The following is a 55509-nucleotide window of genomic DNA, read 5'->3' as shown; positions in this document are numbered from 1 at the left end:
GATCGTCGCCTACCTCAAGCTCAGCGCGAAGATGAAGTCCTCGCCGCTCGTGCTGCCGGCGCGTCACTGGCTCAACCTGCTCGCCGTGCTCGTCTCGATCGGGCTGTGCGTCTGGTTCGTGGTCTCCCCGTCGATCGTGCCGCTGGGCATCATGACGGTCATCGCGCTGCTCTTCGGCTGGCACCTCGTCGCCTCGATCGGCGGCGGTGACATGCCGGTCGTCGTCTCGATGCTCAACAGCTACTCGGGCTGGGCGGCGGCCGCGGCGGGCTTCATGCTCTCCAACGACCTGCTCATCGTCACCGGTGCGCTCGTCGGCTCCTCGGGTGCCTTCCTGTCCTACATCATGTGCAAGGCGATGAACCGCTCCTTCATCTCCGTCATCGCCGGCGGCTTCGGCTCCGACGGTCAGGTGACGGGCGAGGACAAGGACTACGGCGAGCACCGTGAGATCCAGGCCGAGCAGGTCGCCGAGCTGCTCTCCGAGGCCTCCTCGGTGGTCATCGCCCCGGGCTACGGCATGGCCGTGGCGCAGGCGCAGTACCCCGTCGCCGATCTCACGGCCCAGCTGCGGGCGAAGGGAGTGGACGTCCGCTTCGGCATCCACCCCGTCGCCGGTCGCCTGCCCGGTCACATGAACGTGCTGCTGGCCGAGGCCAAGGTGCCCTACGACGTCGTGCTCGAGATGGACGAGATCAACGACGACTTCCCCGAGACCGACGTCGTCCTCGTCATCGGCGCCAACGACACGGTCAACCCGGCCGCGGCGGAGGACCCGAGCAGCCCGATCGCGGGCATGCCCGTCCTCGAGGTGTGGAACGCCAAGGACGTCATCGTCTTCAAGCGCTCCATGGCCACCGGCTACGCCGGCGTGCAGAACCCGCTGTTCTTCCGGGACAACACGCAGATGCTCTTCGGCGACGCCAAGGACAAGGTCGGCGAGATCCTCAAGGCCCTCTGAGGCAGCCTGACCGCAGCGAAGGGCGGCGCTCACCGGATCGGGTGGGCGCCGCCCTTCGTCGTCTGCGAGATGTGTCATGGACAATAGTGTGTGACACACACTATGGTGTGACGCATGGACGAAGAACTGCTCGCGGGGCACGTGCAGGAGCTGAGGCGGGGGACCGTCGTGCTCGCCGCCCTCGCCACGCTCGAGGAGCCGCGCTACGGCTACGCGCTGCTCGAGACGCTCGACGCCGCTGGCTTCGCGGTGGACGGCAACACGCTCTACCCGCTCCTGCGGCGCCTGGAGAAGCAGGGGCTGCTGACGAGCGAGTGGAACACCGACGAGGCCAGGCCGCGGAAGTTCTACCGCACAAGCCCGGCCGGCGCCGCCCTGCGCGCCCACCTGTTGACCGAATGGCGATCCCTCGACACCGCGATCGCCGCACTGGACGGAGACCAGTCATGAGTGGCACCAGCCTCACCGATCGTTATGTGTGGACCGTGACCCGCCAGCTCCCGCAGGAGACCGGGCCCGACATCGCCCGTGAGCTGCGCGGCACGATCGAGGAGACGGTCGAAGGGAGGATCGCCGCCGGTGAGGAGCCGGCCGCCGCCGAGCGCGCGACCATCGTCGGCCTCGGCGACCCCGACGTCCTCGCCCGTGAGTACGGCGGACGGCCCAACCACCTCATCGGTCCGGCGTTCTTCCCCGCGTGGGTGCGGTTGGTCCGGCTGCTGCTGGCCATCCTCGTGCCGCTCGCCGTCGTCGGCACCGTCATCGCGCATGCCATGGGCACCGATGCCGGCTTCGGCACGATCGTGGGGAGGGGGCTCTGCTCGCCTTCCAGGTGGCGGTGCACGTCGTCTTCTGGACCACGCTCGTCTTCGCGGTCGCCGAACGCTACGGCAGCCCGGGTGATCAGCGGGGCCTTGTCGGCGAGTGGAACCCGGACGAGCTCGCCGACCCGGCCGACCGTGCCCGACGGGCCAGCCTGGCGGAGATGCTCTTCGAGGTCGTCTCGACCCTCGTCGTCATCGGCCTGTGCCTGTGGCAGTGGGGAGGAGTCGGGCCGCACGCGGTCCAGGTCCTCGACCCGGCGCTGGCCCTGGGCTGGCAGGCGATCATCATCGGCTTCCTCGCCGTCGACGTCCTCGTCACCGTGGCGGCGTGGGCGCGCGGCGGCTGGTCCGCCCCGCTGGCGGTCGTCAGCCTGGTGAGCGCCGTCGTCTCGGGTGTCGTGCTCGTCTGGCTGCTGCTCACCGACCGGCTGCTGACCGACCTGCCGGCGCAGTTCCACGAGACCTTCGGGTGGAGCCGGGACTGGAGCCTGTCGATGGCCGCCGTGGCCGTCGGCATCGCCGTCATCTGCGGCTGGGAGGCCGTCACCGCACTGCGCCGCCTGCGCGACTCCGACCCCGCCTGACCCTGCATTGCCCTACGGCAATGCGCGCTCCTGCCTGCATTGCCCTACGGCAATGCGCGCTCCTGACTGCATTGCCTTACGGCAATGCGAAGGGGGAGGGGCGTCAGTAGGCGTCGGGGTCGTAGGGCGGCAGCTCGCCGGTGTCGGCGTCGCGGTCGCGGCGCAGCAGGTCGCGGCTGCGGTAGATCGACGCGCCGTGCGAGACGACCGGCGGGTCCTCGTAGCCGTCGGTCGGCGGGCCGCCGACGTAGACGCCGTCGACGACGCCGAGGCGCGTGGTGAAGTCCTCGGACGTCTCCCAGGCCGGCTCGTCGTCCGCGGACCCCCCTTCGTCATCGTCGTCGAGGGGGCCCATGCCGAAGACCACCGAGCAGATCGCCCGGTAGTTGTCGTCGGGGTCGGGGACGAACTCGATGCTCGACAGAGCCTGGTCCTGGCCGGCGCTCTCGAGGACGAAGGTGCCGTAGCCGAGCAGTCGTCCGAGCAGCGAGCGCTCGTAGCCCATGTCGGTGACCTTCTTCAGCGGCATCATCGAGACCTTGTGGTTGATCCACCCCTCGAAGAGCACGATCCGCTTGTCGGTGGCGACGACGCGGGTGTGGCGCCACTCGATCCACTTCCACGCGGCCCAGCCGACGACGGCGAACCAGGCCCACCAGACGTAGCCGAGGATGCCGGCATTGGCGTCGCTCACCGACAGGTCCAGCCAGACGACGAGCGCGAGCACGCCGACGACGATCGCGAAGGGCTTGAGGAGCACGATCCGGTGGTGCCGGATCTCCGCCACCGGGGTCTCGCCCGGGAGGAGGTACTTGCGCAGCCCCCGGTGGGCCACGCGGGCGACCTCCGCTGCCATCGCTACCTCGCGATGAGCGAGTCGAAGAAGCGGCCGATGTTGGTCACGCCGTTGGCGATGACGTCCCAGGCGGAGCCGACGATGTTGGCGGCCTCGGTCGGCGACGTGAGGATGGCGTAGAGCAGGAAGATCGTGAGCAGCCAGAGGACGATCTTCTTGATCGGCGGCGTGTTCATGACTCGTTCTCTTCCGTCGTCAGGCAGGCAGATGGACGCCCGGGCGGGCGCGAATCCTGCCCAGTGTTGCAGATGTGACGGGTGTGACGGGTCAGACCACGCCGTAGAGCCGGTCGCCGGCGTCACCGAGACCGGGGACGATGTAGCCCTGCTCGTTGAGCCGCTCGTCGATCGCCCCGGTCACCAGGGTCACCGGCACGTCGAGGTCGGCCAGCTCGCGCTCGACCGCCTCGATGCCCTCGGGGGCGGCGAGCAGCGTGACGGCCGTGATGTCGTCGGCGCCGCGGTCGACGAGGTACTGGATCGACATCGCCAGGGTGCCGCCGGTGGCGAGCATCGGGTCGATGACGTAGCACTGGCGGCCCGACAGGTCGTCGGGCAGGCGGTTGGCGTAGGTGACCGCCTCGAGTGTCTCCTCGTTGCGCAGCATGCCGAGGAAACCAACCTCGGCGGTCGGCAGCAGCCGGACCATGCCCTCGAGCATGCCCAGACCGGCGCGCAGGATCGGCACGACGAGCGGCTTGGGCGTCGACAGCTTGATGCCCGTCGTCGCGCTCACCGGGGTCTCGATGTCGAAGGGCTCGGTGCGCACCTCACGCGTCGCCTCGTAGGCGAGCAGGGTGACGAGCTCGTCGGCGAGCCGACGGAAGGTCGGGCTGTCGGTGCCCTTGTGCCGCAGGTAGGTCAGCTTGTGGGCGATGAGCGGATGGTCCGCGACGATGACGCGCATGGTGCCGAAACTACCGTGCGGGAGACTGTCCCCGTGAGTCCCGACCCCACCCGTCCGCAGCGCCCCGTCGAGGAGGCGTGGATGGACCGGGCCCTCGAGCTGGCCCGTGAGGCCGCCGCGGACGGCGACATCCCCGTGGGTGCGCTCGTCGTCGACGCGGCCGGCGTGATCATCGGCGAAGGGCGCAACACCCGTGAGCGCGATGGCGACCCGACCGGCCACGCGGAGGTCGTGGCGATGCGCGCCGCGGCGGAGGCGAAGGGGGAGTGGCGCCTCACGGGGTGCACGCTCGTCGTCACCCTCGAGCCGTGCCCGATGTGCGCCGGTGCCGTCGTCGCCAGCCGCGTCCCGCGCGTGGTCCTCGGGGCGTGGGACCCCAAGATGGGCGCCTGCGGGTCGGTGTGGGACGTCGTGCGCGATCGCCGGTCGGCCCACCGGGCCGAGGTCGTCGGCGGGGTGCGCGAAGGGGAGGCCGCGCGCCTGCTCCTGGGCTTTTTCGAAGGCCGCCGCGACGGCTCGCCACGATAGGTGACGGCACTCTCCCTTCGCCCGATTGGGGACCGGCCGCCTCGACCTTGTATTGTGCTCCGCGGTGGCGTGTCCGAGCGGCCTAAGGAGAACGCCTCGAAAGCGTTTGTCGGTTGACGCCGACCGTGGGTTCAAATCCCACCGCCACCGCCAGCTGATCGAAGGCCCCACCCGGCTCCCGGGTGGGGCCTTCGTCGAGTCCGCCCGACCTGACCTGACGCGCCCGGGGCGATCTGGTTGTCTGGGGCCCATGCGTCGTCCCGTCCGTGCCCTCGTGTCCGCCGCCGCTCTCACCGCGCTCGCGGTCCCACTCGGTGCCTGCGACCGCTGGAGCTCCAAGTGCGACACCGACAACACCTGCACGATCAAGATCCAGGGCGATGAGTTCTACGACTTCCCGCGGCCCTACGACACGGACGACGGACTGAGGTCCCGCGACCGCATCCGCCTCGTCTCGGCGACGCAGGGCGGCGAGGCCCTCATCCAGGCCGGTGGGGTCGAGAACACGTGCACGCAGGGCAGCAGCTTCCAGGTCGTCGACACGACGATCACCTGCGACGTCGTCGGTGACGACAAGGTCGAGCTGACGACGACCCGCCCCTGACCGGTCAGCAGGCGGCGACGCGGCTCTCGTCGACGAGCTGGCGGAACTGCGGTCCGACGACGACGTCGACGGTGCGTCGCTGGCGGGTGTCCTTGATCCGCTGGAAGTCGCCGGTGTGCCGCAGCACGAGCTGGGCGTCGGCCATGCTGTTGCTGCCGTAGCGCAGCTCGCCGCGGCCGGTGATCGTGCGCTTCTTCGGGTCGTTGGCGATCGTCTTGACGGTGAAGCCGCGGGCCTTGAGCTGGGTGGCGACCCGGGCGGCCAGACCGTCGCGGTCGGTCGCGTTGTAGACGTTGACCTCGACCTGCTGGGGCGAGGTCGTGCATGCCGGGCGGTTGTCCGTCGTGGTGCCCGAGGCGCTGCCGGACTCGGCGGCACGGATGTAGGACATCGCGTACCAGAAGGAGAAGAAGAGCAGCAGGAGCACGACGACGACGGTGATGATCGCCCGCTGCCGGCGGGCTCTGGCCCCGCTGCCGGCCCCGTAGTACTCCCCGTCGCTCACGGTCGGTCCTCAGTCGTCGAGCTCGAGCACCCGGGCGTGCAGGGTGGAGCGCTGCTGCAGCGCGGCACGCAGGGCGCGGTGCAGGCCGTCCTCGAGGTAGTGGCGTTCGCGCCAGAGGACGACGTGGGGGAAGAGGTCGCCGTAGAAGGTGGAGTCATCGGCGAGCAGGTCGTGCAGGTTGAGCGCGCTCTTGGTCGTCGTCAGCTGCTCGAGGCGCACCGCGCGGTGCGGGACGTCGGCCCAGTCGCGAGGAGCCGAGCGCCCGTGGGCGGGGTAGGGGCGGGTGTCACCGACGGACTGGAAGATCACCCGGACACGATAAGAGGGGCCGCCGACGGTGACCGCACTAGGCTCCGGCTTGTGACCGACTCTTCACTCCTGGACTCCATCCGCGCCGGCTACGCCTTCGAGACGCCGGCGGTCGAGCTCGGCGCCACCGTCGTCGACGGCCAGCCCCATGCCGATGCCCCCGTGCGGGTGCCGCTGGCGAGCCTGACCAAGCACGGCCTGGTCGCCGGTGCCACCGGCACCGGCAAGACCAAGAGCCTGCAGGTCATGGCCGAGCAGCTCTCCGCTGCAGGCGTGCCGGTCTTCCTCGCGGACATCAAGGGTGACCTCTCGGGCATCGCCACCCCGGGCGAAGGGGGCGAAAAGCTCACCTCGCGCAGTGCCTCCGTCGGTCAGGACTGGCAGGCCACGGGCTACCCGACCGAGTTCCTCACCCTCGGTGGTCAGGGCACGGGGGTCCCGATCCGCACGACGATCACGAGCTTCGGTCCGACCCTGCTGAGCAAGGTCCTGGGCCTCAACGCGACCCAGGAGTCGAGCCTGGGCCTGATCTTCCACTTCGCCGACAAGCAGGGTCTGGCGTTGCTCGATCTCAAGGACCTGCGCGCGGTGATCCAGCACCTGGTCTCCGACGAGGGCAAGGCCGAGCTCAAGGCCCTCGGTGGCCTCTCGAGCGCGACGGCCGGCGTGATCCTACGTCAGCTCATCGCCTTCGAGGACCAGGGCGCCGACGTCTTCTTCGGCGAGCCGGAGTTCGACACGGCTGACCTGCTGCGGGTCGCCGACGACGGCCGGGGAGTCGTGAGCTGCCTGGAGCTGCCCGCCGTGCAGCAGCGTCCCCAGCTCTTCTCGACCTTCCTCATGTGGCTGCTCGCCGACCTCTTCCAGGACCTGCCCGAGGTCGGTGACGTCGACAAGCCGAAGCTCGTCTTCTTCTTCGACGAGGCGCACCTGCTCTTCGACGAGGCGAGCAAGCCCTTCCAGGACGCCATCGAGCAGACGGTCCGGCTCATCCGCTCGAAGGGAGTGGGCGTCTTCTTCGTGACGCAGAGCCCCAAGGACGTGCCGGCCGACGTGCTCGCCCAGCTCGGCAACCGGGTGCAGCACCAGCTGCGGGCCTTCACCCCCGAGGACGCCAAGGCGATCAAGGCGGCGGTCACGACCTACCCGCACACCGACTACGACCTCGAGGAGCTGCTCACCCAGCTCGGCACGGGCGAGGCCGTCGTGACCGTCCTCGGTGACAAGGGCACACCGACCCCCGTTGCGCACACGATGATGCGCGCGCCCCAGTCGCTCATGGCGCCCTCGGCGCCGGAGCTGCTCGAGCAGACCACCACTGCCTCGCCCCTCGCCCCGAGGTACTCCGAGGCGCTCGACCGCGAGTCCGCCTACGAAAAACTCTCGGCCAAGCTCCAGGCCGCTCCTGCGGAGGACGAGCCGAAGGGGGAGGGCGCTGCCCCTCCGCAGGCCAAGGCGCCGAAGGCTCCCAAGCAGCCCAAGGAGGAGCCGGGCGTGGTCGAGCAGGTTGTCGGCAGCTCCGCCTTCAAGTCGGCACTGCGCTCCGCGGGCACGGTCATCGGCCGCGAGATCACGCGCTCGCTCTTCGGCACCAGCCGGCGTCGCCGCTGAGGCCGGCCGGCGCCCTCGGTCACCGACCGGGGGAGTGATCCCCATCGACCGCGGCACGGGCCCTTGACAGGATTGCCTGCAACACACAACGGCGAGGGTGAGGAGCAGTGCCATGACGGGCGTCACCCACGGGGCGGATGCCGCGCGGTTGGACGAGATCAGCGGGCAGCTGCGCGTCCAGGGCGAGCAGGTGGGCCAGATCGGGGAGACTCTCGGCGTGGTCTCGGGGACTCTGCGGGAGGCGTGGAGCGGCCCCGACATGGAGCACCTGCTGGCCCACCGACCAGCTGCGCCCGGCGATCGCCCGCACCGGGGCCTCCCTCGTGACCCGGGCCGGCGCGCTGCGCGAGCAGGCGGACCAGCAGGTGGGCGCATCGGGCGGTGCATCCGCTCCCGGGGGAGCCGCCGCCGGGGCGCGGGCAGGTGGCGCCGGTGCGCCAGCGTCTGACCCTCTCCAGGCGATGCGCTCCTTCGCCGACTTCATGGGGCGGGGCGCGGATGATCACGACCGCGCCGCGGGGTCGCCTCTGCTGGCGGCGTTGGACCCTGGCCGTCGCCCCGCCTCGGGGCGCGGCGGTTCTGACTGGGACCTCCTCGATCCCGTCAAGGCCCTTGCCGGCGACAGGGTGAAGAAGGCCGACCTGCCCAAGGGGTCGTACTCCGAGTCGGAGTCTCGGGGCAAGGTCGTCAAGCTCACCCTGAGCGCGTGGGTGACGCACGCGGACGCGGGCGTCAACGACAAGGGCCAGAGCCTCGAGCGCGCGACGCTGACCGGTACGGCCGAGCTGAGCGCCGGCGGCAAGGTTCGTCTGGGCAAGGTCGGCGTGGATGCCAAGGCGTTCGTCGGCACCGAGAACTCGTACTCGGCGACCGCTCCCAAGGGAACCGACATGAGCTTCGCGCACCCTCTCGATCCGGAGAGCCTGCCCGAAGGGACATCCCTCCGGCTGAGCAGTGCCTGGTACAAGGGCTATGACCTGGGGGGAAGCTACTCGGCCATCGTCGCCGACATGGGGTCGAAGTCCGGGACCGAGCACTACGTCGAGATCGCCCGCGGCCCTGGTGACGAGGTCACCGTGCGTGTCGGCAACGACGAGTTCGACAAGGCAGCCAGCTCGCTGGGCCTGGGGGGTGACAAGGCGAGCGTGCGAGTCAACGCGGGCTCGGGCGTCAGCCACGGGGAGGCGACCGAGGTGACCTTCGACCTGTCCACGAAGGAAGGTCAGGCTGCCTACGACCAGTTCGTCTTCGGAGGCAAGGCGCCCTCCGCGAACGACGCCGGAGTGGTCGACGTGGCAAAGGTCGAGACCTTCCAAGGGTCCAAGAACGTGGGATTCACCTGGGCAGCAGGTGACAGGTCCCTTGGTGGAGATGTGGTCGACTCGTCCTACGGCGGTCTCACGACCACGCACGCCGATGGCACCCAGACCGTCGCGTGGACGTCCTCGGACGGAAACAACTCGAGGGGCGGCGAGCTCACCCTCGACAACGGGGGCAACGTCGTTCCCGGGTCAGAGGTCGTCCACCTGCGCCAAAGTGGCGTCGACCCCGGCGAGGCGGCGTCCTACATGCGGACTGCGCATGGCTCCGACGTCAGCTACGCAGAGCGGCAGAACGTCGTCATCACCTATTCGCCGGACGACCTCAGGGCACTGAGGGAGCAGGCAGCTGCCCATTACACCCAGGAGCTCAACGACCACCCGGGATCCCGAGGGGATGCTTTCGAGGAGCGGCAGGACTGGACGGTGGACGAGTTCTTGGAGCGGATCGACTCCGACGAGGACGCCTGGCTGTCCACCCAGGGTTTCGAGACCCCCGGGCTGGTCGTGGGCGCCCGCACCGACGAGGAGATGCTCCGGCTCCTGGCGGACAATCCCATCGACACCCAGCGCGAGGTCGCGCTGGCCTATCAGGGGACGGGCAAGGAGCCCGCGCCCATCGGCGAGGTCACGGTGAACCCCACGCAGTAGGTCCCGGGGTGATTCGGCGGGTGCGTCAGCCCACCGGCGGGCCGACAGCCAGCGCGATCGCGGTGAGCACCGCGACGGCCACGACGAGGCCGAGCGCCGCGAGGCCGGGGCGGCGCAGCGCGCCGGAGACCAGACCCTCGACGGGGCCGGACGCGGCCCCCTTCGTCCGCAGTCGCCAGGAGTCGCCGAGCTGGCCCTCGCGCTGGAGCCACCGCTCGGTCCACAGCGTGACGAGCGGTGGGATGGCGCTCGCGAGCGCGACGAGGCCGTGCTTGGTGCTCCACCGCTGGTCGACCCAGACGATGACGGTCACGAGCACGTAGGCGATGAAGACGATGCCGTGGAGCATGCCGCCGATGCGCACGCCGAGCTCCGTGGTCTCGGTGACGTACTTGAGGAACATGCCGATGAGCAGCAGGGTCCACGTCACCGCCTCGGCGGTCGCGACGGTCGTGTAGAGGCGGCGGGGAGAGGGCAGCGACATGCCCACCATCGTCGCCGACGGGTGTCGAAGGGGTGAAATCCGCCCGATTTCGAGGTAGCCGATCGCTCGGGTAATCTCTCCCGCGGAGGATTCGCATAGTGGCCTAGTGCGCGCGCTTGGAAAGCGCGTTGAGTGAAAGCTCTCAGGGGTTCGAATCCCCTATCCTCCGCCAGAGCGAAGCCCCGGTCCTCACGACCGGGGCTTCTGCGCTGTCACGGCGCCACCCCGACTTTGGTCCGGGGCCAGGGCCACGTAGACTCGGCGATCGGCACCCCGCGTGGTGGTACCTCACCGAACTCCCCCAGGGCAGGAATGCAGCAAGGGTAGGCGAGCTCTTCCAGGTGCGCGGGGTGTCCTTTTTTGTGCGCTCACGACCCCGGAATGCCGCGGGAGATCGCAGATGTGCGATCGCTCCCGAGTGGCATGCGTCGCATATCCCCCTAGGTTGGGTGCAAGCGGTCGCGGCTGCGATCGCCCCCCACTCAAGGAGGCGGATCATGGACACCTGGATCTGGATCATCGTCGGGATCCTGCTGGTGCTGCTCGTCATCGGGCTCATCGCAGCACTGGCCAGGGGCTCGAAGGCCAAGCGCGTCGAGCGCGAGCGTGCCGAGGCCGAGCAGCTGCGGCAGGAGGCCGCCGAGCGCGAGCGGCAGACCCGCGAGAGCCAGGCAGCGGCGCAGGCCAGCGACGCCGACGCCCGTGCGGCCAAGGCCGAGGCCGACCGCCAGGCCGCGGAGGCCGAGCGCCAGGCCGCCGAGGCGGAGAAGCGCCGCATCGCGGCCGAGCAGAAGCAGGAGGCCGCCGCCGGTCAGGCGGAGGTCGCCCAGCAGGACCAGCAGGCCTACGACGCCAAGCTGCGTGAGGCCGATGCCAAGGACCCCGACGTCCTGACCGACGAGCACGGCAACCGCATCGATGACGCCGACCGCGACCTCGATCGCGACCGCCGGGGCGCCGGCGCCGGGGCCGGGGCCGGGGGCGCGGCCGTCGGTGCCGGTGGGGCCACCGCGGCTGCCGCAGGTGCTCACGATGACCGTGCTGATGACCGGCGGTCCGACGAGGTGCGTGCCGACGAGGTGCGCGCTGACGACCGTGGCGGCCGGGACCAGGGCTTCGTCGACGACAACCGCGACGGCTACCGCGACGGCGTCATCGAGTCCGAGGACCCCTACGCGGAGGGCGATCCCGTCACGGGTGACCCGCGCTCGGTGGGGGATGTCCGAGCCCACGCTGCCCCCGAGCCGGGGGTCGACCCGACCGGTGGTCGTCACGCGGCTGTCGACGAGCCCCTGCCGCCCGGTGGCACCCAGCCCGTCGAGGAGCCCGCGGGTCGCCACGCCGGCGCCGAGCCGGTGGTCCACGACCAGGGTGCTCGTCCGGGTCAGGTGGACGAGCCCGTCGCGTACGGCCAGGGAGCCCGCCCGGGCCGTCTCGACGAGCCCGCCGGCGCGACGCCCGCGGCCGCGCCCGCACCGGCTGACGTCGATGCGGCACGCGGCTGGGAGTCGTCCGACCCGACCCGCCCGGACACCACGCCGGCCCCGGAGACGACGGGAGGGGACCTCCCTTCGTCCTCGACCGGGCAGGCACCGCCCGCCGACGTGCCGCCGGCCGACCCGGCTCGTGCCGACGTGCCCCCCGCAGACCCGGCCGCACCGCCAGCCGAGACCAGCCACGAGCGCGGCCACCTGGCGCCGGAGGAGCGCCCGCAGCCCGAGCAGGGCAAGGGCTTCTTCGACAAGGTGCGCGATAAGGTCGACGAGGTGCGCGACGACCGCCGCCGCAGCTGACCTGACGGTGGGCCCGTCATCCTCCGGGATGGCGGGCCTTCGCCGTGCCGATGACCCAAGGAGTCACATGAAGATCGCCATCATCCTCGGAAGCACCCGCCCGGGCCGCTTCGGCGCACAGGTTGCCGACTGGGTCATGGACCAGGTCGCCGGCCGCGACGACGCCGAGTACGAGCTCGTCGACCTCGCCGACTACGACCTCGACCTGCTCAACGAGCCGACCGTCCCGGGCGCGGCCAAGCGGCAGTACGACAACCCCAAGACCCGTCGCTGGAGCGAGACGATCGACGGGTTCGACGGCTTCGTCTTCGTCACCCCGGAGTACAACCACGGCGTGCCGGCGGCCCTGAAGAATGCCTTCGACGTCCTCTACCCCGAGTGGGGCCACAAGGGCATCGCGCTGGTCTCCTACGGCGCCGACTGCGGGGTCCGGGCCGTCGAGCACTGGCGCACGATCGTCGCCAACGCCCAGATGCACGTCGTCCGCGGCCAGGTCTCCTTCTCGACGATGCTCGAGGTCGAGCAGGGCGAGGACGGCGACGTCTTCGCGCCGGCCGAGCGCCGGGCCAAGGAGCTCGGCAACGTCCTGCGTCAGCTGACGCGGCTCACCGAGGCGACCGCCTCCCTTCGCGCCTGATCCCGCGCATCCACAGCGGCCTCCCCTCGGGGGAGGCCGCTGTCGTGCTCCGCACGTAGGCTCGTGCCGTGAGCACCGCCCTGTACCGTCGATACCGCCCCGAGTCCTTCGCCGACGTCATCGGGCAGGAGCACGTCACCGAGCCGCTCATGCAGGCGCTGCGCTCGGGACGGGTCAACCACGCCTACCTCTTCTCCGGGCCGCGCGGCTGTGGCAAGACGACGAGCGCGCGTATCCTGGCTCGCTGCCTCAACTGCGAGCAGGGCCCCACCCCGACCCCGTGCGGCGAGTGCGACTCGTGCACCGCCCTGGCCCGTGGCGGCCCGGGCACCGTCGACGTCATCGAGATCGACGCGGCGAGCCACGGCGGTGTCGACGACGCCCGCGACCTGCGCGAGCGGGCCTCCTTCGGTCCGGCGCAGAGCCGCTACAAGATCTACATCATCGACGAGGCGCACATGGTGACGCCGCAGGGCTTCAACGCCCTGCTCAAGATCGTCGAGGAGCCGCCCGAGCACGTGAAGTTCGTCTTCGCCACGACCGAGCCCGAAAAGGTCATCGGGACCATCCGCTCGCGGACCCACCACTACCCCTTCCGCCTCGTGCCGCCGGCTCGGCTGCAGGACTACATGCAGCAGCTGTGCGAAGCCGAGGGTGTGCAGGTCGAGCCGGGCGTGCTCTCCTTCGTCGTGCGGGCCGGCGGCGGGTCGGTGCGCGACTCGCTCTCGGTCCTCGACCAGCTCATCGCCGGCAGCGACGAGCAGGGCCTGACCTACGAGCGGGCGGCCGCGCTCCTCGGCTTCACCGACGGCGAGCTGCTCGACAACGCCGTCACCTCCTTCGGCGCCGGTGACGCGGCCGGCGTCTTCCGGGTCATCGACTCGGTCATCGAGACCGGGCTCGACCCGCGGCGCTTCGTCGAGGACCTCCTCGAGCGCTTCCGCGACCTCATCGTCGTCTCCGCGGCGCCCGACGGGGCGGCGGCGATCCTGCGCGGGCTGCCGGGTGACCAGATCGACCGGATGCGTCAGCAGGCGGCCGCCTTCGGGCCGGCCTCCCTGTCGCGGGCGGCCGACATCATCAACGCCGGCCTGACCGAGATGACCGGTGCGACCTCGCCCCGGGTCCAGCTCGAGATCATCGCCGCCCGGGTGCTGCTGCCCGCTGCCGGTGGCGAGTCGGGCTACGGCGCCCGCCTGGACCGCATCGAGCGTCGCCTCGAGGTCGGCGGCGTCCCCACGAGCGAAGGGGGGAGCGCCCCCGTCCCGCAGGCCCCCACCGGGCAGGCCCCCGCGGCGCACCACGCGCCGTCGGCGGACCAGCCCCCGGCTGCTGCGCCGGAGCCCGCGCCGGTCGAGCGAGACCGGTCGACGCCGCCGGTGGCCCCGTCGGGGACGGCCGAGCCCGACGCGAGCCCGTCAACGCCCCCGGGCGCGCCTGCCGCAGGCCCTGCCGCGCCTGAGGCGACCCCGCCCGCGGCGACCTCACCCGCGGCGAGCGTGCCCGACCAGGCCGACGACGTGGCTGCGACGACGGCACCGGCGGCGTCGCCCCCTTCGTCCGGGGGGATCGACGTCGAGGCCCTGCGCCGCAGCTGGCCCGACGTCCTCGGGCGGATCTACCAGATGCGCCGGGCGACGTGGACCTTCCTGTCCGAGCACGCCCAGGTGCTCACCTACGACGGGCAGCGGCTCGTGCTGGGCATCGCGACGGTGGGTCTGGCCAATGCCTTCCGCAACGGCTCGCACGCCGAGGTCGTGCGGCAGGCGCTCATCGACACCCTGGGCGTCGACGCCCGCGTCGAGGGTGTGCCGCACGACTCCGGCGCGGCGCCGCAGCGCAGCGGCAGTGCCCAGGCGACGATGCCGGCCCCGACGGGGCCTGCGGGTGGCGCAGGGGTCGGGCCGGTTGGTGGGGGAGACCCCGCCAAGGACGCCTCCGCACCCGCACCCGAGGCGCCCGCCGCGCCACCAGCCGACGTCGGGGTCCCCGCACCGAGCGGTGGGCCCGCCGGGGCCGAGTGGGGCAGCCCGGCGGCCTCGGCCGCCGCGGCTCCGGCCTGGGCGACCGCGCCCGAGCCGGTCGCGCCGACACCCGAGCCGCGTGAGCCCGACGACTCGTCGGTCAGTGACGACGACGAGGACATCGTCGAGGCGGGCAATGCCGGCCCGGCCGTCATCGAGCGGATCCTCGGCGGGACCGTCATCCGCGAGGAGTAGCCCACGGCGCACCGACCGCGGTGTCCCTCGTCGTCCCCCGCGGGGCGTAGGGTCGAGGGGTGTACGAAGGCGTGGTCCAGGACCTGATCGACGAGCTCGGGCGACTCCCCGGGGTCGGCCCCAAGAGTGCCCAGCGGATCGCCTTCCACCTGCTGCAGGCCGACCCGCAGGACGTCCAGCGGCTCGTCCAGACCCTCAGCGAGGTCAAGGACAAGGTGGCCTTCTGCGAGACCTGCGGCAATGTCGCCGAGGGCACCCAGTGCCGCATCTGCGCCGACCCTCGCCGCGACGCCAGCGCCATCTGCGTCGTCGAGGAGCCCAAGGACGTCGTGGCGATCGAGCGCACGCGCGAGTTCCGTGGCCGCTACCACGTCCTCGGCGGGGCGATCAGCCCGATGGACGGTGTCGGTCCCGACGACCTGCGCTTCACCGAGCTGATGTCGCGGCTGTCCGATGGCACGGTGAGCGAGGTCATCATCGCGACCGACCCCAACCTCGAGGGGGAGGCCACCGCCTCCTACACGGCGCGGTTGCTCACCCCCTTCGACATCAAGGTCACCCGACTCGCCTCCGGCCTGCCGGTCGGCGGCGACCTCGAGTACGCCGACGAGGTCACGCTGGGTCGTGCCTTCGAAGGGAGGAAGCTGCTCAATGCCTGACGAGACCACGCTCCTGGCCGACGAGTGCGCCGCCGAGGCCCGCGCTTGGCTGGGCACCGTCGCCGAGATCGCCTCCGGGGCCGCCCCCGAGAGCGCCATCCCGCTGCTGCTCCTCACGACCAGCCAGGTCCAGCTCGTCGGCGCCCGCCTCGGGGCGATCGCCGACATCGTGCTCGAGGAGCGCTTCGAGCGCGACCCCGGCCCCGACACCGAGATGGACCCGCTGCGCGCCGGGCTGGCCCAGCTCCTCGAGGGCGTCGACGACTACGCCGACGTCGTCGACCCGGTCACCTCGACCGAGACCACGAGCGGCTCCCTGAGCAACGACCTGGCCGTCGTCGCCGCGGCGCTCGCCCACGGCCTGGCGCACCACGACGCGGGGCGACCGACCGAGGCCCTGTGGTGGTGGCAGTACAGCTACCTCGCCGACTGGGGTGACCGGGCGGCCATGGCCGTGCGGGTCCTGCAGACCCTGCTCGCCCACATCCGCCTCGACGCCGATGCCGACGTCGTCGGCGAGGCGGAGTTCGACGCCCTGCACTGCTGACCGGCTCGACCGGGTGAGCGGAGCCCCCTTCGCCCGACGGGGTGGTCGCCGACGTCAGGCGACCCGGGTGCCGCTCGGCAGGCGCCGGATCGGGGTGCGCACCCGGCGGATCGCGACGGCCGTGGCGCCCGCCCCCGCGAGCACGTAGACACCCAGGCCCATGGGCCAGGCAGGGAACTCCGCGCGCACCCGTGCGCTCGAGTCCGAGGTGTCCTCGTCGTCGGACCAGCACTCGTCGTGCACCTCCGGGGGGCCGGCCTTGGCCAGGCGGGTGCCGTAGGCGATCCAGCGCAGCGGGGTGAACCCGGCACTGGTCGTGTCGGCCGGGCCGTCGGGCCCGTGCGGCGCCGCGTCCGCGACGATGACGAAGGGGTTGACGCCGAGGAGCCACCAGTTGCGGTCGGTGCGCACGACCCGGCGGGTGTCGGTGTAGGTCGTGCACGCCTGCGAGGTCGTGTAGTCCTCGACGCCGTGGACCCGGACCTGCTCGTCCCGGGCCACGAGCGGCGTCGTCATCGCGAAGAGGATGAGTGTGAGGAAGGACAGTCCGGCGACGGTGAGGTAGGTCAGGACGGCCGACCCGACGGGGCGGGCTACGAGCGTGGAGAACATCAGCCCGATCGCGCAGACGGTCAGCAGGATGATCCCCAGGACGACGAGCACCCGGGCCACGCCGAGAAGTCCCACCCCGCCCTGGAAGAGCGCCAGGACGAGGAAGGGGGCGGCCAGGGCCAGGAAGGTCGTGGCCATGACGAGCGAGGCGAGCAGCTTGCCGATGATGATGTCGGTCGGCGTGAGCAGCGTCGTCTGCAGCGTGGCGAGCACCCCGGCATCACGGTCGCCGTTGACCGAGGTCGCGGTGAGGGCCGGCATGACGAGCAGGCTGAGGCCCAGGACGAAGAAGAGCACCACGTCGAAGGTCGTCGGCCCCCGGACCATGTCGCTGTCGCGCATCGCGAGCCAGGTCAGCCCGGCGATGCCGGCGATGCAGGTGAACCACAGCAGGAAGGCGATGTACCAGCGCGCCCCACGGAAGCGCTGCATCAGCTCCAGGCGGGCGACGGTGAGGACTCCGGAGACACTCACAGGCGGTCCTGCGTGACGGCGAGGTAGGCGGCTTCGAGCGAACCCTGGGCGGGGGCGAAGGCGGTGACGGGCACGTCGGCCGTGACCAGGGCGCGCAGCAGGTCGGTCGCCGCGATCTCGTCGGGCACCACGACCTCAAGGGCGCGGTTGGCGCGGGCGGGGCGGTGGCCGAGGTCGTGCAGAGCCCGCTCGAGGACCGCGAGGTTGCCGGCGGTGATCCGGTAGGTGAGCGCGCCGGCGGGTGCCGCGATGCCCTGGCTCTGGATGCTGCGGCCCCGGGCGACGATGACGGCGTTGTCGGCGATCTCCTGCAGCTCGGTGAGGATGTGGCTGCTCACCAGGACGGTGCGGCCCTGCGCCGCGAGACCCCGCAGGATGTCGCGCAGCTCGATCCGGGAGCGGGGGTCGAGGCCGGAGGCGGGCTCGTCCAGCACGAGGACGCTCGGGTCGTGGACGAGGGCGCGGGCCAACCCGAGGCGTTGCTTCTGGCCCCGGCTGAGCACCCGCGCCGGTCGCTCCGCGAGGTCGTCGAGGTGCACGGTCCGCAGCAGCGTGTCGATGCGCTCGCGTGCCGTGGCCGAGGGGATCTTGTAGGCGGCGGCGACGATCTCGAGGACCTCGCGCACCCGCAGCACGTCCCAGGTGCCGAACCCGTCGGGCATCCACCCGAGTCGCGAGCGCACCTGCGTCGGATGGGTCACCGGGTCGAAGCCGTCGATGCGGATGGCGCCGTGGTCGGGGACCAGCAGGCTGGCGAGCATGAGCATCAGGGTCGTCTTGCCCGAGCCGTTGGGGCCGATGAGGGCGGTCACCTCGCCCGGCCGCGCGACGAGAGACAAGTCGTCGACGGCCAGCACGGGACCGAAGGCGCGCCGCACGTGCTCGACGACGATCCCCTGTGTGGTCATGACCACAAGGTAGCCGTCGCCGGGTCTGGGAGATGGACTCGACTCGGGTGCGCCGGTCGCGGTCGTTATCCTCGAGGGGTCGTGCCGGTCCGACCCGGGCCGGACCCGCGAGATCCCAACGGAGTTCTCCTGTGAGCCTGGTTGTCCAGAAGTACGGCGGTTCGTCGCTCGCCGATGCCGAGAGCATCAAGCGCGTCGCGCACCGCATCGTCGAGACCAAGAAGGCGGGCAACGACGTCTGCGTCGTCGTCTCCGCCATGGGTGACACGACCGACGAGTTGCTCGACCTCGCCGAAAAGGTCAGCCCCGTCCCCCCGCCGCGCGAGATGGACATGCTCCTCACCGCGGGCGAGCGCATGTCGATGGCCCTCGTCGCCATGGCCATCGCCGACCTGGGGCACAGCGTGCGCTCCTTCACCGGCAGCCAGGCGGGGGTCATCACCGACGCCGCCCACGGCAAGGCGAAGATCATCGACGTCACCCCGGGCCGGATCACCGAGGCCCTCGGCAAGAAGCACATCGTTATCGTCGCCGGGTTCCAGGGCGTCAGCCAGGGGACCAAGGAGATCACCACGCTCGGGCGCGGTGGCTCCGACACCACGGCGGTCGCGCTCGCCGCGGCCCTCGAGGCCGACGTCTGCGAGATCTACACCGACGTCGACGGCATCTTCACCGCCGACCCGCGCATCGCGCCCAAGGCACACAAGATCGACCGCATCTCCCACGACGAGATGCTCGAGCTCGCCGCGAGCGGCGCCAAGGTCCTGCACCTGCGGTGCGTCGAGTACGCCCGCCGATTCAACATCCCCATCCACGTGCGTTCGTCCTTCTCCTCGAAGGAGGGCACGTGGGTCCTGCCCCCCGACCCTGAAGGAGCCGAGGACATGGAAGACCCGATCATCGCGGGCGTCGCCCACGACAGCAGCGAGGCCAAGATCACCGTCGTCGGCGTGCCCGACCAGCCCGGCCGCGCCGGGCAGATCTTCACCACGGTCGCCGAGGCCCAGGTCAACATCGACATGATCGTGCAAAACGTGTCCGAGGCCGACACCGGCCGCACCGACATCTCCTTCACCCTCCCGATGGCCGACGGCCAGATGGCGGTCGAGGCGCTCATGCGCACCAAGGACGAGGTCGGCTTCGAGTCGATCCAGTACGACGACCAGATCGGCAAGCTCTCGCTCGTCGGCGCCGGCATGCGCACCAACCCGGGCGTCTCGGCGACCCTCTTCCGGGCGCTCGCCGATGCAGGCATCAACATCGAGATGATCTCGACGTCGGAGATCCGCGTCTCCGTGGTCACCCGCGCCGACCAGCTGGCCGAGGCCCTGGAGGCCGTGCACACCGCCTTCGGTCTCGACTCCGAGGACGGCGAGGCCATCGTCTACGCCGGCACCGGCAGGTGAGCCCCAACCCGTCGCCGTCCACCGGGCCGACCCTGGCCCTGGTGGGGGCGACGGGACGCTTCGCGGAGGCGATCGCCTCCGCGCTCGCCTTGCGCGCGGACACGTGGGGCGAGATCCGGCTCCTCGCGCCGGGGGTGAGCACCCGCACCCTGAGCATCCGCGGGCAGGAGCAGACGATCGACTCGCTGCGCGAGGACTCCTTCGCGGGGGTCGACGTGGCGCTGTTCAACCTCGCTCCGGAGATCACCCCCGAGTGGGCGGCCCGCGCCGTGGCCGCGGGCGCCGTCGTCGTCGATGCCAGCGCTGCCTTCCGCAGCGACCCCGACGTCCCGCTCGTCGTCCCGGGCATCAACTCCCACCTCGTCGCCGAGCGCCCCAAGGGGATCGTGGCCCTGCCCGGTCCCGTGACGTGGGGCCTCATCGACGCGGCCTACGTCCTGCACCAGGGCTGGGAGCTGCAGCACCTCGTCGTCACCGGCCTGATCGCCGCCGTCTCGAAGTCCGACCGGGGCGTCGCGCGCCTGCGCGAGGAGCTGCACACCGTGGCCGGCGACCCGAGCATCGGCCAGCACCCCGGCGACGTGCGGGCCGCGGTCTCCGACCTGCCCGTCGGATCGCCCTTCCCTGCGCCCCTGGCGCTCAACGTCATCCCCTGGGTGGGGCAGCCCGGCGAGGGCGGCTTCACCTCGGCCGAGCTGTCCGTCGGCGACGAGGTGCGCAAGGTCCTCGGTCTGGCCGAGAGCGTCCCCGTGGTCGCGACCCTCGTGCAGGTGCCGGTCGTCCTCGCCCACTCCATGGCCCTGCACGCCCGCTGCGCCCGGCCGGTCGCCATCGACAAGGTTCGCGCCGCCTGCGTCGCGGCGCCTTCGCTCGTCCACCTCGACGAGGAGACCGGCGAGGTCCCGACCCCGGTCGACAGCGTCGGCGTCGACCCGCGCTTCGTCGGCCGCATCCGCCAGCCGAAGGGGGCCGGCCACCACGTCGACATGTTCGTCAGTGCCGACACCACCCGGCGCGGGGCCAGCGCGATGCTCCTCGTCGCGGAGCTGGTCGGCGCGCAGCTGCGCTGACGTCGCCGGAGTCACCGATTGGTGACCGGCACGCAACCCACTCGTCACCCAGGATGTCGACCATGGTGAGGGGCCATTGGCGCCACCTCGGTGCCCAGGGTCCACTGCCCTCGGTCTCGGTCCGGGAACGATCCGCGGATGTGACTTGTGTGACTGGAGTGGTCAGAGTGAATCTAGGCACCACCTATACTGGACTCTCGGGGAGCGGTGCATGACGAAGGAAGGGAAGGGCGTGGAACCGCAGGATCAGGGGCCGGTCTCGTACCGGGTTGTTGGCTTCGACGAGCTCGATGGCTCGGCCGCGGAGCACTATCGGCGACAGCGCCGACGGCGCCTTCTGCTCTTCGTCACCCTCCCCGGCCTCCTGCTCGGCACGGCCACCGTGGCCACCGCCTACGGCACCGGCCTGGTGGGCAGCGACGACCAGACCGAGTGCGCTCCGATCACCCGGCCCGCGCCCGAGCGCGACTCCTTCGACATCAAGCTGCTCAACAGCAATGACACCAACGGCCTCGGCAGCGACGTGGCGCGCGAGCTGACGCTGCGCGACTTCAACGTCGTGTCCGTGGGCAACGCCGACAGCTCCGTCTACGTCAAGGGCGCGGCCACGATCTACTACGGGCCCGACGGCCGCGACAACGCGCTGCTGCTGCAGAAGCAGATCCCCGGCTCCAAGACGTGGAACGACGCGCGCCCCGGCGACAGCGTCCAGCTCGTCCTCGGCTACGGCTACGACCGCATGGTCAAGGAGCCCGAGCCGCCGCTGCCGGCGCCCTCGGAGATCACCCTCAACGTCTACAACACGACGTGGAAGGAAGGCCTGGCCACCGAGGTGGCCGGCGACCTCAAGGACCGCGGCTTCAAGATCAAATCCACGGGCAACGACCCGCAGATGACCTTCCTCGAGGACGAGGTGGCGGTCATCCGCTTCGGGCCCGAGGGGCAGCGGGCGGCCAAGCGTCTGGCCCAGCAGATCGATGGTGCCCAGCTGCAGAAGGACGATCGCACGAGCACCAAGGTCGACCTCGTCCTGGGCAACAAGTGGTCCCGGGTCAAGCCGGCCTCCGAGGTCCCGCAGGTCAAGCCCTACGTCCGCCCGGCCGAGACGATCCAGCTGCCCTGCGAGCGCAAGTGATGCCCGGCACGGTCGCGTTCCTCACCGCTGGCGGGATCGCGCCGTGCCTCTCCTCCGCGGTCGGTGGACTCATCGAGCGCTACACGCAGGTGGCGCCCGGGGTGCGCCTCATCGGCTACCTCGACGGCTACGCCGGGTTGCTCACGGGGCGCAGCACCGAGATCACCGAAGAGGTGCGGCGCCGGGCCCACCTGCTGCATGACTTCGGCGGCTCACCGCTCGGCAACTCCCGGGTCAAGCTGACCAATGCCGACGACCTCGTGCGGAGGGGTCTCGTCGAGGCGGGGCAGGACCCCCTTCGCGTCGCCGCGGCGCAGCTGGCCGCCGACCGGGTCGACGTCCTGCACACCATCGGCGGCGACGACACCAACACGACCGCTGCCGACCTCGCCGCCCATCTGGCCGCCGAGGGGCACGACATGCGGGTCATCGGTCTGCCCAAGACGATCGACAACGACATCGTGCCGATCCGGCAGAGCCTGGGTGCGTGGACGGCCGCCGAGCAGGGGGCGCTCTTCGCCCGCAACATCATCGGCGAGCACACGTCCAACCCCCGCATGCTCATCGTCCACGAGGTCATGGGCCGGCACAGCGGGTGGCTCACCGCCGCGACGGCGCACGCCTACCGGGCCGACCTCGCCGGTCGCGACTTCGTCCCCGGCATCGGCAACGACCGCCGGCGGTGGGACCTCCACGCGGTCAACGTCCCGGAGCTCGACCTCGACCTCGAGGCCGAAGGGAGGCGACTGCGGGCGGTCATGGACGAGCTCGGTTGCGTCAACGTCTTCGCTGCGGAGGGCGCCGGGGTCGACGAGATCGTCGCCGCGCTGGAGGCCGATGGGGTGCAGGTGCCGCGTGATGCCTTCGGTCATGTCCGGCTCGACGAGGTCAACCCCGGCGAGCGCCTCGCCTCGACCCTTGCCCAGCGCGTCGGTGCCGACAAGTCCAAGGTGTGGAAGTCCGGCTACTTTGCCCGCTCGGCCGCGGCCAACCCCCGCGACCTCGAACTCATCGCCGCCTGCACCTCGCTCGCCGTCGAGGCGGCCCTCGACGGCCGGTCCGGCGTCGTCGGTCACGACGTCGAGCGCGGCGACGAGCTGCGCGTCATCGAGCACGAGCGCATCGCCGGCGGCGGTGCCTTCGACCCCACCACCCCGTGGTTCGCCGACCTGCTCCACGACATCGGCCAGGCCTGACGCTGCGGTGCCCATAGCGGCGCTACCAGTCATGGTGTGGCTGCGCGGGCGCAGGGTGGGGGTGGCCCTAAGAAGAAGTCCGGCCGCTAGGTAGGCCGCGTCACGTCGCGGAGGCAGCCGGACTTCTTCATGAGTCGGGCCGACCCCCACCCTGCGCCCGCTCCGCCGGGGCCCTGGTCGCGTCAGCCGTGCTTGCGCCGCAGCGACCACATCTGGGGCGAGCGCTCGAGCTCGACGGCGACCTCCCAGGGCATGCCGCCGGGGGCGGTCTCGCGGCGGAAGCTGCGCACCAGACGCCGGGCGAGCTCGGGGTCGGCCGCGACCCGGGCGGCGACGTCCCGGGCGGCCTGCTCGACCTGCTCGTCCTCGTGGACGGCCCAGGCGAGCCCGAGCTCGACGGCGCGCGCGCCGCGCACCCTCCTCGCCGAACAGGCCCATGGCGGCGGCGGTCTCGCGGCCGGCCGTGCGGTGAAGCAGCGACAGGTGCCCGCCGCCGGGGTGGATGCCCGATCTGGGCGAAGCCGGGCAGCAGGCGCGCGGTGGTGGACACGATCCGCAGGTCGGTGGACAGCGCGAGGTTGAGCCCGGCTCCGACGGCCGCGCCGCGCACGGCGGCGATGGTCGGCAGGTCGATGGTGCCGATGGTGGTGAAGGCCGCGTAGACCGTCTCGAGGTTGCGGTAGGCGGTGTGCTCGACGGGATCGCGCCCCACGTCGGCGAGGACCTCGCGGACGGCGCCGGCGCAGAAGTGCTCACCGCCGGTGACGACGACGGCCCCGACCTCGCCGTCGGCCTCGGCGGTCCGGGCCGCGTCGATGAGTTCCCTCGACATCTCCACCGACAGGGCATTGCGCCGGTCGGGGGCATCGAGGGTGATCGTCGCGATGCCGTCGGCGACGGCGTAGCTGACCTCGGTCACGGGATCTCCTTGGTGTAGAACCACCGGCCACCTCGTCGGGTGAACTCGCTGCGCTCGGCGAGCTCGCCCCCTTCATGCCTTGCGACGAAGTCGACGACGCCGGTCCTGTCGTCGGGGCCGCCCGCAACCGTCTCGCGGACCTCCAGCCCCAGCCAGCGGGTGTCGTCGAGGTGCACCTGCTCGGGCCGGGTGCGGCCGTCCCAGGTGCGCCAGAGGTGCTCGGCATTGCCGTAGACGTGGGCGGTGTAGCGGCTGCGCATGAGCTCCTCGGCGGTCGCGGCCTGTCGCTCCATCGCGAGCAGCGGTCCGCAGCACGCGACGAAGGGGGAGCCGGTGCCGCAGGGGCAGGGGTCGGCGCTCATGTCTGCAGGGTAGGTCAGGTGCGCGGGGCGGTGCTGACGATGTGGCTGCCGAGGGCCTCGGCCAGGGCCTCGCCGTCGCCCTCCTCGAGCAGGTCGAGCAACGCGTCGTGCTCGCGCACCAGAGCCATCATGTGCCGCTGCGGGGTCGGCTGCCCTAGACGGGCCAGGCGGACGAAGGCGCCGAGCTGGTCGAGGAGGCGGTCGAGCGTCGGCATCGCGGCGACGCCGGCCAGGGTGCGGTGGAACTCCTCGTCGGCCGCCATGAAGGCGGAGCTGTCGCCGACGCGGGCGTAGCGGCGCTGCCGCAGCACGAGCGTGCGCAGCCCGTCGACGTCGCCCGAGGTGCGGGTGGTCACCGCCACGCGGGCCGCAGCGGTCTCGAGGGCGGTGCGGACGGTGGCGATCTCCTGCCGGTGCTCGGCCGAGATGTCGACGACGTGCAGCTGGCGGCGGGCGCCGGGGACGAGCAGGCCCTCGCTGCGCAGCGCCCGCAGCGCCTCGCGCACCGGGGTGCGCGAGACGCCGTGGGCCTGTGCCACGCCGATCTCGTCGACCGGCGACCCGGCGGCGAGCTCACCGCTGAGGATGGCGTCGCGCAGGGCGGTGTGCAGCCGTCCGGCCTTGGTCTCGGTCGCAGGGGAGAGGGTCACGGCGGGCCCTACTTGGCGAAGATCTGCGACTCGTCCGCGAAGGCCTTGAACTCCAGGGCATTGCCGGCCGGGTCGAGGAAGAACATCGTCCACTGCTCGCCGGCCTGACCCTCGAAGCGCAGGTAGGGCTCGATGACGAAGGTCGCACCGGCGGCCTTCATCTTGCCGGCGAGGTCGTGGAAGTCGTCGTAGGAGAGCACGGCGCCGAAGTGGGGGACGGGCACCTGGTGGTCGTCGACGGGGTTGTGCCCGGCGGGGCCGGGGGAGCCGGCGGCGGTCTGGTGGGTGACGACCTGGTGGCCGTAGAAGTTCCAGTCCACCCAGAGGGTGTCGGAGCGACCCTCCTCGAGGCCGAGGACGCCGCCGTAGAACTCGCGGGCCTTGGCGATGTCGTCGACGGGGATGGCCAGGTGGAAGCAGGGGCGTGCGGTCATGGGGAGGGTCCTCCTCGGGGCGTCGGTGCGCTCAATGTATACAAGGGGGGAACTTGTATGCAATCCCGAGGAGGACCCGGCTGAGGGTCGGGCCGGCAGTCAGCCGGCCGCGACGGTGGGTGTGGTGTGGCCCGCTCGCACCTCCCGGCGCAGGATCTTGCCCGTCGGCCCCTTGGGCAGCTCGTCCATGAGCCAGACGACGCGGGGGTACTTGTAGGGCGCGACGCGCTCGCGGACGAACTGGTGCACGTCGTCCTCGGTCGCGCTCGAGCCGGCGCGCAGCGTCACGGCCGCGGCCACCTCCTCGCCGAGCTCGGGGTGGGGGATGCCGACGACGGCCGCCTCGGAGTACATGAGGAAGGCGAAGATCGAGCCGTCGATCGCCATGTCGAGGTCGGCGTCGTCGAGGATGATGTTGGGTCCCTTGCCGCCGAGCTCGAGGGTGACCTTCGTGAGGTTGTCGGCGACGGCGCGCTGCACGGACCTGCCGACCTCGGTCGAGCCGGTGAAGCCGATCTTGCGCACGTCGGGGTGCGCCGCGAGGCGCGAGCCGACGGTCTCCGGGACCCGGTCACAGAGATCGCGCACGCTCCTGTGGGGTGGCCACAGCGCGCAGGGTCTTGGCCTTGCCTGACGTCGTTGGTGCCGCCTGGTGCCGTTGGTGTCACCTGGGTGCCCGGAGAAGGGGGACCAGGTGACCACAACGACGCCGGGCAGCCGAAGAAAGCAAGAGCCGGACCTACGAAAACGTAGGTCCGGCTCTGCCGATGTCCTGAGACATCACACGGTCGGGGTGACAGGATTTGAACTGCTCACGCGCGACTAGTCTCACTGGATCAGATCCGCATCCTTGGCGAAAAATCAAGGAATCACTAGACTCTAACGCGTGAGAATCGCGGGCACAAGAGGACGCAACTACCCTTTAGTTATGCCCGGATTGTGTCCGAATCTGACCGGTGGTGACCGTTGATGACGCGGGCGAAGCGAGACTTCGGAACCATCCGCAAGCGGGCCAACGGCCGTTATCAGGCGTACTACATGGGGCCGGACCAGGCCTTCCATCGGGCGCCATCGACCTTCGAGACGAAGGCGGATGCCGAGGCGTGGCTGGTGGGGGAGCGTCGGCTCATCCAAGACGACGACTGGACGCCGACGAAGTCCCGCCGGGCGAGGGTCATCCGGGCCACTGAGTCGTTCGGGCCGTATGCGGAGGCGTGGCTCGAGTACCGCGAGCTGAAGCCGAGGACTCGAGCCCTCTACCGTCGGCAGCTGGATCGGTTCCTCCTGCCCTACTTCGCCGACACCTCCCTGCGCGACATCACCCCTGCGGTCGTGCGGGTCTGGCACAGCCGGCTCGATCCGACGAAGCCCACGCAGCGCGCCCACGTCTACGGCCTGTTGCGCTCGATCCTGTCCACAGCGGTGGCCGACGAGATCATCCAGGCGAACCCGTGTCGCGTGCGGGGCGCAGGCACGGTGAAGCGCGCACGGCGGGTGGAGCCGGCGACACTGGACGAACTCGAGATCCTTGTGACGGAGATGCCGGAGAAGTACCAAGCGCTGGTGCTCATCGGCGCGTGGTGCGGTCTCCGGTTCGGCGAGATGGCCGAGCTGCGCCGTGGCGACATCAACCTCGTCACCGGCCAACTCCAGGTGCGACGAGGAGTCGTGAGAATCAGGGGGCAGGTGACCGTCGGGTCCCCCAAGAGTGACGCTGGTGTGCGCGATGTCGCCATCCCGCCGCACCTGGTCCCACTCCTGGAGGCCCACCTTGAGGAACATGTCGGCCCGGACAGGGACGCCTTGGTGTTCTCAGCGGTCAACGACCCGAGAATTCAAGTCCACCCCAACACCCTCTACCGGCACTGGTACCGGGCGCGGGAGAAGGCGGGGCGCCCGGATCTCCGCATCCACGACCTGCGCCACACGGGCGCTGTCCTCGCTGCCCAGGCCGGGGCAACCTTGGCTGAGCTGATGTCCCGTATCGGCCACTCAACGCCCCAGGCGGCGCTCCGCTACCAGCACGCGGCGCGGGGGAGGGACACGGAGATCGCGGCGGCGCTGTCGAGACTGATGGAGGAGCGGGCATCGGCCCCTGCCGACTCAGAGGAATGACGGACGAGTCAGGCGAAGGTCTGCGATAGGGAGGTCCCGAGTCATGCTCGGCCATCGCCTCGCTGACCCGATCGGGCTATACCTTCCATCAATGTATAGCCCGATCTCCTGCACCTTCTTCTCGCCGACCGTGATCATTGGGATCCCTGGGGCGCGTGGTTGCTTACATGATGGTGGTCACTGAGACACCTCGTTATGAGCCCTGAGATCCCACAACCACCCCAGAAGGTGGACGAGGCCCAGCAACAACACGCCCAAAGACAAGGTGCCAGGCAAGACCCATACGTACCAGCCGATCGCGGACCAGAGTGAGGTGCCATCCGCTAACACGGCGGTGGCCACCAACAGCACGATCGGCAGACTAGGCACCGCCAGCGCGACCACGCCGAGCCAGTCACGAATCCTCATGCGGGCAAATACTCTGTGGGTGGTCATCGACCCTCTTTCTCCTGCGTCCTTGCGCGCTTGATCGTGCGGTACACGGTTGCCCGAGACACGTTGTAGTCCTCGGCGAGCTGGCCGACCGTCGCGGTGCCGGCCTCATAGTCCTGGAGCAACTTCTTCGTCCTTCGCTCGTTCAGCTTCGGCGGCTTCCCGTTGAGCCGGCCCTGCGCCCGCGCGATCGCCAGGCCCTCCATCGTGCGCTGCCGGTTCAGGTCGGACTCGAACTCGGCGACCATCGCCAGCGCGTTGAAGAGGAACTTTCCAACAGGGTCCTCCGGGTCGTGCAGCGACGGTCCAAGCTGGAGCGCCGCGCCCTTCTCGTAGACCTGGCCGACGAGGTCGCGCGCATCGGGCACCGATCGAGCGAGCCGGTCGAGCTTGGTCACCACGAGTACGTCACCGGGACGAAGAGCGGCGATCGCTTGAGTGAGGCCAGGCCGGTTCTTCATCGACCGACCCGTGCGCTTATCTGTATAGATCCGCGTGCGGTCCACGCCCAGGTCAGCCAGGCCCTTCAGCTGCGCCGCGAGGTCCTGCCGCTCGGACGAGACCCGTGCGTACCCGATCAGCACGACCAGCACCCCCGATAGATCAATTGACGGTCGTTTCCGCGATTCTAGACCGTGCAGGTCAAATGAGACAGCCCCGATCGCGTCACTACGTCAAGCTGTCAGTTTCCGAAGTCGACTGCACGGATGTCCGAAGTCCTCTGCACCGGGCACTCCGGGCGCTCCGTATGAGGATGAGCCCTACTTCCCGGTAGTCAGCGGTTACTTCCCGCCGGGCGTCCAGTCCTCGGCATCTTCGAGGGTTTTCCACGCGGCGACGATCGACATGAGCATGGCTGCGATCAGGACGAGGGCCATCAGGGTGAGCGTCAATGGGATGAAGGCACCGGGCATGTCGATGCGGGCGAGGAAGGGCGCGGACTGCGCGAGGTGGGCGAAGATGGATGCCACGCCTGCTGTCAGCAGGGGCAGGCCAGTGGTGAGGCCGACGATGATGGCTGTGCGGGCGCGGGCGGGTCCGAAGAGCGCCAGCACCGGGGCGATCCGGCGGCTCTGCTCGGCCTGGGTTCCAAGGAAAGCGATCAGGACGCCAGCCAGACCCAGGGTCAGACCGACAGCCGCCCAGACGGACACCCATCGGAGTTGATGGAGCAGCCCGTCCGTCGCGGTGATCCACCGGGAGGCGAGCTCGCCGACGGGGGTGACCTGACCGCTGGCCTGGTAGGCGAGCTTCTTGAGTTCGGGGACGTCGACGGCGGCGCCCGTGGTGTCGACCAGGAGGTATTCGCCTTCTTGGGGGCGCGGTTGCCCGGTGCGGGCTGTGGCCTCGGGCGGCAGATTCGCGGCTTGGAGGACAGCCGAGGCTGGCGATTGGCGATCTGTGGAGTCGCAGGCGAAGCCGAGGTGCTCCAGGCCCGTGCACTGGCCCGTGAGTGTGCTGCCGCGGACACTGACGACCTCAAGCCCGTCGGGCACGGACTGAAGGAATCGACGTGCTGCGGGTTCCTCTGGCATCTCGACAACGGCGACCGACGGACCGATGACTTGGTTGAGACTGCGACCTTCCACCGAGAACGATTGTCCGAGCGCGGCGTACTGTGCCGCGAAGAAGGCGGCGAAGCACATGCTGCCGACGGCGAGGGTGAGGACGAGGAAGTTTCGTCCCATCGCTTGCAGTGATGCTCCGGTGATCAGCGGAGAGACACGTCCACGGCGGTGTCCCTGTTCACGCAGCCAAGTGCCAAGAGCGATCAGGGCTGCGCTCACGCTGACGGCCACTGCGACGAGGCTGGCGATGGACAGTCCCCACCGGAGGATCACGTTGAGCGGGCCCGGCGGTGGCGCTACCTGATCGGGCAGCCAGGAGGCGAGTGCAACGGCGACCGGTCCAGCGAGGATCCACGCGGCAGACAGATGAGAGCGAGCCGGTCCCGGACGGGTGTGACCGGGCCCCCGTCGGCCCGGGAGCGCGAAGCACCCCAACCCGATGCCGAGTGCCGCCAGCGTGACGAGCACAGTTCGCGGGATGGGGAGCGTTTCGGGTGAGACGACGAAGTCCACGTAGGGCACGGTCGGTTGGGATCGCGACCACGCCCAGACCGTGACAGCGGCAAGACAGGACCCGGCGAGCAGTCCCGGAAGGGCCGACCGGAGCGTGATGGTCCAGCGAAAGCGGACCGGGGCCCCGAGTGCTTCGAGAACACCGTCTCGTCGGCGGCGGCGATCTGCGACCCTCCGGGCGCAGGACACTGCGAGTCCGATCGCGGGCAGGACGACAAGAACGGCAACCGCCGGAAGCACAGCACTGAGCGTCTGGATCGTCAGGGACTCACCAAAGAACGCCGACGATGAGCCCACCGCCCACGGCGAGATCGGCGCACCGAACTCGCTCACCCGTTGTGCGCCGGAGGGAGGTTTCCCTTCCCCGATGATGTAGACGAGGTTCTCGTCGGGGGCACCCAGGCCCTCTGCCGCGATCGTGCCGCTGACGGGGCCGTAGCGCTCTTGGAGCTTCTGGGACTCATCAAGCTCCATCAGGTGCGGGGAGAGGACCACATCTCCTGGCGCCAGGCCCGCAGGCAGCCCTGGAGGCAATGGAGCGTCGGAGCTTCCCGGATACAGCGTGACCACGCTGAACTGCCCCTGCCCGGGCGCATCGTCCCAAGCCGCACTCAGGCTCGTCGTGCTCGCGGCGGACACCCCTGAGCCCTGGACCGGATAACGGGCGCCGTCACCGGCGGCCCGGACCTCGTACACCCCGTACGCGGTCGCAGCGACCATGGCAGCCAGGGCCAGACCCATCCCAGCGGCGAATGCCCACACAAAGGTGTGGCGCCAAGCCGAGGCTCGCCACAGCAGCCCCGTCATGCAGCACGATCAGCCGCGAGGGTCCCCGCAGAGGACAAGCGCAGCACACGGTCGGCCCGAGCGGCGATCTCAGCCGAATGAGTCACCACCAGTAGCGCGCATCCCTGCTCGCGGGGCAGACCGAAGAGCACGTCGGCCAGCGCGTTCGCGTTGTCGCTGTCCAGCGATCCCGTCGGTTCGTCGGCCAGGACCACCTGAGGGTCGCTGATCAAGGCACGGGCGACAGCGATCCGCTGTCGTTCCCCGCCAGAGACCACGTCCGTCGTCGACGCAGACGTGTGGACACCCAGTCGCTCCAGCAACTCCTCTGCTCGCTCGACCGCCTCGCGACCATCCTTCCCGGACCACATCATCGGCAGAGCCACGTTCTCAACCGGGCTCAACTCATCAAGCAACTCGCCGAACTGAAAAACCATCCCGACGTGGGCAGCGCGGTGCCGTGCTCGAACGGACTTCGACAACGACGACCAATCCTGACCAGCCACCGTCACCCGCCCCCGCGCAGGGGACAAAATCCCCAGCGCGAGGGAAAGCAACGTGGACTTGCCGACGCCGCTGGGCCCCATGAGCGCGACCGACTCACCACCCGCCACGGCCAGCGAGACATCCTCAAACAGCAGAGGCTGCTTCCGGTGGCCGTAGGCAACTGCAGATAACTCGATGGCCGTTGCCTTCGCTGGTCGACCCATTGCGCAGCCCCTCCCGACTCAGTGGACCAGAACCATCATCCCGTCGCGTCCCACGATCCGCACGGGTCGGGCTCGAGAGCGTGGACCTCACACGCACGGACCTGAACGACCCAGCGCGAGGTAGTGAAACTTAGTGCGCTGCCGCAGCCTCCGTTGTTGTCCCGCTCGTAGATCGTCGAGGAGCCAGCCTGGATCCAGTTCCCCTGAGCTGACTGGCCGTTGCACTTGGTGTCGTACACCTTGACTTTGTTCTGCGAGGCGGTGACGCGAACCTTGTCCTGGTACCGAGCGTCGTAGTACGCGTGAGCAGGCGCTGCCATCGCTCCGACAGTGATCATCGTCGCCAGGGCGACTTTCATGCTTCTCATAGTGATTCCTCCCCAATGCAGGCTGCCCCGTTGCAACCTGTCGAGCGACAGTTTGCTCCGTTGCGCCGACTTGTCAAACGGAACGTCCGCCTGTTCGTGGTTCAGCCCACTGGGGAAGACGTGGTGAACATGGACGAAGAACTGGAAGCCGCGCGCCCGACTCGTCGGCGTTGCTCGCCCAGTTGAGCCGAAGAGACCCACCGGATACTGGGGACCGGCGGGAATCGCCCCACAGGGCCGAGCGACTACGGCGTCCGCGGCCACGGTCGCCACCGAACTCTATGTAGGGGCATCGGTAACGAATGCACATCAGCGGCAGGTCTCGCGTGCCGCCGCCGGTCGCCGTCCCGTTGACCGGTCCGGACGCCCGTCTCCGGACCGGACCGACATGCGGCACCAACGAAAGTTGGCCCGTTCTACTGTCGGCCGAGGACCTTCTTGCCGTCATCTCGGAGCTCGCCGGTGGGTGAGACGTGGCGGTAGAGAGTCTGCCGAGTAACGCCGAGTTCTTTGCACAGTGCGGCGACGTTGGTGTCGGGCTGCCCCATGGACGCAGCGGCCAGGCGGACTTTGGCGCGGGTCATCTTAAATGGGCGTCCACCCTTACGTCCGCGAGCCCGTGCCGCGGCCAGCCCAGCGACGGTACGTTCGGAGATCAGGGCCCGTTCGTATTCGGACAGGGCCGCGAAGATGCCGAACACGAGCTTGCCCGCCGCCGTAGTGGTGTCGATCGCCGCGCCCTGCCCGGTCAACACCTGCAACCCGACGCCGCGGGCGGTGAGGTCATCGACGATGGTGACCAGGTGGCGCAGATTGCGGCCGAGCCGGTCCAGCTTCCACACCACCAGCGTGTCCCCCTCACGCAGCCCCTTCAGACAGGCCGCCAGCTGGGGCCGGTCGTCCTTGGCGCCGGAGGCGTGGTCCTCATACACCCGCTCGGGATCCACGCCGGCCGCGGTCATCGCGTCACGTTGTAGGTCGGTGGTCTGCGACCCGTCGACCTTCGACACCCGCACGTAGCCGACCAGCATCGAACCGACCTCCCATCACGCATACGACCGATTACGTGACACCGATATCCCCGTCTGCTCGCCCGGGGGCACTTGTCACTTAATCCGTCACCCAGTCTAAGTCACGCGAAGGGTCCGCGGGAGCCAATACGGGACAGTCGACGTCGGGTCGAGCTGAGTCTCGCGCGCACCTCGCCTCAGAAGGCGTCAGTGGGAGGTTGTCGTGGGGGATGCCGAGGGCAATCAGGTCAGCGCGGGCCCGCACGAAGGCGGCCTCGCTATCGGTCCAGGCGGTGAGGACGGTCAGGAGCTTCCGGGCGGCTGCCGGGTCGTCGCGGGCGAGGGCGATCGCCTCGTGCAGCGCATCCTTGGCCTTCTGCCAGTGGTCATCCGGTCCGGGGGCCGCTCGTGTGTCAGCGGGAACAGACGGTTCGGGGATCAGGAGCGGAGCGAGGGTGCCGTGTGCGGCGATCTCGCCGGTTTCGATCAGGTGCACGGCGGTGGCTGCGGCCTTGAGGAACTTCTGCTGGTGCGGCCAGGCCAGGTCTTCGTAGGGCCGCCAGGCACCGACGATCCCCGCGCGGACGGGGTGGCCGGTCGAGTGCCAGATGTGTTCGAGGGTGCGCCGGGAGTGGGCATCCAGCTTCGAGACGGGGGTGGACAGCTCGTCGATAAGCGCGCGCAGCAGCCGAAACCAGACGCCGACATGCACTGGGCGGCGAGGCAGGGTGACGGCGCCGGTGGAGAGGCCCTGGTGGGTACGCACGTCCATGGCGCGAACGGCCGCTGAGGCGGGCGTGGTGTGGGTGTTCGCCTCTTCCCACCCGAGGAAGGAGCCGGCGGCGCCGAGGGTCGGCGCCAGGTGGCAGCCGTGCTCGGGGCAGCTGAGCGTCAGCGGAAGCTGGGAGGCGAGAGTGAAGAACGGCGCGGTCGTCACACACAGCGGGCAGGCTCGGCGCATCGGACCTGCTGTGGGTAGCCAGGCCCGCCAGCCGGGCACTGGCCGTCGGTCTCGTAGTCCGGTCGCCCACAGCAGCGAGTCCTGATGGACGTAGGTCTCGAACCCCACCCCGGGCTCTGGCTCCGGGCCGAGGGTGTCCAGCAGCCAAGGCACCTGCCCGGCGATCGTCATCCGGCGGATGTCGCCGAGTGGGACGCCGGTGCGGTCGGCCAAGATGAGCAGCGCCCCGGCGGGTGGGTCCAGGTCCAGGTCAGCGCGGGTCAGGCTGGTCGTGTCGGTGCCGGGTGGGGCCACGTCGTGGCGGAGCAGCTCTTCGACCGTCATGCCGTATGGCTTGGCCAGCCGGGTCACCCAGGAGGAGAGGACCTCTCCCTCGCGTGGTGGCGGGTGCAGCGGCCAGCGGCGCGTCATGTCAGTTCGCGCTCGAACGTCCGGCGTCGTTCGGTGGGACCGACGTAGGGCGCGATGCGCAGGGTGCGCTGGTTGATCGCCTCCTCGCCGGACTCGATGGCGGCCACCGCGGCATCGGTGAGCAGGTGGGTGAGTTCGCCGATGGTGCCCTCGCTGCGGGTGAGCAGGTAGCGGGCCATGTCCTCGGTCGTGATCGGTGAGGGCCGGTGCAGCGGGAAGGACGCGGCGAAGCTGGCCAGCAACGAGCAGGCCTCCTCGCCCGCCTCCCACCGGGGCAGGGTGAGTGGTTCGAAGCGGTTCTCCAGCTGGTCATCGGAGCGGATCGCCAGGTAGGCCTCCTGGGTGCCGGCCCCGACCAGCGGGATGCGCAGCTCGTTGCCCAGGAAGCGCAGCAGGTTGAGGAACTCCCGCCGGGTGTGGGCCTGTCCGGCCAGGACGTTGTGCAACTCGTCGATGACCAGGACCCGCACCCCGACCGCCCGCAGGAGGCCCAAGGCGGCTTGTTCCATTTCGGCCACCCGTTGCCGGGGGCGTAGCGGTGCACCGAGGGCAGCCAGCAGGGCGACGTAGAACCGGCTGACCGAGGGTTCGGTGGGCATCTGCACGGCCAGCACCGGCACCTGCTCCCGTTCGGGGTGGGAGGTGGGCGGGTGAAGGCGGCGGAATTTCTCGATGATCATCGACTTGCCGTTGTTCGTCGGGCCGATCAGCAACAGGTTCGGCATCCGCTGCTTGCCCGGCCAGGTGTAGAGGGTCTCCAGCCGCTCCAGCGCCTCCGTGGCGCGGGAGTAGCCGATCCACCGGTCGGCGCGCACGTGCCGCACACGCTCCTGTGCCGGCAGCCGCGCGATCGACCGTGCGCTGGCGTGTAGATGCTCCAGTCCGCCATTCGCGACGTCTTCGCTGGCCCAGTCCTGGGCTTCGCTCACCATTGCTCAATCACCTCGAACGGCGCCGCAGAGCCCACGGGGGAAGCACTGCCCGGCTCCAGCGCGGTGGCCGGGAGATCTTCGGGCGGGACTGACGCAGCAGGTGCGGCCCGTGAGCGCGTCGCGGCACCGGCCTTGTCGCGGCGTTCGGCGTCGCGGCGGGCCTTGCGCGTGCTCGACCGCGCGGTGACGGTGATGGCGCGCATCTGCTCGACCATCCGAAACAGCGCCTGCTCGTCGACCTGCGCCCGGCCCTCGTGGCGGAGTCGCTCAAGTGCAGCGCGGTGCTCCCACACGCTCATCGCTGGACGCGACAGCGTCCGGTAGGGCACCGACAGATAGGTCTCGCCCTCGGGGTCAAGGACCCAGATGCGGCTGATGTCGCGCGGGTCACGGCGAATCACGAACCGGTCCAGCCGGTCGCGGCGGGCGATCCACGGCTTGAGCGCGTCGCTGAAGTAGTGCACGTGGTCGATGACGAACCCGGTGCGCGTCAGCCTCCGGCGGAACACCGGCAGAAAGTCGACCAGGAACGCGCTCTCGTTGGCCACCGTCACCGCGGGCGTCTCGGCATTGCCGGCCACCCAGCGGGCCTGTGGGGTCTGCCCCGTCGTGCCATGCACTCGCCCGTGATAGCTCGCCACCGCCAGCGCCAGCCACTTCTCCAGCTCCGCGACCGTCAGGGCAGCCTTGGCGTCGGAGTCGTAGCTGCCGCGCTGGGCCGGGTTGGAGAACGTCGTGCCGGGCAGCTCGTGGACCATCTCCATCAGCGTGCCGATGACCCGCTCGATAACCCCGCCATAGTGCGGGCGCCCCACTGGCCGGTAGTCCAGCGTGATCCCGTGCTCCTGGCAGCCCCGACGCAGAGCCTCGCTCTTGAACTCCGCGGCGTTGTCCAGAAACAGCTCGCCCGGCTTGCCGGCCATCGGCCAGTCCACCTCGATCCCCAGCCGCTCGACCCAGGCCCGCTTGTCGGTGACCATGTTCGCCAAGCACAGCCCAACCGACAGCGCCGAGGGGGCCTCCAGCGTGACCACCAGACCCACGATGGATCGAGAGAAGACGTCGATCGCGACCGTCACGTACGGCCGCCCGATCGGCAGGCGGTGCCGCTCGTCGACCACGATGAGGTCCACCACGGTGTGATCGATCTGGACCTGCTCCAGCACGCGGGTGACGGGCGGCACCCGTCCACCGGCCGACTCCAGCGACCGGGCCGCATCTGCTCCCTCGCGCGCCTTCATCGCGGCGAGCGGATCCAGGGCGGCGATGCGGCGCACGATCACGCCACGTGACGGGGCCGGCAGTCCCCGCGTACGGCAGACCCGGATGACCTCTCGGTGGATCGCGGTGATCTTCTTCCGCTGCCGGGTCAGGTAGTGCTTGCGCAGTACCTCCCGGATGACCACCTCGACCGCGCTCGGCAGTCGCTGCCCTCCCCGCCCACCGCTGGAACGACCCGGGATCAGGTCCGAGACCACGCCCTGCCCCTCGCGCCACCGACGCAGCAGGACATACACCTGCCGCCGCGAGATACCCAGCCGCTCGGCCGCCACCTCTGCGGCGACCGCTCCACCGGCCGTCCCGGCCACCGCCAATGGGCCGATCACCTCGGCTCGGCGAACCGCCAGCGCCCACACCTCATCGGAGACGGTCAGCAGACCGCGCTCGGCAACCCTGCCCTCGTCGACTGCATCGTCGTGCACACGACTATGGAACCACCGCGCACCGCTCGTGCACAGGGGTACGGACACGCCGCAAACTCACACCCGCGTGCAGACAGCCCAGAAAACGCAGGTCGCCGGTGCAGTCGACTTCGGACAATGACACAAGCGGTCGTGTTGTCGAGAAGCGCTCTAAATTGGAGCAACGCGATTTCTATCTAAGATGCGAGGATTCTGGTTGGGCGCACTCCGCCGATGAGGCCGTGCGGCATGATGTCGCGTCCCGCCAAGGTGGTCGGTGCTACTGGCTGTCAAAGGCCGATGGCTCGTTGATATTCAGCCCTGGCGGGTACCTGGCGCGGTCAGGAGTCCTGTGACTGGGCGGTGGCGTTGTGGCGGTAGAACGTGGCGCGGGACCACCCCACGAGTCGGGCTGCGTCTGTGGCGGTGCGTCCTTTGGCGCGGGCATCGTTGACGATCGCGAGCTTCTCGGCGATCACGGCTGGCTCCACGCGGGGTCGCCCGAACTGGGTGCCGGAGGCTTTGGCTGCGGCGATGCCGGCATTGACCCGTTCTGTGATCAGCTCCCGCTCGTATTCAGCCAAGGTGGCGAGCATGTTCAGCATCAGCCGTCCACTGGTGGTGGCTGGGTCGATGCCGTCTTGGATGGAGCGGATGCCGATGCCGGACTCGCGCAGCAGGGTCACCGTGTTCAGCACGTCGATCAGTGAGCGTCCCAGCCGGTCCACTCGCCAGACCACGACCGTGTCTCCAGCGGTGGCGTACTCCAGGAGTCGGCGCGGCCTAACCAATCCCCACCGTCTGCGTGGAGCACCACAAGGCTGTCTGCGACGGTTGGGCGTGCACACACTGGACGCGGTCGTGCTCACCTACTTCCACGACGACCAGGTCGAGAGGGGGAACAGTGACGCTGCGTGCACGCAGCAGGACAACGCCCAGGCCAGAGATGCTGCCGTGGGCTGTCTATTGGGAGACCGAGCGCTCAATTCTGTCGATGAGGGCCTCCAGGCCGATCTCGAACTCTTGCTCGGTGGTGTCTTGACTGAGTCGGTCCTGCATGCGGCACACATGGGGGGCCTGCTGGAGGTCGAAGTAGGCGTCCTGTTCGGGGATGGCGGCTTCACCTTCGTTGAGGGTTTCATCCACGGAGAGGATGTCCTCCCCATGTGCAGCGACCTCCAGCAGCAGGGAACCGATCAAGAACGTGGTGAAGGCCTTGTATGCATCCACGGCCCTGATGTCATCGAAGCCGAAGTCGCTGAGCGTGGCCAGGAAGTGCTCGACCAGCTCGATGCTGCGCAAAGGCGGGCGCAGCCACGGTGTTGCTGGGTGCCGGGAAGCGACTAACGGGAACGCGGCAGGATGGGATTGGGCCACCCGGCGGACTTCATTGGCCAGCACTTGCAAGTACCCCTGCCACGACGTGAACCCGACCGCGTCCGCGCGGGCGGTGACACCATCCATGAGTTTCTCCACGACCGCCTCCAGCAGGGCCTCGCGTCCGGAGACATAGCGGTACAAGGACATTGCTGCGACGCCGAGGTCTTGTCCCACGCGGCGCATCGTCAGTCCCTGAACGCCGTGTGTGTCGATCGAGGTGATCGCTGTCTGCACGATCAGATCCCGGTCCAAGCGTGGGCGCGAACCTCCAGATGGACCGGAGAGAGTATTCATGGCTGTCCTTCCACAGGTACGGGCTGGCGTGCCCATCATCGCGGACCTCTGCCCCCCGTTGCCGCGACCTCGCGCACCAACTAGGTTTACGTCGTAAGCACGATCTGTGCCGCGCCCTCGCCCCCAACGAGTCTCTGATGCAGATTGACAAGCAGGAGATCGTTGACCTGCTCAACAGCCGTGGGGAGAACGACAAGGCGCAGGAGCGGACGCGGCCATGCCGGACGACGTGGACACCAGTCAACACCAGGGCGTGCTGGGGAGTCTGAGACTAAGCCCGACCGATCTGGCCAACCTCGCTGGCAACTTCAGCCTCTGACCTACTGGCCAGCGGCGACCACGTTCGCAGTCTCCCCCCTTCTCGCTCAGGGGGCGAGGGCGTCCTCGGTCAAGAGGCGAACGATGGCTGCTCAGGTTGCCGCGGATTCGGGCAGATGGCCCTTCCTTTTGGCGTAGGCCTGCGTGGACTTGTGATTGATCATGACCTTGGCTAGTTGCACGACTGCGCCGGAGATCAGCGCGAAGGCGATGGCCTCCCCCCAGTTGACCTCCGGGTTTTCCGGGTTGTCTGGAACGGTGCCGTCGGTAACGAGCGCCCACCCCTTTTCGATGACTTTCCTCGCCATGATCCCGCCGCCGATGGCCGTGCCGGTAGTGGCCAGACTCCACAGCTTGTCGCTCATGATGGCGTGCTCCTCGTTGCTGTCGGTGTGCTGAGTTCGGGCACCGCCAACACGAAGAAGAAGGTTGTGAAGGGGGCGCCTTCACTTGTAAGTTTACAAGGTACGCACCCCGGGGCAAACGCGGAAGCACCACCAAGGTCCCGTCCTGGGCTCCCGAAGAGACTGGAGCAGACGATGAACAAGATCACCATGACAGTGGCGTTCGGGGCCGGGTACGTCCTCGGCACTCGAGCGGGCCGGGAACGCTACGACCAGTTGCGCGACCGCGCACTGGCGTTGTGGACCGACCCGACGGTGCAGAAGCAAGCCAAGAAGGTCCAAGAGCAAGCCAAACAGGTGCCCGGACAGGTCAAGGAGCACTTGCCCGACTCCATAAGCAGGACATCTCAGGACGGCAAGGACAGGACCCAGACCCACACCATGGGTGACGACTTCGCATCCGCCCCAGACATGGACCACGACGACCCCTTGCCGCCCCCGACCTCCGGTCCGGAGCCAGGGGTGAGCGACGTCCCAGGCGGTCATGGTCGTGGCTGAGCAGATGGAACCGCCACCCCGCGGCGCTTCGACCGGCGAGTTGATCTCCCGGTTGAGCGAACAGACCAGCACGTTGATTCGCGATGAGATGCGACTGGCGACGGCCGAACTCAGCGCCAAGGCCAAGCATGCCGGTGCGGGACTGGGCATGTTCGGCGCCGGGGGTTTGCTCGCGTTCTTTGGCGCAGCCGCGTTGGTAACGACCGCCATCTTGGCTTTGGCGCTCATCCTGCCGGCGTGGGCCGCGGCCCTGATCGTGGCGGCGCTACTGCTGATCGCCGCCGGGGTGGTGTCCTTGCTGGGCAAGAAGCAGGTCGAGCAGGTCGGACCACTAAAACCCGAGCGCGCCATGGCGAATGTGCAACGTGATGTCACCCAGGTCAAGGAAGCGAGCAGCCGTGAGCACGAATGAATCCAACGAGCCCGTCACTAGTGCGTCGACACCCACCGAGTCGGACAGTACCGATCCGGCCAAGATCGAAGCGGACATCGCCCGACACCGCGAAGACCTGGGCATCACCGTCAATGAGTTGACCGACCGCCTGGACGTGAAGAAGCGGGCCAAGCGCCAGGTCAACGACCTCAAGGGCCAAGGCCTTAACCGAGTCCAAGACCTCAAGATGCGAGCCCAGCAGCCCCAAAACATCGAACTGGCGGTCCTCGCCGCACAGATGCTCGCGCTCGTGGCCGGCGTGGCTGCCGTGGCCGGGGCGATCTGGTGGTGGCGCCGGTGAATGCTCGGGCCGTCACCGGCGATGAGGACCACGGCAAGGCACCGCACCCGGAAGACGACGCCAAAGCGGACAGCCCCGCGAAGATCACCAGCGCGGGCTGGAAATTCACCGGCCGCAAAGCCGTCCGGGAGTTCTTGGCCGACCAGTGCACGGACTTGGCGGCCGCGCTGACCTACTACGCAGTGCTGGCCATCTTCCCGGCGCTGATCGCGATCTTCTCCCTGCTGGGACTCGTCGGTCAGAGCCAGACCACCATCGACGCAGTCATGCCGGTACTGAAGCAGGTCCTGGGCAGTTCCGGATCCCAGACCCTGGAACCCGTCGTCCGCTCCCTAGCAACCTCACCCGGGGCCGGGCTGGCTCTCATCCTGGGTTTGGCCACCGCCTTGTGGTCCGCCTCGGGCTACGTCACGGCTTTCAGCCGGGCGATGAACCGTGTCTATGAGATCGGCGAGGGGCGACCCATCTGGAAGCTTCGTCCCCTGATGCTCCTGATCACCTTGGTCATGGTCCTGCTCGTGGTGCTTGTGGCCTTGATGCTGGTGTTGTCCGGACCTGCAGCGCAGGCGATCGGCGACCTGATTGGGCTGGGTTCCACCGCTTTGACTGTCTGGAGCATCGCCAAGTGGCCCGTCATCCTCGTCTTGGTGATGTTGATCGTGGCGATCCTGTACTACACGACCCCGAACGTGCAGCAGCCGAAATTCCGCTGGATCAGCGTCGGCGCTGGCATCGCGATTCTGGTCTGGATCCTGATCTCGCTCGCTTTCGGTCTCTACATCGTCAACTTCTCCAACTACGGCAGTACCTACGGGTCGTTCGCCGGAGTGGTCATCTTCCTGCTGTGGCTGTGGATCACTAACCTCGCGTTGCTGTTCGGGGCCGAGGTCGACGCAGAGCTCGAACGCTCCCGTCAACTGATGGCCGGGATCGAGGCCGAACGCGACATCCAGCTCCCTGTGCGGGACGACACCAAGATCCGCAAAGACGAAAAGAAGGAGCAGCAAGACATCGAGCAGGCAGCGAACCTGCGCCACAGCTCCGGCCAGACCACGGACACGGATAAGACTGAAGACCCCCGCAAAGACACCGATCGGAGACCGTCATGACCGGACGTCCCACAGACCCGCGCCAGCGACTGGTGAGGGTCCCAGATGAGAGCGAAGAATGCGCCCGCCGCCGTTCGCGACTCCAAGCCCTCAGGAAGCAAATCGCCGCCGGGCGCAGCAGCGTGAATCCCGCAATAGCCGGGGAACCATCAGCAGCCGGAGAAGGCAGCCCGCCCGGCAACTCGGCCCGCCCGGGCGGTTGACGCCTTGTTCGATGCAACCGGGCAAGACGTTGGTGACGTCGGTCAGGAGGTGTGAATCCGGGACTGGGTTTCCAGTGCACTCAAGAAGCGCTCTCAAGGTCGGGTGGCCAGTTGTGTGGTTCCGCCTAATCGGAGATTGCGACGCTTGCGAGGCACCCCTAGATTCGTGCGACGGGACGCTCGCGATCGGATGCTGAAGAGCGGGTGGGCTCCGAGCCAACACCAACTCCTTGAACGCGTCATCGGCCACGACGTCGAACCCGAGTCGGTCGTACACGGTGGACAGAACGTGCCACAGCAGCGCGGATCTCCTGCCCGTGATCATCCCCGGTCGCTCAGGGACACCCTCCTCTTCGCCGGCGCCCGCATCCTACTCAGCGGCCGAGACGCAACGAAGCTGGAGCGTACGGCCGCCGAGATCGGCGACAACACCAAAGTGGTACCGATCGACGCGTCGTCTCCGGAATCAGTGACGCAAGCGTCAAGCTCCCTCGCTGACGAGGACATCACGATCCTGGTCAATAACGCCGGCATCGCCGGGCCGGTACTTCCGCTCTGGCAGATCCAGCCCGAAGACTGGGACGAAGTGTTCGCTGCCAACGTCAGAGGCGTCTATCTGATGTGCCGCGCCGTACTACCATCCATGATCGCCCACGGATCCGGCGACATCTGAACCGCCCCGGCGTGTCCGGAGGCTCCGTTCCTTGGGAAGGATGGAGTCATGTCAGGGAGTACATCGAAGAGGTATCCGGCCGAGCTGCGTGAGCGGGCGGTACGGATGGTCGCCGAGATCCGGGCCGAGCACGAGTCGGAGTGGGCCGCGATGAGCCGGGTCGCCGAGCTGCTGGGGGTGGGCACACCGGAAACGGTGCGCAAGTGGTGTCGTCAGGCTGAGGTGGACGCCGGCCAGCGCCCGGGGGTCACGTCCGAGGAGTCGGCAGAGCTGAAGCGGCTGAAGCGGGAGAACGCCGAGCTCAAACGCGCGAACGCGATCCTCAAGAGCGCGTCGGCTTTTTTCGCGGCCGAACTCGACCGGCCACAGCGCTGATCGTGCGCTACATCGACGAGCACGTCGGTCAGCAGCACGAGGACGCCGACGGGCAGGGTCTGCGATGGGGTGTCGAGTCGATCTGCGCCGCGCTCACCGAGCTCGGCTGCAAGATCGCCCCCGCGACCTACTACGAGCACCGAGGCCGCCAGCCGAGCGCCCAGCAGGTGCGCGACGAGGAGTTGAAGCCGATGATCGAGCAGGTCCACGCGGCCAATTACGGCGTCTACGGCGCACGGAAAGTGTGGCTGACGCTCAACCGTCAGCGGGCAGCCGACGCATCGCCGATCGCGCGCTGCACCGTCGAGCGGCTCATGGGCGAGCTTGGGCTGGCAGGCGCGGTGCGCGGGAAGGTCAAGCGCACCACGATCAGCGACCCGAAGGCCCCGAAACCGCTTGACTTGGTCGATCGCAACTTCGAGCCGTTGGCGCCGGACCGGCTGTGGGTGGCCGACTTCACGTACTGCTCGACGTGGTCGGGCTGGTGTTACACCGCCTTTGTCATCGACGCCTACGCCCGGCGGATCCTGGGCTGGTCGGTGTCGACCACGATGACCAGCCAGCTCGTCCTGGACGCAGTCGAGCAGGCCATCTGGACCCGCGGCCGCGAAGATCGTGGCGGTGACCTGACCGGCCTGATCGCCCACCACGACCACGGCGCCCAGTACATGTCCGTGGCCTACTCCGAACGGCTCGACACCGCGGGAATCAAGCCCTCGACCGGCCTCGTCGGCTCGTCGCACGACAACGCGCTGGCCGAGTCGATCATCGGGCTCTACAAGACCGAGCTGGTCAAGCGACAGCGGCCGTGGAAGGGCTTCGACGACCTCGAGATCGCCACCGCCGAGTGGGTCGACTGGTACAACTGTGAGACTGCTCAGGCATCCGCTGGCCAGGGTCTGACCCCTGGTTACAACTGACCCGTCCCCTTGGACGGTGTCCTTCGAGTGGACCTGTCGACCCTGAGCCGGCGGATGCGTCCCGGTGATCAGACCGGCCGGGCAGTGACCTGATAGAAGCCTGATCTGACTTGGTCTCGTCACAGTTCTGTCCCGCTCCGGCCGGTCCGTTCGCTGTCCCGCACCGATCAGTGGAGGCCAGCAGTGAGCATCATGACGAATACGAGCCCATCACATCCACGCGGACGCATCGAGGCACCTGGCCTCATCGTCGGCGTCGACACCCACAAGGACTTCCACGTGGCCGCAGCCGTGGATGAGCGCGGTGCTCTACTCGAGATCGCTCGCTTCAGTGCCACACGGACCGGATATGACCGCCTCGCACTGTGGGCCGAGGGCCTGCGCCGACAGGTCACTGGCCAGGTGGCGGACGTTGCCCTGACGTACGCCATCGAAGGCACAAGCTCGTATGGGGCCGGACTGGTCGCGGCCCTGCGCCCCACGGGCGTCACGATCCATGAGGTCGCCCGCCCCAACCGGCGAGACCGTCGCCTGCGCGGCAAGACGGACGCCTTCGACGCGGAGAACGCCGCCCGTGCCGTGCTGGCCGGGACTGTCACCGCAACCGCGAAGACCGCGGACGGGAACATTGAGATGATCCGCGTCATCAAGTGCGCCAAGCACGCCGCGGTCAAAGCCCGGGCCGCCACGATGATCAGCCTGCGGCACCTGATCGTCACCGCTCCTGCCGATCTGCGCGAGCAACTCGAGCCGCTGACCAAGATGGCCCTGCTGCGCCGCTGCGCAGGGCTCAGGCCAGGCGAGGTCGATGACCCCACCGCCGCGACGAAGTATGCGCTGCGCGCGATGGCTCGCCGGTGGCTCTACCTCAGCGAGGAGATCACTAAGCACGAAGCGCAGCTGGACCGGTTGACCACCGCGGTCGCTCCCCAGCTCCGCGAGGGGTGCGGCATCGGCCCCGACGCGGCCGCCGAGCTCCTCACAGTCATCGGCGACAACGTCGCCAGGGTCACCAGTGAGGCCGCCCTGGCCAAACTATGCGGCGTCAACCCCATCCCAGCCTCTTCCGGCCGGACCAACCGTCACCGACTCAACCGAGGTGGACACCGGCAGGCCAACGCAGCGCTCTACCGCATCGTCATCGTCCGCATGAGGCTCGACGAGCGCACCAAGACCTACGTGACCCGACGAACGGCCGAGGGCAAGACCAAATCCGAGATCATCCGATGCCTCAAACGACACCTCATCCGAGAGATCTGGCGCACCACCCGACACCTACGGACCCAAGAGCAAACCGCCCCAGCCGCCGCTGCTTGACGCATATAGAAGCGTCCACCGCCGACCCCACGAGTACTGCGACGACCTCACCCCAGTGCAGGCCGAGCAGGCTCACTACGCTCACCACCAGGCCCCAGCAAACGCTGGAGTCTCAAACTAGAAGGTCTCCGGACACACCGGGGCGGTTCAGTGGGCCCGACAGCCGACGTCAGTCACGAAGGGCCGTAAGGGCCTGGGAACAGGGTCACGCGTCCATGGAGACATCGGCTCCTGGCGATTTGCGCTGGCTGGACTGCTGCGTCATCACCCGGGCCAATGTGGCGACGGCGCCCACGATGAGCGCCGCGGGCAGCAGAACATTCGTCACGTCGATGAGGGCCGGGTCATCGTTTCCCGCCCGCACGGCATTGCGTCGAGCGGTCCAGGCGGAGTAGGCGATGTAGGTGGGGAGCGCGGCTGTGGCCGCCATCCCGACAAGGCCGTCTACGGAGATCAGACGACGGACTGCAGCCAGGCCCGCGGCCGCGACGATCGCGGCAACCTCCCAGAAGATGCCTTCGACGAGGACCAGACCGGGACCAGAGATGGTGCCGTCGATCGTGCGGGCGATCATGGCGGCGTCGAGGGCCACGTACGTCGCGACGGCTGGGACGAGCAACGTCAGAGCCCGAGCGAGCGACGACTTCCACGTCTTCCCGGCCCACGCGGCGGCGAACCCCGCGAGGAGCCATCCCCACTCGCGTCCGACGACCTTGGCCATCCAGTACGAGCCTGGGATGAGGTCAAAGTTGGCCGCGACGTTGACCGCACCCAGACCGACGCCGAGCAACGGCAGCGCGATGAGGTGAACCGCACTGGGTTGGTTGGAGTCTCCATCGTTTGGAAACGAGGATGTACTCATGCCGAAGGACACCACCCCGGGGAAGCCGACCACGCGTCGCTACAGCCCCGACGAGAAGGCCGCTGCGGTGCGGATGGTCAGGACTCTGCGCGCAGAGCTAGGCACAGAGCACGGCACGGTCCAGCGCGTCGCCCAGCAGTTGGGGTACGGCACCGAGTCGGTGCGGTCCTGGGTCCGTCAAGCTGATATCGACGAGGGCCACGTCGCGGGCATCAGTACCAGTGACGCGGCGAAGATGAAGGCTCTGGAGCAGGAGAACCGTGAGCTCAAGCGCGCCAACGAAATCTTGAAGAGGGCCGCCAGTTTCTTCGGGGCGGAGCTCGACCGCCAGCACAAGAAGTAGCCGCGTTCATCGACGCCAACCGCGACGACGTCGTCGCGGGTCGGCGGCTGGGGGTCGAGCTCATCTGCAGCGTGCTGCAGGTGGCCCCCAGCAGCTACTACCAGGTCAAGAGCCGGCAGCCATCGGCCCGTGCCCGACGTGACGCGGTGATGGGCCCGGTGGTGCGGCAGCTGTGGGAAGCCAACTACCGGGTCTACGGGGCACGGAAGATCTGGAAGGCCGCGCGACGCTCTGGTCACGACATCGGCCGCGACCAGGTCGCCCGGCTGATGCGCGCCGAGGGTATCGAGGGCGTGCGGCGCACCAAGCGGGTGCGCACCACCACGCCAGACCCGGGCATGCCGCGGCACCCGGACCTGGTGGGCCGCGACTTCACCGCCACCGCGCCGAACCAGTTGTGGGTCACAGATCTGACCTTCGTGCCGACCTGGGCCGGCGTCGCCTACGTCTGCTTCATCATCGACGCCTACTCCCGCACGATCGTCGGGTGGCGAGTCGCCTCGCACATGAGGACCACGATGGTCCTCGACGCCATCGAGATGGCCAGGTGGTCACGCGGCACCCAGCTCGACGGGCTGCGGTGTCACAGCGACGCGGGCAGCCAATTCACGTCGATTCGCTACGGAGAACGACTGGCTGAGATCGGTGCGGTGCCCTCGATCGGCACCGTCGGGGATTCGTACGATAACGCCCTTGCCGAGACCGTGAACGGCTACTACAAGGCCGAGCTAATCCGCGGCCCCGCACGCCAGGGACGGCCCTGGAAGAGTATCGAGGATGTCGAGCTCGCCACCCTGTCCTGGGTCCACTGGCACAACCACGACCGCCTCCACGGCTACCTGGGCGACGTCCCGCCAGCAGAGTTCGAGGAAGCGTTCTACGCTACGCAACGGTCCGACCACCCCTTGGTCGGAATCCAATAGCCCGAGCCTCCATCAGACCCAGTGCGGTTCAAGGGCCCAAACGCTGGAGCGTGGTCCCACCTCGCTGGTCACCTTCCTCATCTCGGTTGAGGTTTTCTTCGCCGTTCAGTAGAAGCCTCGGAGCAAGGGTCCCATCGATTGCGTGGTGACGCCGAGCAACCAGCCGTTCGCATCCAGCCTGTGCAAGCGCTGCGCTCACTCGCCTATCGACGAATCGTCTGCTCGCTGCTCTGCCAAGCGGTGAAGCGCCCCCGTGAGGGCGGATACATCCTTCGCGGAAGGGCGGCGGTCCACGGCCTTGGCGAGCAGGTGCAGGCTCCCATCGGGGTGGACATTGGCTTCACGGAAGTCGGTGATGTCGACGACGTACTCCAAAGTCGGGAGGGCGCCGAACGGCCCCGTCGCGTCGATGGTGATGGTGCGCGGTTGAGGGCCCGTCGACTTCATCAAGTCGTAGGTTGCTCCCAGTCTCCACCAATTGATCCGCCCCGGCGGGAGCGACGCCATGCCGTTCGTCATGCGTTCGATGGCCGCGGAGGTGAGTGGATGTATGTCACCGAACGGCGGGTCGACGCGGAATGTCACATCTGTGGCCACGGTGGGGCCCGAGTTGCCGACGACCCAGTCGAGGGTTGCGCCGTCGTCGGGGTTCAGGCGGATGTCTGCCCAGACATAGGGCTGTGACGAGTCACGATGGATCTGTCGCTGGACCTCCGTCTGGCTCTTGGCTGCGGCTACTTGCGACTTCGAGATCAGCACGGCCGCGATGTTGAGGAGCAAGGAGACGACAGCGATGACGACAGCGACGACGGTCGGTAGTTCCATGGGCCGAGTGTGCCGGTGAGGACCGACAGTCGAGCGGGGCCCTGGCAGGCCAGGGGCAGACCTGTGGGAATCCCTCCCAAAGATCCGACCTCACGTTGATTCCATCCCACGCCGACTGGCCCGCTCCCGATTCGAGAGCGAGCTGATCGCAAGACCCCGCGACGGCCGTGCACTGCACTACGTGGGGCGGTCTGCGCCGGTTCGCAGACCTGGAGGTCAGTCACCGGTGGCGTCGATCGTTTTGGTGTCGCGGCTGAGGCCCTGTCCAGCGCCGCGTCGAGCGGTCGGGGCTACCCAGCGGCACCACCTCCCGCCGTGACAGGAGATGACACAGGCGAGCAAGAGGAGACACGTGCGTGCACGGCCAGGTGCTCGACGCCCTTCACGGGCGGAGCGTGGATGGCTACGCTAGGTCTCACGTCAGCACCTCTCAGTTGCTGTCGTCAGACCCCCGGAGGTGGCAGCCTCGCGGGGGTCCTTGCTGTCCGCGAGCTGTGCGGTTGTGTCCCAGTTATGCCCAGAGGGCAAACAAAAACCGGCCCAGACCCGCATTTCTAGCGGATCTGAGCCGGTTTCGGCGGGTCGGGGTGACAGGATTTGAACCTGCGGCCTCGTCGTCCCGAACGACGCGCGCTACCAAGCTGCGCCACACCCCGTGGTGCCTGCGCCCCTCGTCTCCGAGCGGCGCCAAGGAAGGATAACCCAGTCGCCGCCCGGATCGACAATCGGGCTCAGGGCATCTGGTCCGTCTGCGTGGACGGGTCGTAGGGCAGTGTCTCGGTGACCTCGTCGGTCGGGGTGGTCTCGGTGACCCCGGGGTCGACAGGGGCGGTCTCGGTGGCCGGCGGGGTCCACGGAGTCGTCTCGGCGGGCGGCGGGGTCCACGGGGTCGTCTCGACCGGAGGAGTCCAGGTCTCCGTGGGCGGAGGAGCCGTCGTCGTCGGCTCCGGCACGACCTCCTCGGTCGTCGTCGGCTCGGACGCCGGCTCCTCGGTGGTCGTCGAGGTCGTCGACGAGGTGCTCGACCAGGTGCTCGAACTCGACGTCCGTGTCCGAGAGGTCGACGAGGAGGACGAGCTGCTCGACGTGCTCGTCGACAGCGTCGGAGCCGGGGGCAGGTCCACCGCCGGGGCGGCGCTCGCGATCGCCCAGGTCGAGGTGCCGCCGGCGAAGACGGCTGCCGCGACGAGGGAGGCGGCTTCACGCAGGTTCATCGGGCAGGCCCTTCGGGGACGAGGGTGAGCAGGGTGGCCTCGGGTCGGCACGCGAAGCGCACCGGAGCGAAGCGGGAGGCACCGAGGCCGGCCGACACGTGCAACCAGGCGGCGTCGGCGGGAGCTGCGCCGCCGGCGCCGGCACCCGGCCACCAGCGGGAGACCCCCTTCGCCCGGCGGCGGTCCAGGTCGCAGTTGGTGACGAGCGCACCCACGCCCGGCACGCAGAGCTGGCCGCCGTGCGTGTGCCCGGCGATGACCAGCCGGGCGCCATCGCCCGTCATGGCGTCGAGGACCCGCTGGTAGGGAGCGTGGGTGACGCCCAGTGTCGTGGCGGCCGGGTCGGCCGGCGCGCCCACCGCGGCGTAGTCGTCCCGGTGGATGTGCGGGTCGTCGACACCGACCAGGTCGAGACGGGAGCCGGCCACGGTCAGGCTCGTGCGGGCGTTGTCGAGGTCGACCCAGCCCCGCGAGGCCATGCCCTCGCGCAGCTCCTCGGTCGGCAGCTCCACCCGCGAACCGACGACCTTGGCGTGGTCCTTGGTCAGGTAGCGGGCCGGGTTCTTGGGCACGGGGGCGTGGTAGTCGTTGGACCCCATGACGAAGACGCCGGGCCGCTCGAGCAGCGGCGCGAGGGCGTCGAGGGCCGCCGGCACCGCCTCGAGGTGGCTGAGGTTGTCGCCGGTGTTGACCACGAGGTCCGGCTCGAGCGCGGCCAGCCCCCGGATCCACTCCGTCTTGGCCTGCTGCCCCGGCACCATGTGGATGTCGCTCACCTGCAGGATCCGCACCGGCAGGGCGTCAGCGGGTAGTACCGGCACGGTGAAGCGCCGCAGGGTGAACAGGCGCGGCTCGACGAGCACGCCCCAGGCGAGCGCGGCAGCACCGGCCGCGGCCGTCCCGGCCACGACGCGCGTCACGGAAGTGGTGGTCACGGGGCACATCTTGGCAAAGCGATCGAGCAGATGTGCCCGTGCTGCCACAATCGAGTCATGACCGACACCCTCAAGGCCACCCTCCAGCACGACCTCCACACCGCGATGCGGGCCCGCGAGCAGGTGCGCGTCGCCACCCTGCGCATGGTGCTCACGGGGATCAGCAATGCCGAGGTGTCGGGCGAGTCGGCGCGCGAGCTCAGCGACGACGAGACGCTCAAGGTCGTGGCCAAGGAGGCCAAGAAGCGCAAGGAGTCGGCCACCGCCTACCGCGACGCCGGCCGCCCCGAGCTGGCCGAGCGCGAGGAGGCCGAGCTCGCGGTCCTCGAGACCTACCTGCCGGCCCAGCTCGGCGACGACGAGCTCACCGCGATCGTCGACCGCGCCATCGAGCAGGTCGGCGCGACGTCGATGGCCCAGATGGGGCAGGTGATGAAGGCCGCGCAGGCCGAGGCCGCCGGCCGTGCCGACGGCGGGGCCATCGCCGCCAAGGTCAAGGCGCGTCTGGCGGGCTGACCCGGCCGGCACATGACGAAGGGGGGAGGTCACCGTCGCCGGTGACCTCCCCCTTCGGTCATGGGTCAGTCGTTGGTGTTGCCGCCGTTGCCGTTGCCGTTGCCGTTGCCGTTGCCGTTGCCGTTCGGCCGCGTCCCCGTCTGGCGGGGTGTCGGCGTCGAGCGGGTGGCGCTGGGGCGCGACGTCGTCGTGCTCCGCGTTGTCGACGAGGACGGCCTGGAGGTCGAGCTCGACGAGCGGGTCGTCGACGGGGCGGGTGCCTGCGTCGTCGTGGGGGCTGGCGCCTGGGTCGTCGTCGGGGCCGGCGGCGGGGTGTAGGGCGGGACGCCGTTGGAGATGTACATCGTCACGGTCGTGCCCTTGAGGGCCTGCCCGGTCGGCTGGGTGTAGGCGACGGCGCCAGCTTGGGCGGTGCTGTTGACCTGGCTGCCCTCGGTGGCCTTGAAGCCGGCCTTCTCGAGCTTTTCCTTGGCCTGGGTCGGGCCCATGCCGGTCACGTCCGGGATGGAGCGCATGTCGCCGTTGATGACTTCCTTGCTCGGCTTCGTGAAGCGCTTCTTGGCCATGCCCTCCGACGCCTCGTCCATGACCTCCTTCCAGATCGGCCCGGCGATGGTGCCGCCGTAGACCTTCGGGTAGAACTGCCCGCCGATGTTGACGCCGGTCATCTCGTACTCGCGGATGGGCGAGCCGACCCAGACGGCCGTGGACAGCTGCTTGGTGAAGCCTGCGAACCAGGACTGCTTGTTGTTGTCGGTCGTACCCGTCTTGGCGGCGGCCTGGCGGCCGTTGTCGAGGACCATGGCGTTGGCGGTGCCGCCGGGGGTCATCGTCTCGGTCAGCAGGTCGGTGACACCACGGGCGATGTCCTTGTCCATGACCTGCTTGCACGCCGGCGGCTTGATCTTCATCTTGGTGCCGTTGGCCGTGGTGATGGACTCGATGGGGTTGGGCGGGCAGTACTTGCCGTCGGCCGCGAGGGTCGCGTAGCTCGAGGCGAGCTGCAGCGGGGTCGAGGAGTCGGAGCCGAGGACGAGGTTGGAGACCGCGTAGTCGTCCTTGGTCTTGACGCCACCGTTGTAGTTGAGGCCGTAGGGCAGGCCGTAGCCGTCGGTCAGACCCATCTTCGCCATGACCTTGGGGATCCGGCAGGAGCCGATGTCGGAGGCGAGCTGGGCGAAAGAGGTGTTGACCGACATCTTCGTCGCCTGGCGCATCGTCATCGGGCCGCCCACGGCCTTCTCCGCGTTGGCGACGACCCACGGGGAGTTGGTCGTGCACTTGCTGTTGAACTGCTTGGGCATGAAGGTCGCCTGCGTGCCGTCCGGCGTGTTGATCGTCGACTCCATCGGCTTGCCCTTCTCCAGAGCGGCGACGAGGGCGAACATCTTGGCGGTCGAGCCGATCGCGAAGCCGTTGGTGCCGCCGTACTGGGCGGGCACGCTCCACGCCTGCTCCGAGTAGCGGGTCGAGGCCTTCTTCAGACCGACCTTGTAGGTGGAGGTCTGGGCGATGGCGCGCACCTTGCCGGTGCCGGGCTCGATCATGGCGGCCGCGGAGCCGAAGCGCTCGGTGCCCGCGGGCACCCGCTCGGTGAGCTCCTGCTTGAGGTTCTTCTGCCACGAGCGGCGCAGGGTGGTCTTGATCGTGAAGCCACCGGTGTTGATGGCCTGCATGCGCGCGTCCGGGTCGGGGCCGAGCTCGGGCATCTGGCGCAGGTACTGGATGACGTAGTTGCAGAAGTACGGGTCGACCGCCTTGGAGCAGGTGCCGCCCTCGTTCTCCTTGATCTTCAGCGTGCTCTTGACGCTCTTGGCCTTGGCCGCGTCGGCCTGGGCCGGGGTCACCATGCCGAGCGACTGCATGCGGTTGATGACGAGGTCGCGACGCTCCTGGACCTCCTCGGGGTTGGTCCGGGGGTTGAGGCGGCTCGGCGACTGGACGACGCCGGCCAGCGTGGCCGACTCGCTGAGGTTGAGCTCGGAGGCGTGCTTGCTGAAGAAGTGCTTGGCGGCCGCCTCGACGCCGTAGGCCTGGTCGCCGTAGAGGGCGAGGTTGAGGTAGCCGGAGAGGATCTGGTCCTTGGTGTGCGTCTTCTCGACGTTGAGCGCGTACTTGAGCTCCTGCAGCTTGCGGCTGTAGGTCTGCTCGACAGCGGCCTGGGCGGCCTCCTGGTCGTCCTCGCGGACCGCCTTCTCCTGGAGCATCAGCTTGACGTACTGCTGGGTGATCGACGAGCCGCCCTGGGTCTGACCGGAGCTGACGTTGGAGACGAGGGCGCGGGTCGTGCCACGCACGTCGATGCCACCGTGCTCGTAGAAGCGGCTGTCCTCGATGGCGATCTGCGCCTGCTGCATCGTCTTGGAGATCTTGCTCAGCGGCACGACGATCCGGTTGGCGTCATAGGGCGTCGCCAGGAGCTTGCCGTCGGAGGAGTAGATCTTCGACTGCTGGGCGAGTGCGGTCGCGGTGAACTCGTCGTCGAGGTTGTTGAACCCCTCCGCCGTGGACTGGGCCGCGCCGCCGGTCGCCCCCGCGAGCGGGATGACCAGGCCGGCGCCGACGAGACCGATACCGACTGCGACGGCGACGAAGGCGCCGAGCAGGCGGAAGAGATGCGGCATCCCGGAGTCAGACATGCGGCACAGGGTAACCGGGCAACCTGTGCGTCCGGGGGAGCCCGCGCGGGGATGGCGACGGCCGACGAAGGGGGTCAGCGCCCGCCGAGTGCGCTGCCGATCGCCCGCAGCCCGTCGAGGTCGTGGATGTCGAGGGGCTGGGCCGGTACCGCGGCCGTCGGGACGCCCGGGTGCGAGGTGCGGAAGCGGGTGATCATCGCCCGGTGCCGTGCGGCGGTCTCGGCGACCTCGACGTGCACCCGCAGGAGCGAGGCGGCCAGCTCGTGGCCGCCGAGCTCGTCGAGGGCCGCGGCGGCGTCCTCGGCGCGGCCGGCGCTCAGCTGCTTGGCGGCCGTGGTGTGCACGCGGTTGACGAGGACGCCGGCCAGCGGCATCCGGTCGCTCGCCAGGCGCTCGATGAAGAATCCCGCCTCGCGCATCGCATCGCGCTCGGGGGCGGCGACGACGACGAAGGCGGTCTCGGGCCGCGAGAGGAGGGCATAGGTCTGGTCGGCGCGCTGGCGGAAGCCGCCGAACATCGTGTCCATCGCCGCGACGAAGGTCTGCACGTCGCGGAGGAACTCGCCGCCGAGCAGCTTGGTCATGATCCCGCTCGCCAGCGAGACCCCCGCGCTGAAGACCTTGAGCGAGGCCCGCCCGCCGACCTTGGCCGGGGCGGAGAGCAGACGGATGAAGCGGCCGTCGAGGAAGGACCCGAGGCGCTTGGGTGCGTCGAGGAAGTCCAGGGCCGACCGCGACGGCGGGGTGTCGACGACGACGAGGTCCCAGTCCTGCGTGCCCTCGGCCATCTGCCCCCTCAGCTGCCCGAGCTTTTCCATGGCCATGTACTCCTGCGTCCCGGCGAAGGAGCTCGACACGGCGATGTAGAAGGGGTTGGCGAGGATCTGGGCGGCCTTGTCCGGGGCCGCGTGCGCCTCGACGACCTCGTCGAAGGTGCGCTTCATGTCGAGCATCATCGCGTCGAGCGAACCGCCGGCGGAGGTGTCGATGTCGGTGACCGGGCGCGGGGTGTTGTCGAGCTCGTCGAGCCCGAGCGACTGGGCCAGCCGACGCGCGGGGTCGATGGTCAGCACGACGACCCGGCGGCCCTGCTCCGCGGCGCGGACCGCGAGTGCGGCGGCGGTCGTCGTCTTGCCGACCCCGCCGGACCCGCAGCAGACGATGATCCTCCGCTCGGGGTCCCCGATGACGGCGTCCAGGTCGAGGCCGGTGTCCTTCGCCATCAGATGGCTCCCTGCTCGTCGAGGTGGTCGGCGAGGAGGCGCAGCCCGCCGGACTCGACGCCGTCGGGCAGGTGGGGCAGCACCCTGACCGGGACGTCGAGCTCGCCCAGGACGTCGTGCTGCTCGGCCTGCAGCCGGGCGCGGTCCACGTGGTCGGCACCCTCCGCGAGGAGCCCCGCGACGATGGCCGGGCGCGCCGTGACCTCGACGGCGGCGAGGGCCTCCTCCAGCGCGGCGCGCACCGTGGGGTCCTGGTCGGCGACGGCCTCGGCGTCCTCGTCGGCGACGAGGGGTTGGCGCACACCGTTGGCGACGACCGACCCGACGCGAAGGGAGAGCCCGCCGAGCTCGTCGATGGCGTCCTTGGTCTCCTGCACCGGCATCTCCTCGAGGAGGGTCACGAGGTGCACCGCGGTCATCGGGCTCTGCAGCAGCCGGGTGATCGAGTCGGCCTGGTTGCGCACGGGGCCGACCCTGGCCACCTCCGACACCTCGGAGTTGACGTTGAGGAAGCGGCCGATCCGGCCGGTCGGCGGGGCGTCGAGGACGACGGCGTCGTACGCGGGGCGCTTCTTCGCCCCCTTCGTCACGCGGCCGACCGCCTCGTAGACGCGCCCGATGAGCAGCACGTCGCGCACACCCGGGGCGATCGTCGTCGCGAAGTCCACCGCCCCGACCTTCTCCAGCACCGAGCCGGCGCGGCCGAGCTTGTAGAACTTCTGCAGGTACTCGAGCAGCGCGGTCTTGGCATCGACCGACAGCCCGACGACCTCGCCGCCGGAGGGGTCGGTGACCACCGTGCGCTCCTCGGTGCCGAGCGGGGCCACGTCGAGGACCTGCGAGATCCCCTGCCGGCCCTCGACCTCCGCGAGCAGCACGCGCTGCCCGCGGGCGGCGAGAGCCAGCGCCATCGCCGTGGCGACGGTCGTCTTGCCGGTGCCGCCCTTGCCGCTCACGACGTGCAGCCGAACGGGGGATGCGGAGGGATCGGTCACGCCCGTAAGTCTACGAGTAGGGTGCCGACATGACCCAGTGGGAGTACGTCACCGTGCCGCTCATCGTCCACGCGACCAAGCAGATCCTCGACCAGTGGGGCGAGGACGGCTGGGAGCTCGTCCAGGTCCTGCAGGGCGACGGGGGCAACCTCGTGGCC

General features: G+C 69.3%; 58 protein-coding genes, 3 tRNA genes, 1 other RNA gene, 5 pseudogenes and 1 other annotated feature (2 of these 68 only partly in view). Of the genes and pseudogenes, 33 read left to right on the top strand and 34 right to left on the bottom strand.

Features of this window, described 5'->3' with window-relative positions:
• From pntB to H7A72_RS13880, 4 genes and pseudogenes are all read left to right on the top strand, one after another.
• Positions 1 to 961: the 3' portion of a Re/Si-specific NAD(P)(+) transhydrogenase subunit beta gene (pntB, locus tag H7A72_RS13890; protein WP_185220893.1), read on the top strand. The gene continues 488 nt to the left of window position 1, outside the view; the window shows 961 of its 1449 coding nt (coding positions 489–1449); its start codon lies off the left edge, out of view; its stop codon occupies positions 959 to 961.
• A 114-nt stretch (positions 962 to 1075) separates the two neighbouring features.
• Entirely contained in the window at positions 1076 to 1411 is a 336-nt protein-coding gene (locus H7A72_RS13885; RefSeq protein ID WP_072625545.1) for a PadR family transcriptional regulator, read from the top strand.
• Positions 1360 to 1602: pseudogene (locus H7A72_RS17230) on the top strand (permease prefix domain 1-containing protein); the annotation flags it as partial. The gene H7A72_RS13885 and the pseudogene H7A72_RS17230, both read left to right, overlap by 52 nt.
• A 197-nt stretch (positions 1603 to 1799) precedes the next feature.
• Positions 1800 to 2369 (top strand): hypothetical protein, encoded by a 570-nt coding sequence (locus H7A72_RS13880; protein WP_185220892.1) that lies wholly within the window; start codon positions 1800 to 1802, stop codon positions 2367 to 2369.
• Between the two features lie 103 nt (positions 2370 to 2472).
• Here the strand turns inward: H7A72_RS13880 and H7A72_RS13875 are convergent, their stop codons facing one another.
• The 3 genes from H7A72_RS13875 to upp form a co-directional block, all read right to left on the bottom strand.
• Positions 2473 to 3225, bottom strand: coding sequence for a PH domain-containing protein (locus H7A72_RS13875; RefSeq protein ID WP_185220891.1), 753 nt, complete (start codon positions 3223 to 3225; stop codon positions 2473 to 2475).
• 2 nt (positions 3226 to 3227) lie between these two features.
• Positions 3228 to 3401, bottom strand: a complete 174-nt coding sequence (locus tag H7A72_RS13870) for a hypothetical protein (RefSeq protein WP_164513600.1) — start codon at positions 3399 to 3401, stop codon at positions 3228 to 3230.
• A 91-nt stretch (positions 3402 to 3492) separates the two neighbouring features.
• On the bottom strand, positions 3493 to 4131 hold the full coding sequence (upp, locus tag H7A72_RS13865) for a uracil phosphoribosyltransferase (RefSeq protein WP_185220890.1): 639 nt from the start codon (positions 4129 to 4131) through the stop codon (positions 3493 to 3495).
• A gap of 81 nt (positions 4132 to 4212) precedes the next feature.
• Between upp and H7A72_RS13860 the strand changes: the two genes are divergently transcribed.
• The 3 genes from H7A72_RS13860 (at position 4213) to H7A72_RS13850 (ending at position 5263) form a co-directional block, all read left to right on the top strand.
• Complete coding sequence (locus H7A72_RS13860) at positions 4213 to 4659, top strand: nucleoside deaminase (protein WP_185222410.1); 447 nt, start codon at positions 4213 to 4215, stop codon at positions 4657 to 4659.
• 63 nt (positions 4660 to 4722) lie between these two features.
• Positions 4723 to 4812, top strand: a tRNA-Ser gene (locus H7A72_RS13855).
• Between the two features lie 97 nt (positions 4813 to 4909).
• Entirely contained in the window at positions 4910 to 5263 is a 354-nt protein-coding gene (locus tag H7A72_RS13850; protein WP_185220889.1) for a hypothetical protein, read from the top strand.
• A 4-nt stretch (positions 5264 to 5267) separates the two neighbouring features.
• Here the strand turns inward: H7A72_RS13850 and H7A72_RS13845 are convergent, their stop codons facing one another.
• Positions 5268 to 5768, bottom strand: a complete 501-nt coding sequence (locus H7A72_RS13845) for a LytR C-terminal domain-containing protein (RefSeq protein ID WP_072625539.1) — start codon at positions 5766 to 5768, stop codon at positions 5268 to 5270.
• Between the two features lie 9 nt (positions 5769 to 5777).
• The gene (locus tag H7A72_RS13840; protein WP_185220888.1) at positions 5778 to 6077 is read right to left on the bottom strand and encodes a type II toxin-antitoxin system VapB family antitoxin; all 300 of its coding nucleotides are present in this window, start codon (positions 6075 to 6077) and stop codon (positions 5778 to 5780) included.
• 51 nt (positions 6078 to 6128) lie between these two features.
• Between H7A72_RS13840 and H7A72_RS13835 the strand changes: the two genes are divergently transcribed.
• The 3 genes from H7A72_RS13835 to H7A72_RS13825 all read left to right on the top strand — a co-directional run bounded on the left by H7A72_RS13835 (position 6129) and on the right by H7A72_RS13825 (position 9658).
• On the top strand, positions 6129 to 7688 hold the full coding sequence (locus H7A72_RS13835) for a helicase HerA-like domain-containing protein (RefSeq protein ID WP_185220887.1): 1560 nt from the start codon (positions 6129 to 6131) through the stop codon (positions 7686 to 7688).
• 112 nt (positions 7689 to 7800) lie between these two features.
• Entirely contained in the window at positions 7801 to 8136 is a 336-nt protein-coding gene (locus tag H7A72_RS13830; RefSeq protein ID WP_185220886.1) for a hypothetical protein, read from the top strand.
• A 13-nt stretch (positions 8137 to 8149) separates the two neighbouring features.
• Positions 8150 to 9658 carry a hypothetical protein gene (locus H7A72_RS13825; RefSeq protein WP_185220885.1) on the top strand — a complete coding sequence of 503 codons (1509 nt, stop codon included), beginning with the start codon at positions 8150 to 8152 and terminating at the stop codon, positions 9656 to 9658.
• 25 nt (positions 9659 to 9683) lie between these two features.
• Here H7A72_RS13825 and H7A72_RS13820 read toward each other — a convergent pair whose 3' ends face one another.
• Positions 9684 to 10142, bottom strand: coding sequence for a DUF3817 domain-containing protein (locus tag H7A72_RS13820; RefSeq protein ID WP_185220884.1), 459 nt, complete (start codon positions 10140 to 10142; stop codon positions 9684 to 9686).
• Positions 10143 to 10226: 84 nt separating this feature from the next.
• Here H7A72_RS13820 and H7A72_RS13815 point away from each other — a divergent pair.
• From H7A72_RS13815 to H7A72_RS13785, 7 genes are all read left to right on the top strand, one after another.
• Positions 10227 to 10314: transfer RNA gene (locus H7A72_RS13815), tRNA-Ser, on the top strand.
• 92 nt (positions 10315 to 10406) lie between these two features.
• Positions 10407 to 10503: signal recognition particle sRNA small type (gene ffs, locus H7A72_RS13810), an RNA gene on the top strand.
• Between the two features lie 136 nt (positions 10504 to 10639).
• The gene (locus tag H7A72_RS13805; RefSeq protein ID WP_185220883.1) at positions 10640 to 11935 is read left to right on the top strand and encodes a hypothetical protein; all 1296 of its coding nucleotides are present in this window, start codon (positions 10640 to 10642) and stop codon (positions 11933 to 11935) included.
• Positions 11936 to 12002: 67 nt separating this feature from the next.
• A complete protein-coding gene (locus H7A72_RS13800; RefSeq protein ID WP_185220882.1) occupies positions 12003 to 12572 on the top strand; it encodes an NADPH-dependent FMN reductase in 570 nt (189 codons plus the stop codon).
• Positions 12573 to 12640: 68 nt separating this feature from the next.
• Positions 12641 to 14791, top strand: a complete 2151-nt coding sequence (locus H7A72_RS13795) for a DNA polymerase III subunit gamma and tau (RefSeq protein ID WP_185220881.1) — start codon at positions 12641 to 12643, stop codon at positions 14789 to 14791.
• A 59-nt stretch (positions 14792 to 14850) separates the two neighbouring features.
• Positions 14851 to 15450, top strand: a complete 600-nt coding sequence (recR, locus tag H7A72_RS13790) for a recombination mediator RecR (RefSeq protein ID WP_072625533.1) — start codon at positions 14851 to 14853, stop codon at positions 15448 to 15450.
• Positions 15443 to 15997: a DUF5063 domain-containing protein gene (locus H7A72_RS13785; protein WP_185220880.1), complete on the top strand. Its 555-nt coding sequence runs from the start codon at positions 15443 to 15445 to the stop codon at positions 15995 to 15997. The genes recR and H7A72_RS13785 overlap by 8 nt, the downstream gene beginning before the upstream one ends.
• Before the next feature lie 54 nt (positions 15998 to 16051).
• Here H7A72_RS13785 and H7A72_RS13780 read toward each other — a convergent pair whose 3' ends face one another.
• Positions 16052 to 17083, bottom strand: coding sequence for an ABC transporter permease (locus H7A72_RS13780; RefSeq protein WP_185220879.1), 1032 nt, complete (start codon positions 17081 to 17083; stop codon positions 16052 to 16054).
• Positions 17080 to 17991 carry an ABC transporter ATP-binding protein gene (locus tag H7A72_RS13775; RefSeq protein ID WP_185220878.1) on the bottom strand — a complete coding sequence of 304 codons (912 nt, stop codon included), beginning with the start codon at positions 17989 to 17991 and terminating at the stop codon, positions 17080 to 17082. The genes H7A72_RS13780 and H7A72_RS13775 overlap by 4 nt, the downstream gene beginning before the upstream one ends.
• 131 nt (positions 17992 to 18122) lie before the next feature.
• Here H7A72_RS13775 and H7A72_RS13770 point away from each other — a divergent pair, with 131 nt between their 5' ends.
• The 4 genes from H7A72_RS13770 to H7A72_RS13755 all read left to right on the top strand — a co-directional run bounded on the left by H7A72_RS13770 (position 18123) and on the right by H7A72_RS13755 (position 22798).
• Positions 18123 to 19397: an aspartate kinase gene (locus H7A72_RS13770; RefSeq protein ID WP_084452958.1), complete on the top strand. Its 1275-nt coding sequence runs from the start codon at positions 18123 to 18125 to the stop codon at positions 19395 to 19397.
• A gap of 41 nt (positions 19398 to 19438) precedes the next feature.
• Positions 19439 to 20467 carry an Asd/ArgC dimerization domain-containing protein gene (locus H7A72_RS13765; protein ID WP_159451238.1) on the top strand — a complete coding sequence of 343 codons (1029 nt, stop codon included), beginning with the start codon at positions 19439 to 19441 and terminating at the stop codon, positions 20465 to 20467.
• Between the two features lie 232 nt (positions 20468 to 20699).
• Positions 20700 to 21602: a LytR C-terminal domain-containing protein gene (locus tag H7A72_RS13760; RefSeq protein WP_185220877.1), complete on the top strand. Its 903-nt coding sequence runs from the start codon at positions 20700 to 20702 to the stop codon at positions 21600 to 21602.
• Positions 21602 to 22798 carry a pyrophosphate--fructose-6-phosphate 1-phosphotransferase gene (locus H7A72_RS13755; RefSeq protein ID WP_185220876.1) on the top strand — a complete coding sequence of 399 codons (1197 nt, stop codon included), beginning with the start codon at positions 21602 to 21604 and terminating at the stop codon, positions 22796 to 22798. Before H7A72_RS13760 ends, H7A72_RS13755 begins: the two co-directional genes overlap by 1 nt.
• 182 nt (positions 22799 to 22980) lie before the next feature.
• Here the strand turns inward: H7A72_RS13755 and H7A72_RS16745 are convergent, their stop codons facing one another.
• The 7 genes and pseudogenes from H7A72_RS16745 to H7A72_RS17225 form a co-directional block, all read right to left on the bottom strand.
• Positions 22981 to 23214: a hypothetical protein gene (locus tag H7A72_RS16745; protein ID WP_223277940.1), complete on the bottom strand. Its 234-nt coding sequence runs from the start codon at positions 23212 to 23214 to the stop codon at positions 22981 to 22983.
• Positions 23215 to 23354: 140 nt separating this feature from the next.
• Positions 23355 to 23630, bottom strand: a pseudogene (locus H7A72_RS16740) (enoyl-CoA hydratase-related protein); the annotation flags it as partial.
• 83 nt (positions 23631 to 23713) lie between these two features.
• Positions 23714 to 24079 carry a YchJ family protein gene (locus H7A72_RS13745; protein WP_185220875.1) on the bottom strand — a complete coding sequence of 122 codons (366 nt, stop codon included), beginning with the start codon at positions 24077 to 24079 and terminating at the stop codon, positions 23714 to 23716.
• Between the two features lie 14 nt (positions 24080 to 24093).
• Positions 24094 to 24729 carry a GntR family transcriptional regulator gene (locus H7A72_RS13740; protein WP_185220874.1) on the bottom strand — a complete coding sequence of 212 codons (636 nt, stop codon included), beginning with the start codon at positions 24727 to 24729 and terminating at the stop codon, positions 24094 to 24096.
• 8 nt (positions 24730 to 24737) lie between these two features.
• On the bottom strand, positions 24738 to 25163 hold the full coding sequence (locus H7A72_RS13735; protein WP_084452945.1) for a VOC family protein: 426 nt from the start codon (positions 25161 to 25163) through the stop codon (positions 24738 to 24740).
• A 99-nt stretch (positions 25164 to 25262) separates the two neighbouring features.
• Positions 25263 to 25511, bottom strand: a pseudogene (locus H7A72_RS16945) (long-chain fatty acid--CoA ligase); the annotation flags it as partial.
• 12 nt (positions 25512 to 25523) lie between these two features.
• A pseudogene (locus H7A72_RS17225) lies at positions 25524 to 25751 on the bottom strand (aldehyde dehydrogenase family protein); the annotation flags it as partial.
• Between the two features lie 381 nt (positions 25752 to 26132).
• Here H7A72_RS17225 and H7A72_RS13725 point away from each other — a divergent pair.
• Positions 26133 to 27278, top strand: coding sequence for a site-specific integrase (locus H7A72_RS13725; protein ID WP_185220872.1), 1146 nt, complete (start codon positions 26133 to 26135; stop codon positions 27276 to 27278).
• Between the two features lie 177 nt (positions 27279 to 27455).
• Here the strand turns inward: H7A72_RS13725 and H7A72_RS13720 are convergent, their stop codons facing one another.
• The 12 genes and pseudogenes from H7A72_RS13720 to H7A72_RS13665 form a co-directional block, all read right to left on the bottom strand.
• Positions 27456 to 27713: a hypothetical protein gene (locus tag H7A72_RS13720; RefSeq protein ID WP_185220871.1), complete on the bottom strand. Its 258-nt coding sequence runs from the start codon at positions 27711 to 27713 to the stop codon at positions 27456 to 27458.
• On the bottom strand, positions 27710 to 28303 hold the full coding sequence (locus H7A72_RS13715) for a recombinase family protein (RefSeq protein WP_223277656.1): 594 nt from the start codon (positions 28301 to 28303) through the stop codon (positions 27710 to 27712). Before H7A72_RS13715 ends, H7A72_RS13720 begins: the two co-directional genes overlap by 4 nt.
• Before the next feature lie 189 nt (positions 28304 to 28492).
• Positions 28493 to 30598: a hypothetical protein gene (locus H7A72_RS13710; RefSeq protein ID WP_185220870.1), complete on the bottom strand. Its 2106-nt coding sequence runs from the start codon at positions 30596 to 30598 to the stop codon at positions 28493 to 28495.
• A complete protein-coding gene (locus H7A72_RS13705) occupies positions 30595 to 31287 on the bottom strand; it encodes an ABC transporter ATP-binding protein (protein ID WP_185220869.1) in 693 nt (230 codons plus the stop codon). Before H7A72_RS13705 ends, H7A72_RS13710 begins: the two co-directional genes overlap by 4 nt.
• 35 nt (positions 31288 to 31322) lie before the next feature.
• Entirely contained in the window at positions 31323 to 31919 is a 597-nt protein-coding gene (locus tag H7A72_RS13700; RefSeq protein WP_185220868.1) for a hypothetical protein, read from the bottom strand.
• Positions 31920 to 32071: 152 nt separating this feature from the next.
• Positions 32072 to 32686 (bottom strand): recombinase family protein, encoded by a 615-nt coding sequence (locus H7A72_RS13695; RefSeq protein ID WP_185220867.1) that lies wholly within the window; start codon positions 32684 to 32686, stop codon positions 32072 to 32074.
• A gap of 79 nt (positions 32687 to 32765) precedes the next feature.
• Positions 32766 to 33977 (bottom strand): TniQ family protein, encoded by a 1212-nt coding sequence (locus tag H7A72_RS13690; RefSeq protein WP_370543539.1) that lies wholly within the window; start codon positions 33975 to 33977, stop codon positions 32766 to 32768.
• A gap of 56 nt (positions 33978 to 34033) precedes the next feature.
• Entirely contained in the window at positions 34034 to 34918 is an 885-nt protein-coding gene (locus H7A72_RS13685; RefSeq protein WP_094078865.1) for a TniB family NTP-binding protein, read from the bottom strand.
• A 44-nt stretch (positions 34919 to 34962) separates the two neighbouring features.
• Complete coding sequence (locus tag H7A72_RS13680; RefSeq protein ID WP_072623515.1) at positions 34963 to 36672, bottom strand: Mu transposase C-terminal domain-containing protein; 1710 nt, start codon at positions 36670 to 36672, stop codon at positions 34963 to 34965.
• A 320-nt stretch (positions 36673 to 36992) separates the two neighbouring features.
• Positions 36993 to 37430 (bottom strand): annotated as a pseudogene (locus tag H7A72_RS13675) (recombinase family protein); the annotation flags it as partial.
• Between the two features lie 184 nt (positions 37431 to 37614).
• Positions 37615 to 38265: a TetR/AcrR family transcriptional regulator C-terminal domain-containing protein gene (locus H7A72_RS13670; protein WP_236953398.1), complete on the bottom strand. Its 651-nt coding sequence runs from the start codon at positions 38263 to 38265 to the stop codon at positions 37615 to 37617.
• Positions 38266 to 38735: 470 nt separating this feature from the next.
• Entirely contained in the window at positions 38736 to 39008 is a 273-nt protein-coding gene (locus H7A72_RS13665; RefSeq protein ID WP_072625943.1) for a DUF4235 domain-containing protein, read from the bottom strand.
• Between the two features lie 174 nt (positions 39009 to 39182).
• Here H7A72_RS13665 and H7A72_RS13660 point away from each other — a divergent pair, with 174 nt between their 5' ends.
• From H7A72_RS13660 to H7A72_RS13630, 7 genes are all read left to right on the top strand, one after another.
• Positions 39183 to 39545, top strand: a complete 363-nt coding sequence (locus H7A72_RS13660) for a hypothetical protein (RefSeq protein ID WP_072625942.1) — start codon at positions 39183 to 39185, stop codon at positions 39543 to 39545.
• The gene (locus H7A72_RS13655; RefSeq protein ID WP_094078862.1) at positions 39532 to 39957 is read left to right on the top strand and encodes a phage holin family protein; all 426 of its coding nucleotides are present in this window, start codon (positions 39532 to 39534) and stop codon (positions 39955 to 39957) included. Before H7A72_RS13660 ends, H7A72_RS13655 begins: the two co-directional genes overlap by 14 nt.
• Positions 39944 to 40279, top strand: coding sequence for a DUF3618 domain-containing protein (locus H7A72_RS13650; protein WP_159451236.1), 336 nt, complete (start codon positions 39944 to 39946; stop codon positions 40277 to 40279). Before H7A72_RS13655 ends, H7A72_RS13650 begins: the two co-directional genes overlap by 14 nt.
• Positions 40276 to 41388, top strand: a complete 1113-nt coding sequence (locus H7A72_RS13645) for a YihY/virulence factor BrkB family protein (RefSeq protein WP_223277655.1) — start codon at positions 40276 to 40278, stop codon at positions 41386 to 41388. Before H7A72_RS13650 ends, H7A72_RS13645 begins: the two co-directional genes overlap by 4 nt.
• Positions 41389 to 41880: 492 nt before the next feature.
• Positions 41881 to 42264: an SDR family oxidoreductase gene (locus tag H7A72_RS13640; protein WP_185220864.1), complete on the top strand. Its 384-nt coding sequence runs from the start codon at positions 41881 to 41883 to the stop codon at positions 42262 to 42264.
• Positions 42265 to 42312: 48 nt separating this feature from the next.
• Positions 42313 to 43559, top strand: a protein-coding gene (locus H7A72_RS13635; RefSeq protein ID WP_223277654.1) for an IS3 family transposase whose coding sequence is annotated in 2 segments (ribosomal slippage) — positions 42313 to 42607 and positions 42607 to 43559 — 1248 coding nt in all. Because the reading frame shifts where the segments join, the coding sequence is not laid out codon by codon here.
• A gap of 192 nt (positions 43560 to 43751) precedes the next feature.
• Positions 43752 to 44876, top strand: a complete 1125-nt coding sequence (locus H7A72_RS13630; protein WP_072626112.1) for an IS110 family transposase — start codon at positions 43752 to 43754, stop codon at positions 44874 to 44876.
• A gap of 205 nt (positions 44877 to 45081) precedes the next feature.
• Here the strand turns inward: H7A72_RS13630 and H7A72_RS13625 are convergent, their stop codons facing one another.
• Positions 45082 to 45738 (bottom strand): hypothetical protein, encoded by a 657-nt coding sequence (locus tag H7A72_RS13625; RefSeq protein ID WP_185220863.1) that lies wholly within the window; start codon positions 45736 to 45738, stop codon positions 45082 to 45084.
• Between H7A72_RS13625 and H7A72_RS13620 the strand changes: the two genes are divergently transcribed.
• A protein-coding gene (locus H7A72_RS13620) for an IS3-like element ISTesp1 family transposase (protein ID WP_143445633.1) occupies positions 45737 to 47004 on the top strand; the annotation gives its coding sequence in 2 pieces (ribosomal slippage) (positions 45737 to 46040 and positions 46040 to 47004; 1269 coding nt in all). The two genes, H7A72_RS13625 and H7A72_RS13620, sit on opposite strands and share 2 nt — an antisense overlap.
• Positions 46036 to 46170 (top strand) — a sequence feature (AL1L pseudoknot). Its footprint overlaps the gene before it by 135 nt.
• A gap of 195 nt (positions 47005 to 47199) precedes the next feature.
• Here the strand turns inward: H7A72_RS13620 and H7A72_RS13615 are convergent.
• Both H7A72_RS13615 and H7A72_RS13610 read right to left on the bottom strand, forming a co-directional pair.
• Positions 47200 to 47829: a hypothetical protein gene (locus H7A72_RS13615; RefSeq protein WP_185220862.1), complete on the bottom strand. Its 630-nt coding sequence runs from the start codon at positions 47827 to 47829 to the stop codon at positions 47200 to 47202.
• A 582-nt stretch (positions 47830 to 48411) separates the two neighbouring features.
• Positions 48412 to 48485 (bottom strand) — tRNA-Pro (locus tag H7A72_RS13610).
• A gap of 124 nt (positions 48486 to 48609) precedes the next feature.
• Here H7A72_RS13610 and H7A72_RS13605 point away from each other — a divergent pair.
• A complete protein-coding gene (locus H7A72_RS13605; protein ID WP_185220861.1) occupies positions 48610 to 49071 on the top strand; it encodes a hypothetical protein in 462 nt (153 codons plus the stop codon).
• Here H7A72_RS13605 and H7A72_RS13600 read toward each other — a convergent pair.
• Positions 49040 to 49978 carry a metallophosphoesterase gene (locus H7A72_RS13600; RefSeq protein WP_223277653.1) on the bottom strand — a complete coding sequence of 313 codons (939 nt, stop codon included), beginning with the start codon at positions 49976 to 49978 and terminating at the stop codon, positions 49040 to 49042. The genes H7A72_RS13605 and H7A72_RS13600 overlap by 32 nt on opposite strands.
• A 57-nt stretch (positions 49979 to 50035) precedes the next feature.
• Between H7A72_RS13600 and H7A72_RS13595 the strand changes: the two genes are divergently transcribed.
• Positions 50036 to 50494, top strand: a complete 459-nt coding sequence (locus H7A72_RS13595) for a GatB/YqeY domain-containing protein (RefSeq protein WP_084453043.1) — start codon at positions 50036 to 50038, stop codon at positions 50492 to 50494.
• Between the two features lie 65 nt (positions 50495 to 50559).
• Here H7A72_RS13595 and H7A72_RS13590 read toward each other — a convergent pair whose 3' ends face one another.
• The 3 genes from H7A72_RS13590 to H7A72_RS13580 form a co-directional block, all read right to left on the bottom strand.
• A complete protein-coding gene (locus H7A72_RS13590; RefSeq protein ID WP_185220860.1) occupies positions 50560 to 53133 on the bottom strand; it encodes a penicillin-binding protein in 2574 nt (857 codons plus the stop codon).
• Positions 53134 to 53207: 74 nt separating this feature from the next.
• Positions 53208 to 54356: an ArsA-related P-loop ATPase gene (locus tag H7A72_RS13585; RefSeq protein ID WP_084453041.1), complete on the bottom strand. Its 1149-nt coding sequence runs from the start codon at positions 54354 to 54356 to the stop codon at positions 53208 to 53210.
• Complete coding sequence (locus H7A72_RS13580; RefSeq protein WP_084453040.1) at positions 54356 to 55351, bottom strand: ArsA-related P-loop ATPase; 996 nt, start codon at positions 55349 to 55351, stop codon at positions 54356 to 54358. Before H7A72_RS13580 ends, H7A72_RS13585 begins: the two co-directional genes overlap by 1 nt.
• A 29-nt stretch (positions 55352 to 55380) precedes the next feature.
• Between H7A72_RS13580 and H7A72_RS13575 the strand changes: the two genes are divergently transcribed.
• Positions 55381 to 55509: the 5' portion of a DUF4177 domain-containing protein gene (locus H7A72_RS13575; RefSeq protein ID WP_007926759.1), read on the top strand. Its footprint extends 27 nt past the window's final position; the window shows 129 of its 156 coding nt (coding positions 1–129); its start codon is at positions 55381 to 55383; its stop codon lies off the right edge, out of view.

The organism is Janibacter sp. YB324 (assembly GCF_014217915.1).
Taxonomy (GTDB): Bacteria; Actinomycetota; Actinomycetes; order Actinomycetales; family Dermatophilaceae; genus Janibacter; species Janibacter indicus.
This window is presented reverse-complemented; position numbering and strand designations above follow the sequence as displayed.

Coding starts and splice junctions, on each gene's coding strand:
- H7A72_RS13885 (WP_072625545.1), top strand. CDS start 1,076: ATGGACGAAGAACTGCTCGCGGGGCACGTGCAGGAGCTGAGGCGGGGG.
- H7A72_RS13875 (WP_185220891.1), bottom strand. CDS start 3,225: ATGGCAGCGGAGGTCGCCCGCGTGGCCCACCGGGGGCTGCGCAAGTAC.
- H7A72_RS13870 (WP_164513600.1), bottom strand. CDS start 3,401: ATGAACACGCCGCCGATCAAGAAGATCGTCCTCTGGCTGCTCACGATC.
- upp (WP_185220890.1), bottom strand. CDS start 4,131: ATGCGCGTCATCGTCGCGGACCATCCGCTCATCGCCCACAAGCTGACC.
- H7A72_RS13860 (WP_185222410.1), top strand. CDS start 4,213: ATGGACCGGGCCCTCGAGCTGGCCCGTGAGGCCGCCGCGGACGGCGAC.
- H7A72_RS13850 (WP_185220889.1), top strand. CDS start 4,910: ATGCGTCGTCCCGTCCGTGCCCTCGTGTCCGCCGCCGCTCTCACCGCG.
- H7A72_RS13830 (WP_185220886.1), top strand. CDS start 7,801: ATGACGGGCGTCACCCACGGGGCGGATGCCGCGCGGTTGGACGAGATC.
- H7A72_RS13825 (WP_185220885.1), top strand. CDS start 8,150: ATGCGCTCCTTCGCCGACTTCATGGGGCGGGGCGCGGATGATCACGAC.
- H7A72_RS13820 (WP_185220884.1), bottom strand. CDS start 10,142: ATGTCGCTGCCCTCTCCCCGCCGCCTCTACACGACCGTCGCGACCGCC.
- H7A72_RS13805 (WP_185220883.1), top strand. CDS start 10,640: ATGGACACCTGGATCTGGATCATCGTCGGGATCCTGCTGGTGCTGCTC.
- H7A72_RS13800 (WP_185220882.1), top strand. CDS start 12,003: ATGAAGATCGCCATCATCCTCGGAAGCACCCGCCCGGGCCGCTTCGGC.
- H7A72_RS13785 (WP_185220880.1), top strand. CDS start 15,443: ATGCCTGACGAGACCACGCTCCTGGCCGACGAGTGCGCCGCCGAGGCC.
- H7A72_RS13775 (WP_185220878.1), bottom strand. CDS start 17,991: ATGACCACACAGGGGATCGTCGTCGAGCACGTGCGGCGCGCCTTCGGT.
- H7A72_RS13755 (WP_185220876.1), top strand. CDS start 21,602: ATGCCCGGCACGGTCGCGTTCCTCACCGCTGGCGGGATCGCGCCGTGC.
- H7A72_RS13745 (WP_185220875.1), bottom strand. CDS start 24,079: ATGAGCGCCGACCCCTGCCCCTGCGGCACCGGCTCCCCCTTCGTCGCG.
- H7A72_RS13735 (WP_084452945.1), bottom strand. CDS start 25,163: ATGACCGCACGCCCCTGCTTCCACCTGGCCATCCCCGTCGACGACATC.
- H7A72_RS13725 (WP_185220872.1), top strand. CDS start 26,133: ATGACGCGGGCGAAGCGAGACTTCGGAACCATCCGCAAGCGGGCCAAC.
- H7A72_RS13720 (WP_185220871.1), bottom strand. CDS start 27,713: ATGACCACCCACAGAGTATTTGCCCGCATGAGGATTCGTGACTGGCTC.
- H7A72_RS13710 (WP_185220870.1), bottom strand. CDS start 30,598: ATGACGGGGCTGCTGTGGCGAGCCTCGGCTTGGCGCCACACCTTTGTG.
- H7A72_RS13705 (WP_185220869.1), bottom strand. CDS start 31,287: ATGGGTCGACCAGCGAAGGCAACGGCCATCGAGTTATCTGCAGTTGCC.
- H7A72_RS13695 (WP_185220867.1), bottom strand. CDS start 32,686: ATGCTGGTCGGCTACGTGCGGGTGTCGAAGGTCGACGGGTCGCAGACC.
- H7A72_RS13665 (WP_072625943.1), bottom strand. CDS start 39,008: ATGAGCGACAAGCTGTGGAGTCTGGCCACTACCGGCACGGCCATCGGC.
- H7A72_RS13660 (WP_072625942.1), top strand. CDS start 39,183: ATGAACAAGATCACCATGACAGTGGCGTTCGGGGCCGGGTACGTCCTC.
- H7A72_RS13655 (WP_094078862.1), top strand. CDS start 39,532: ATGGTCGTGGCTGAGCAGATGGAACCGCCACCCCGCGGCGCTTCGACC.
- H7A72_RS13630 (WP_072626112.1), top strand. CDS start 43,752: ATGACGAATACGAGCCCATCACATCCACGCGGACGCATCGAGGCACCT.
- H7A72_RS13625 (WP_185220863.1), bottom strand. CDS start 45,738: ATGAGTACATCCTCGTTTCCAAACGATGGAGACTCCAACCAACCCAGT.
- H7A72_RS13615 (WP_185220862.1), bottom strand. CDS start 47,829: ATGGAACTACCGACCGTCGTCGCTGTCGTCATCGCTGTCGTCTCCTTG.
- H7A72_RS13595 (WP_084453043.1), top strand. CDS start 50,036: ATGACCGACACCCTCAAGGCCACCCTCCAGCACGACCTCCACACCGCG.
- H7A72_RS13590 (WP_185220860.1), bottom strand. CDS start 53,133: ATGTCTGACTCCGGGATGCCGCATCTCTTCCGCCTGCTCGGCGCCTTC.
- H7A72_RS13585 (WP_084453041.1), bottom strand. CDS start 54,356: ATGGCGAAGGACACCGGCCTCGACCTGGACGCCGTCATCGGGGACCCC.